Origin of the sequence: Sphingobacterium sp. UBA3519 (assembly GCF_002377215.1) — a bacterium.
In the GTDB taxonomy this organism is placed as follows: Bacteria; Bacteroidota; Bacteroidia; order Sphingobacteriales; family Sphingobacteriaceae; genus Sphingobacterium; species Sphingobacterium multivorum.
In genome coordinates, this window is sequence record NZ_DFPI01000024.1 from 505,108 (window position 1) to 562,778 (window position 57,671).

The 57,671-nt window shown below is 40.5% G+C and carries 53 protein-coding genes and 1 tRNA gene (2 of these 54 only partly in view); 26 read left to right on the forward strand and 28 right to left on the reverse strand.

Going from position 1 to position 57,671, the window contains the following annotated elements; translation table 11 throughout:
• From B3297_RS14620 to B3297_RS14665, 10 genes are all read left to right on the forward strand, one after another.
• A protein-coding gene (locus B3297_RS14620) for an NAD-dependent epimerase/dehydratase family protein (protein ID WP_286779069.1) crosses the window boundary here: on the forward strand, positions 1 to 223 show its 3' portion. 725 nt of this gene lie to the left of the window's left edge; 223 of the gene's 948 nt are visible here — the last part of the coding sequence; the start codon falls outside the window, past its left edge; its stop codon occupies positions 221 to 223.
• Between the two features lie 2 nt (positions 224 to 225).
• On the forward strand, positions 226 to 951 hold the full coding sequence (locus B3297_RS14625; RefSeq protein ID WP_070561411.1) for a YebC/PmpR family DNA-binding transcriptional regulator: 726 nt from the start codon (positions 226 to 228) through the stop codon (positions 949 to 951).
• Between the two features lie 121 nt (positions 952 to 1,072).
• The gene (locus B3297_RS14630; protein ID WP_115046391.1) at positions 1,073 to 2,224 is read left to right on the forward strand and encodes a hypothetical protein; all 1,152 of its coding nucleotides are present in this window, start codon (positions 1,073 to 1,075) and stop codon (positions 2,222 to 2,224) included.
• Between the two features lie 65 nt (positions 2,225 to 2,289).
• Entirely contained in the window at positions 2,290 to 3,033 is a 744-nt protein-coding gene (locus B3297_RS14635) for a DeoR/GlpR family DNA-binding transcription regulator (RefSeq protein ID WP_046673148.1), read from the forward strand.
• Between the two features lie 23 nt (positions 3,034 to 3,056).
• Positions 3,057 to 4,517 carry a lipopolysaccharide biosynthesis protein gene (locus tag B3297_RS14640; RefSeq protein WP_070561415.1) on the forward strand — a complete coding sequence of 487 codons (1,461 nt, stop codon included), beginning with the start codon at positions 3,057 to 3,059 and terminating at the stop codon, positions 4,515 to 4,517.
• Positions 4,518 to 5,390, forward strand: a complete 873-nt coding sequence (locus B3297_RS14645; RefSeq protein WP_115046389.1) for a glycosyltransferase family 2 protein — start codon at positions 4,518 to 4,520, stop codon at positions 5,388 to 5,390. It abuts the gene before it with no gap.
• Positions 5,391 to 5,393: 3 nt separating this feature from the next.
• Entirely contained in the window at positions 5,394 to 6,308 is a 915-nt protein-coding gene (locus B3297_RS14650; protein WP_286710271.1) for a glycosyltransferase, read from the forward strand.
• Positions 6,309 to 6,313: 5 nt separating this feature from the next.
• Positions 6,314 to 7,069: a glycosyltransferase family 2 protein gene (locus B3297_RS14655; RefSeq protein ID WP_070561421.1), complete on the forward strand. Its 756-nt coding sequence runs from the start codon at positions 6,314 to 6,316 to the stop codon at positions 7,067 to 7,069.
• Positions 7,069 to 7,284 carry a DUF3820 family protein gene (locus tag B3297_RS14660; protein WP_046673143.1) on the forward strand — a complete coding sequence of 72 codons (216 nt, stop codon included), beginning with the start codon at positions 7,069 to 7,071 and terminating at the stop codon, positions 7,282 to 7,284. Before B3297_RS14655 ends, B3297_RS14660 begins: the two co-directional genes overlap by 1 nt.
• Before the next feature lie 95 nt (positions 7,285 to 7,379).
• On the forward strand, positions 7,380 to 8,366 hold the full coding sequence (locus B3297_RS14665; RefSeq protein ID WP_070561516.1) for a rhodanese-related sulfurtransferase: 987 nt from the start codon (positions 7,380 to 7,382) through the stop codon (positions 8,364 to 8,366).
• Between the two features lie 128 nt (positions 8,367 to 8,494).
• On the opposite strand, the gene B3297_RS14670 is transcribed toward B3297_RS14665, so the two are convergent.
• The 5 genes from B3297_RS14670 to trmB all read right to left on the reverse strand — a co-directional run bounded on the left by B3297_RS14670 (position 8,495) and on the right by trmB (position 16,624).
• The gene (locus tag B3297_RS14670; RefSeq protein ID WP_070561423.1) at positions 8,495 to 9,202 is read right to left on the reverse strand and encodes a DUF937 domain-containing protein; all 708 of its coding nucleotides are present in this window, start codon (positions 9,200 to 9,202) and stop codon (positions 8,495 to 8,497) included.
• Positions 9,203 to 9,331: 129 nt separating this feature from the next.
• Positions 9,332 to 10,594: a DUF5689 domain-containing protein gene (locus tag B3297_RS14675; RefSeq protein WP_139144882.1), complete on the reverse strand. Its 1,263-nt coding sequence runs from the start codon at positions 10,592 to 10,594 to the stop codon at positions 9,332 to 9,334.
• Between the two features lie 3 nt (positions 10,595 to 10,597).
• The gene (locus B3297_RS14680; RefSeq protein ID WP_070561428.1) at positions 10,598 to 12,067 is read right to left on the reverse strand and encodes a SusD/RagB family nutrient-binding outer membrane lipoprotein; all 1,470 of its coding nucleotides are present in this window, start codon (positions 12,065 to 12,067) and stop codon (positions 10,598 to 10,600) included.
• 12 nt (positions 12,068 to 12,079) lie between these two features.
• Positions 12,080 to 15,331 carry a SusC/RagA family TonB-linked outer membrane protein gene (locus B3297_RS14685; protein ID WP_083295772.1) on the reverse strand — a complete coding sequence of 1,084 codons (3,252 nt, stop codon included), beginning with the start codon at positions 15,329 to 15,331 and terminating at the stop codon, positions 12,080 to 12,082.
• Positions 15,332 to 15,967: 636 nt separating this feature from the next.
• Positions 15,968 to 16,624: a tRNA (guanosine(46)-N7)-methyltransferase TrmB gene (gene trmB / locus B3297_RS14690; RefSeq protein WP_070561432.1), complete on the reverse strand. Its 657-nt coding sequence runs from the start codon at positions 16,622 to 16,624 to the stop codon at positions 15,968 to 15,970.
• 201 nt (positions 16,625 to 16,825) lie between these two features.
• On the opposite strand from trmB, the gene fcl reads away from it, so the two are divergent.
• A complete protein-coding gene (fcl, locus tag B3297_RS14695; RefSeq protein ID WP_070561434.1) occupies positions 16,826 to 17,767 on the forward strand; it encodes a GDP-L-fucose synthase in 942 nt (313 codons plus the stop codon).
• 16 nt (positions 17,768 to 17,783) lie between these two features.
• Here fcl and B3297_RS14700 read toward each other — a convergent pair whose 3' ends face one another.
• The 3 genes from B3297_RS14700 to B3297_RS14710 form a co-directional block, all read right to left on the reverse strand.
• Complete coding sequence (locus B3297_RS14700) at positions 17,784 to 18,287, reverse strand: hypothetical protein (RefSeq protein WP_070561436.1); 504 nt, start codon at positions 18,285 to 18,287, stop codon at positions 17,784 to 17,786.
• Positions 18,277 to 18,696, reverse strand: coding sequence for a hypothetical protein (locus tag B3297_RS14705; RefSeq protein ID WP_070561438.1), 420 nt, complete (start codon positions 18,694 to 18,696; stop codon positions 18,277 to 18,279). Before B3297_RS14705 ends, B3297_RS14700 begins: the two co-directional genes overlap by 11 nt.
• A 187-nt stretch (positions 18,697 to 18,883) precedes the next feature.
• Positions 18,884 to 19,153, reverse strand: coding sequence for a YtxH domain-containing protein (locus tag B3297_RS14710; RefSeq protein ID WP_070561440.1), 270 nt, complete (start codon positions 19,151 to 19,153; stop codon positions 18,884 to 18,886).
• Positions 19,154 to 19,388: 235 nt separating this feature from the next.
• Between B3297_RS14710 and B3297_RS14715 the strand changes: the two genes are divergently transcribed.
• Positions 19,389 to 20,933, forward strand: coding sequence for a YifB family Mg chelatase-like AAA ATPase (locus B3297_RS14715; protein WP_070561518.1), 1,545 nt, complete (start codon positions 19,389 to 19,391; stop codon positions 20,931 to 20,933).
• Here B3297_RS14715 and B3297_RS14720 read toward each other — a convergent pair.
• The 4 genes from B3297_RS14720 to rsfS are packed head-to-tail and all read right to left on the reverse strand — an operon-like array spanning position 20,930 to position 24,767.
• On the reverse strand, positions 20,930 to 21,553 hold the full coding sequence (locus tag B3297_RS14720; protein ID WP_286710272.1) for a rhomboid family intramembrane serine protease: 624 nt from the start codon (positions 21,551 to 21,553) through the stop codon (positions 20,930 to 20,932). The genes B3297_RS14715 and B3297_RS14720 overlap by 4 nt on opposite strands.
• An 8-nt stretch (positions 21,554 to 21,561) precedes the next feature.
• Positions 21,562 to 22,209, reverse strand: a complete 648-nt coding sequence (locus tag B3297_RS14725) for a LutC/YkgG family protein (RefSeq protein ID WP_070561445.1) — start codon at positions 22,207 to 22,209, stop codon at positions 21,562 to 21,564.
• 55 nt (positions 22,210 to 22,264) lie between these two features.
• Positions 22,265 to 24,346, reverse strand: coding sequence for an ATP-dependent zinc metalloprotease FtsH (gene ftsH, locus B3297_RS14730; RefSeq protein ID WP_112375078.1), 2,082 nt, complete (start codon positions 24,344 to 24,346; stop codon positions 22,265 to 22,267).
• Between the two features lie 46 nt (positions 24,347 to 24,392).
• A complete protein-coding gene (rsfS, locus tag B3297_RS14735; RefSeq protein ID WP_046673130.1) occupies positions 24,393 to 24,767 on the reverse strand; it encodes a ribosome silencing factor in 375 nt (124 codons plus the stop codon).
• Between the two features lie 47 nt (positions 24,768 to 24,814).
• On the opposite strand from rsfS, the gene B3297_RS14740 reads away from it, so the two are divergent.
• From B3297_RS14740 to pfkA, 4 genes are all read left to right on the forward strand, one after another.
• The gene (locus B3297_RS14740; protein WP_083295773.1) at positions 24,815 to 25,585 is read left to right on the forward strand and encodes a biotin--[acetyl-CoA-carboxylase] ligase; all 771 of its coding nucleotides are present in this window, start codon (positions 24,815 to 24,817) and stop codon (positions 25,583 to 25,585) included.
• A 155-nt stretch (positions 25,586 to 25,740) separates the two neighbouring features.
• Positions 25,741 to 26,190: a protein-disulfide reductase DsbD domain-containing protein gene (locus tag B3297_RS14745; protein WP_070561447.1), complete on the forward strand. Its 450-nt coding sequence runs from the start codon at positions 25,741 to 25,743 to the stop codon at positions 26,188 to 26,190.
• A gap of 86 nt (positions 26,191 to 26,276) precedes the next feature.
• A complete protein-coding gene (locus B3297_RS14750) occupies positions 26,277 to 27,980 on the forward strand; it encodes a protein-disulfide reductase DsbD family protein (RefSeq protein ID WP_070561449.1) in 1,704 nt (567 codons plus the stop codon).
• Positions 27,981 to 28,177: 197 nt separating this feature from the next.
• Entirely contained in the window at positions 28,178 to 29,152 is a 975-nt protein-coding gene (gene pfkA / locus B3297_RS14755) for a 6-phosphofructokinase (protein ID WP_046673127.1), read from the forward strand.
• Positions 29,153 to 29,437: 285 nt separating this feature from the next.
• Here pfkA and B3297_RS14760 read toward each other — a convergent pair whose 3' ends face one another.
• The 5 genes from B3297_RS14760 to B3297_RS14780 all read right to left on the reverse strand — a co-directional run bounded on the left by B3297_RS14760 (position 29,438) and on the right by B3297_RS14780 (position 33,288).
• Positions 29,438 to 29,623, reverse strand: coding sequence for a hypothetical protein (locus B3297_RS14760; protein ID WP_286779070.1), 186 nt, complete (start codon positions 29,621 to 29,623; stop codon positions 29,438 to 29,440).
• A 327-nt stretch (positions 29,624 to 29,950) separates the two neighbouring features.
• Positions 29,951 to 31,090, reverse strand: a complete 1,140-nt coding sequence (locus B3297_RS14765; protein WP_070561522.1) for a TlpA disulfide reductase family protein — start codon at positions 31,088 to 31,090, stop codon at positions 29,951 to 29,953.
• A gap of 74 nt (positions 31,091 to 31,164) precedes the next feature.
• Positions 31,165 to 31,926 carry a TPM domain-containing protein gene (locus B3297_RS14770; RefSeq protein WP_046673124.1) on the reverse strand — a complete coding sequence of 254 codons (762 nt, stop codon included), beginning with the start codon at positions 31,924 to 31,926 and terminating at the stop codon, positions 31,165 to 31,167.
• A gap of 199 nt (positions 31,927 to 32,125) precedes the next feature.
• Positions 32,126 to 32,554 carry a TPM domain-containing protein gene (locus B3297_RS14775; RefSeq protein ID WP_070561453.1) on the reverse strand — a complete coding sequence of 143 codons (429 nt, stop codon included), beginning with the start codon at positions 32,552 to 32,554 and terminating at the stop codon, positions 32,126 to 32,128.
• 155 nt (positions 32,555 to 32,709) lie between these two features.
• Positions 32,710 to 33,288: a LemA family protein gene (locus tag B3297_RS14780; RefSeq protein ID WP_046673163.1), complete on the reverse strand. Its 579-nt coding sequence runs from the start codon at positions 33,286 to 33,288 to the stop codon at positions 32,710 to 32,712.
• 165 nt (positions 33,289 to 33,453) lie between these two features.
• Between B3297_RS14780 and B3297_RS14785 the strand changes: the two genes are divergently transcribed.
• On the forward strand, positions 33,454 to 34,998 hold the full coding sequence (locus B3297_RS14785) for an NAD(P)/FAD-dependent oxidoreductase (RefSeq protein WP_070561455.1): 1,545 nt from the start codon (positions 33,454 to 33,456) through the stop codon (positions 34,996 to 34,998).
• Positions 34,999 to 35,057: 59 nt separating this feature from the next.
• Positions 35,058 to 35,130, forward strand: a tRNA-Gly gene (locus B3297_RS14790).
• Positions 35,131 to 35,648: 518 nt separating this feature from the next.
• Here the strand turns inward: B3297_RS14790 and sufD are convergent.
• The 3 genes from sufD to sufB form a co-directional block, all read right to left on the reverse strand.
• Entirely contained in the window at positions 35,649 to 36,956 is a 1,308-nt protein-coding gene (gene sufD, locus B3297_RS14795; RefSeq protein WP_070561457.1) for a Fe-S cluster assembly protein SufD, read from the reverse strand.
• 59 nt (positions 36,957 to 37,015) lie between these two features.
• Complete coding sequence (gene sufC, locus B3297_RS14800) at positions 37,016 to 37,774, reverse strand: Fe-S cluster assembly ATPase SufC (protein ID WP_046673119.1); 759 nt, start codon at positions 37,772 to 37,774, stop codon at positions 37,016 to 37,018.
• A gap of 62 nt (positions 37,775 to 37,836) precedes the next feature.
• Positions 37,837 to 39,288 (reverse strand): Fe-S cluster assembly protein SufB, encoded by a 1,452-nt coding sequence (gene sufB, locus B3297_RS14805; RefSeq protein ID WP_046673118.1) that lies wholly within the window; start codon positions 39,286 to 39,288, stop codon positions 37,837 to 37,839.
• Between the two features lie 332 nt (positions 39,289 to 39,620).
• Between sufB and B3297_RS14810 the strand changes: the two genes are divergently transcribed.
• Complete coding sequence (locus B3297_RS14810) at positions 39,621 to 40,091, forward strand: Lrp/AsnC family transcriptional regulator (RefSeq protein WP_046673117.1); 471 nt, start codon at positions 39,621 to 39,623, stop codon at positions 40,089 to 40,091.
• A gap of 148 nt (positions 40,092 to 40,239) precedes the next feature.
• Here the strand turns inward: B3297_RS14810 and ung are convergent, their stop codons facing one another.
• Complete coding sequence (ung, locus tag B3297_RS14815; RefSeq protein ID WP_286779071.1) at positions 40,240 to 40,914, reverse strand: uracil-DNA glycosylase; 675 nt, start codon at positions 40,912 to 40,914, stop codon at positions 40,240 to 40,242.
• Between the two features lie 228 nt (positions 40,915 to 41,142).
• Between ung and B3297_RS14820 the strand changes: the two genes are divergently transcribed.
• On the forward strand, positions 41,143 to 41,682 hold the full coding sequence (locus tag B3297_RS14820; RefSeq protein WP_070561463.1) for a hypothetical protein: 540 nt from the start codon (positions 41,143 to 41,145) through the stop codon (positions 41,680 to 41,682).
• A 68-nt stretch (positions 41,683 to 41,750) separates the two neighbouring features.
• On the opposite strand, the gene B3297_RS14825 is transcribed toward B3297_RS14820, so the two are convergent.
• Together B3297_RS14825 and B3297_RS14830 are read right to left on the reverse strand one after the other, a co-directional pair.
• Positions 41,751 to 42,215: a hypothetical protein gene (locus tag B3297_RS14825; RefSeq protein WP_070561465.1), complete on the reverse strand. Its 465-nt coding sequence runs from the start codon at positions 42,213 to 42,215 to the stop codon at positions 41,751 to 41,753.
• 67 nt (positions 42,216 to 42,282) lie between these two features.
• Entirely contained in the window at positions 42,283 to 42,765 is a 483-nt protein-coding gene (locus B3297_RS14830; RefSeq protein WP_070561467.1) for a DUF4293 domain-containing protein, read from the reverse strand.
• A 194-nt stretch (positions 42,766 to 42,959) separates the two neighbouring features.
• On the opposite strand from B3297_RS14830, the gene B3297_RS14835 reads away from it, so the two are divergent.
• A complete protein-coding gene (locus tag B3297_RS14835) occupies positions 42,960 to 43,481 on the forward strand; it encodes a hypothetical protein (RefSeq protein ID WP_070561469.1) in 522 nt (173 codons plus the stop codon).
• On the opposite strand, the gene B3297_RS14840 is transcribed toward B3297_RS14835, so the two are convergent.
• The 3 genes from B3297_RS14840 to B3297_RS14850 form a co-directional block, all read right to left on the reverse strand.
• A complete protein-coding gene (locus tag B3297_RS14840; RefSeq protein WP_070561471.1) occupies positions 43,482 to 45,245 on the reverse strand; it encodes an ABC transporter ATP-binding protein in 1,764 nt (587 codons plus the stop codon).
• Positions 45,246 to 45,253: 8 nt separating this feature from the next.
• Positions 45,254 to 46,009 carry a tRNA pseudouridine(38-40) synthase TruA gene (truA, locus tag B3297_RS14845; RefSeq protein WP_201639993.1) on the reverse strand — a complete coding sequence of 252 codons (756 nt, stop codon included), beginning with the start codon at positions 46,007 to 46,009 and terminating at the stop codon, positions 45,254 to 45,256.
• 330 nt (positions 46,010 to 46,339) lie between these two features.
• Positions 46,340 to 47,641 carry a UDP-N-acetylmuramoyl-tripeptide--D-alanyl-D-alanine ligase gene (locus B3297_RS14850; protein ID WP_201639992.1) on the reverse strand — a complete coding sequence of 434 codons (1,302 nt, stop codon included), beginning with the start codon at positions 47,639 to 47,641 and terminating at the stop codon, positions 46,340 to 46,342.
• A gap of 384 nt (positions 47,642 to 48,025) precedes the next feature.
• On the opposite strand from B3297_RS14850, the gene uxaC reads away from it, so the two are divergent.
• The 5 genes from uxaC (at position 48,026) to B3297_RS14875 (ending at position 54,351) form a co-directional block, all read left to right on the forward strand.
• Complete coding sequence (uxaC, locus tag B3297_RS14855) at positions 48,026 to 49,426, forward strand: glucuronate isomerase (protein ID WP_070561475.1); 1,401 nt, start codon at positions 48,026 to 48,028, stop codon at positions 49,424 to 49,426.
• A gap of 9 nt (positions 49,427 to 49,435) precedes the next feature.
• A complete protein-coding gene (locus tag B3297_RS14860) occupies positions 49,436 to 50,461 on the forward strand; it encodes a sugar kinase (RefSeq protein WP_236586150.1) in 1,026 nt (341 codons plus the stop codon).
• On the forward strand, positions 50,458 to 51,102 hold the full coding sequence (locus B3297_RS14865) for a bifunctional 4-hydroxy-2-oxoglutarate aldolase/2-dehydro-3-deoxy-phosphogluconate aldolase (RefSeq protein ID WP_286779072.1): 645 nt from the start codon (positions 50,458 to 50,460) through the stop codon (positions 51,100 to 51,102). Before B3297_RS14860 ends, B3297_RS14865 begins: the two co-directional genes overlap by 4 nt.
• A gap of 115 nt (positions 51,103 to 51,217) precedes the next feature.
• A complete protein-coding gene (locus tag B3297_RS14870) occupies positions 51,218 to 52,660 on the forward strand; it encodes an MFS transporter (RefSeq protein ID WP_376745389.1) in 1,443 nt (480 codons plus the stop codon).
• Positions 52,661 to 52,731: 71 nt separating this feature from the next.
• Positions 52,732 to 54,351, forward strand: a complete 1,620-nt coding sequence (locus B3297_RS14875) for an NADP-dependent glyceraldehyde-3-phosphate dehydrogenase (RefSeq protein WP_286779073.1) — start codon at positions 52,732 to 52,734, stop codon at positions 54,349 to 54,351.
• A gap of 83 nt (positions 54,352 to 54,434) precedes the next feature.
• On the opposite strand, the gene B3297_RS14880 is transcribed toward B3297_RS14875, so the two are convergent.
• Positions 54,435 to 56,843 carry an outer membrane beta-barrel family protein gene (locus B3297_RS14880; RefSeq protein ID WP_286779074.1) on the reverse strand — a complete coding sequence of 803 codons (2,409 nt, stop codon included), beginning with the start codon at positions 56,841 to 56,843 and terminating at the stop codon, positions 54,435 to 54,437.
• 138 nt (positions 56,844 to 56,981) lie between these two features.
• Positions 56,982 to 57,671: the final stretch of a PspC domain-containing protein gene (locus tag B3297_RS14885; RefSeq protein ID WP_286779075.1), read on the reverse strand. 975 nt of this gene lie beyond the right edge of the window; 690 of the gene's 1,665 nt are visible here — the last part of the coding sequence; its start codon lies off the right edge, out of view; it ends in the stop codon at positions 56,982 to 56,984.

Sequence of the window (57,671 nt, forward strand, 5' to 3'; positions counted from 1 at the left end):
TGGAATTACGTTTACTCCAAAAGAACTTGCGCAAGAAATTAAAAAAATTCTTCCTAATTTTGCAATCTCTTACATCGAGAACGATCCAAGACAACAGATTGCCGATTCATGGCCTGCTAGTCTAGACGATTCTTATGCAAGAAAAGACTGGAACTGGACGCCGGAATTTGACATCCAGAAGATGACAGTCGACATGATTGAAAATCTTAAAAACAAAATATAACAATGGGAAGAGCTTTCGAATTCAGAAAAGAGCGGAAATTCAAACGCTGGGCCAAAATGGCCGTTCAATTTACACGTTTAGGTAAAGAAATCGCTATGGCGGTTAAAGAAAGCGGCCCTCACCCTGAAACTAACTCGAGACTTCGTACAGCAATACACAATGCCAAGGCAGTAAATATGCCAAAGGATCGTATCGAAGCCGCAATCAAACGTGCTTCGGAAAAAGATTCAAAAGGTTACGAAGAATATGTATACGAAGGCTACGGCCCTCATGGCGTACCTGTATTAATTGAAACTGCAACAGATAACACCAACCGCACCGTAGGAAACATCCGTAGCTATTTCACAAAAGCAGGTGGTTCATTGGGGAAAACAGGATCATTGGATTTTATTTTCAATCGTAAATCCATTTTCCGTTTTGCTGCAACAGAGGAACTGGACCTAGAAGAGCTTGAATTAGAGTTGATCGATGGAGGCTTAGAAGAATTGTACGTAGAATCTGATGAAGAAGGCAATGATATTGCTGTCGTTCAAACTTCCTTTGAAGACTTTGGTAATATGCAAAAATTACTGGAAGAAAAGGGAATTGAAGTAACATCTGCAAAATTGGAACGTATCGCATTATCGCATTCAGATATTACGGAAGAACAAGCTGCTGATGTATTGAAGATGATCGATAAAATCGAAGAAGATGACGATGTTCAAGCAGTTTACCATAACATGGCTTAAGCTATTGAACCTATAAAACTATAAAAAAGAGCGCTTGTCGCTCTTTTTTATTTAAAGCACCGCCTAGCCCCGTCAGAAAAATTACTACATTTGTAATAGACTAAATCAAACTCGTACCAGAATGACTTTTGAAGAATTTTTCATAAAAAAGAAAATTGATTTAAAAGCTTTAAAAGCTGCAGATGAACCTTTATTTGAAGAGTTCAAAGCACATTATTCTGCTATGGGAGAAAAGAGTTTTGACCACAGCAAAAAGTTTTGGTTCAACAAGCTTCGAAAAAGTTTCCATTTAGCAGAGGAGGAAACTGTTATTGCAAAACCTGTTGAAAAGCAGGTTACCCCAGATGCATCATCCGAGACCTCCAGTATTCCTACGGCAAAACCAGCAGGCTTTAAACCGCGATTCAAGGCTCCTTCTGCCGCTGTAAAAGATGAAGCTCAAGCAACATCCAAACAGGAAATAGCTGATTCAGCGGAATCCACTCCAGATTCAATACCGACAGGCTTCAAACCGAGGTTCAAGGCCGGAGTTACCAAAGCTCCTGACGCAGCGGCAAGCACTCCTGCATCCGAAGAAACGACCGACGAAGCGACGACGGCGGCTCCAAAACCAACGGGTTTCAAACCGAGGTTTAAAGCTGGAGTAACCAAAGCTCCTGACGCAGCGGCAAGCACTCCAGCATCCGAAGAAACGACCGACGAAGCATCGACATCGGCTCCAAAACCTACAGGATTCAAACCAAGGTTTAAAGCTGGAATAACCAAAGCAGAAACTGCTGACCAGACACCGCTGTCCGATACGAAAGACGAACTTAAGTTAGATGCGAGCATAAAGGCTGAACCTGAAAACAACAGCACAGAAACACAGGAACCTGCTGCCAGTAAACCTACGGGTTTCAAACCGAGGTTCAAAGCCGGAGTAACCAAAACAGAAACTGCTGAACAAACACAGCTGCCCGATACCAAAGAAGAAATTAAGTTAGATGCGAGCGTAAAGGCTGAACCTGAAAACAACAGCACAGAAACACAGGAACCTGCTGCCAGCAAGCCTACAGGCTTCAAACCGAGGTTTAAAGCCGGAGTAACCAAAATAGAAACTGCTGAACAAACACAGCTGCCCGATACGAAAGACGAAATTAAGTTAGATGCGAGCGTAAAGGCTGAACCTGAAAACGACAGCATAGAAACACAGGAACCTGCTGCCAGCAAGCCTACAGGCTTCAAACCGAGGTTCAAAGCTGGCATAACAAAAATTGATAAAAAGGAAGAATAATTTTCACTACATTTAGACTGATTTCTCAATTAATTTTAAAATTCCGATTAAAAACCAAAAGACCAATGTTAAAGGAAGAAAGACAAGCATTCATCATACATCAGATCAACCTACATAATAAAGTTTTATCCTCAGACCTCAGTGTTCAGCTGAATGTGTCTGAAGATACAATCAGACGCGACTTGAACGAACTTGCTGAGAATGGTAAAGTTCTAAAAGTCTATGGTGGAGCATTATCAAAATCATTTCAGTTCCCTTTTCAGGATGGAAACGTATATGCCAAGGAGGCAAAGAAAGAAATTGCCAAGAAAGCAAGCACTTTAATCTCCAATGGAATGACTGTTTTAGTCGGAGGCGGGACAACCTTAATTGAATTAGCGAGAACAATACCCGATCATCTTCAGTGTACGTTTTTTACTATAAGTCCATTAGTTGCACTAGAATTGGCCGAAAAGCCAAATCTTGAAGTCATTTTAGTTGGCGGAAAACTTTCACGCAATACAAACATTGTTTCGGGAGCCCAAGTCGCTAATGAACTGGCCGATCTTAAAGTCGATCTTTGTTTGTTGGGAACAAATTCTCTTTCCGTAGAAGATGGGGTGACCGATTCAGACTGGGAAGTGGTGCAAATCAAACGTGCGATGATTAAATGCTCAAAAAAAGTAGCTATTCTGAGCATTGCGGAAAAACTTAATTCAGTTCAAAAAATGAAAGTTGTACCGTTACGTGATATTTCTTATTTGATTACCGATGTCAATCCAACTGACGTTTCCCTAAAAGAATTTGCGAATACAATTGCAATACTTTAATATTGCCGCTCATTTAATTTAGCATGTCATCGCAAACGAAAAATGACTCTTTAAAATCAAAAACAACAAAAGGACTGCTATGGGGTGGTATGGCCAGTATCATCCAGCAGTTTTTGGGCTTCGGCTTCGGCATCTTACTAAACCGTAAGCTAACAGCAGAAGACTATGGTTTAGTCGCTATGATCACCATCTTTTCTGTTCTCGCTTCTGCTTTTCAAGAAAGTGGATTTGTGTATGGGATTGTCAATAAAAAAGATGTTGAACATAAAGATTATAACGCGGTATTCTGGACAAGCGTAGGAATTGGAACATTTATTTATATCGTTCTATTTTTTGCAGCTCCTCTTATCGCTTTATACTATAATCAACCAGTACTAGTAGAGCTCAGCAGATTTACCTTTTTGTCCTTTTGGTTAGGTAGTTTTGGTATTGCACACAATGCTTACCTCTTCCGGAATTTAAAAATCAAAGAAAGGGTCATCACGGGAACCTTTGCTCTTATCGCATCAAATATAGTCGGCGTTTATTTAGCCTATAAGGACTATGCTTATTGGGCATACGCGATCCAAATTGTTTCCTATAGTGGTTTCAATATGCTCGGATTCTGGTATTTTTCCAAATTCAGACCTACTTTCCAGTTCGATCTTAAACCTATTCGTGACATTTTAGGATTTAGCAGCAAAATATTGGTCACCAACATTTTTATCAATATCAACAAAAATATATATGCAGCGATCTTAGGCCGGCATTATACCGCTGAAGAACTGGGGTATACCGTGAATCCAAATCGTTGGAGCATCATGGCCCAGAATATATTGACTAATATGGTCAATAATGTGACACAGCCTATTTTAAAAGAAATAGAAGATGATAAGGATAGACAAGTTCGGGTTTTTCGCAAACTGATTTCCTTTACAGCCTTTTTAGCCTTTCCAATGTTATTGGGTTTAACCACGGTAGCACAAGATTTTATTACTATTGCGATCACCGACAAATGGGCGCAAAGCGCCATATTTCTTCAAATATTTTGTATTGGTGCCGCATTTGATTCTGTAAGCAATGTTTTCTCTAACTTAATCATTAGCAAGGGGAAACCTGAAGTTTATATGCGGAATATCATTGTTTTTGGCCTACTCCAAATTGCCATCCTATTTTTCGGCAAATCATTAGGCCTAGAACTGCTCATTGGATTGACCTCGGCATTAAATGCCCTCTGGATATTCGTTTGGTACATATCAGCCAAACCTTATATGAACTATTCATTTCGTTATCTGCTAACAGATATTTTTGCTTATGCACTATTGGCAGCGATAAGCTGCTTAGCAGCACATTATGCCACCGCAGCCATCGCCAACCTCTATCTTCGGTTTGCAAGTACAATTGGAATTGCAGTATGCAGTTATATCATCGTAAATAGAATCTTTAAACCCAGTATTTTGTTGGAATTATACCACTATTTCCTAACAGTTATCCGAAAAAAATAGATGGCCAGGATTCTCACCATAATCGTCTCTTATAATTTTGAGCCTTGGATTCACAAGTGCTTACCCAGCCTATTGGATTCGAGTTACCCAACAGATATTTTAGTTGTCGACAACAACTCGGGGGACAATACAACACAGATCATAAAAGAAAAGTATCCATCAGTAAGACTCATAGAAAGTTCCGAAAATTTGGGTTTTGGAAAGGCCAACAACATTGGACTTGACATCGTTTTGAAAGAAAAGTATGATTATGCATTTTTGGTCAATCAGGACGCCTGGCTGGATCGGGACTGTATTGCCAACTTAGTGAAAGTCAACGCAGACAATATCGGAATTATCTCACCTATTCACTACGATGGAACCGAAACAACACTGGACTATGGTTTTGCTGTCTATACAAAAAACGCCATCATCGAAAATTCTAATCGAATTTGCACGTTCGTCAATGCTGCATTTTGGTTTATCCCCAATCTGGTGATCCGAAAAGTCGGTGGTTTCGCACCGATCTTTTTCCATTATGGAGAAGATAAAGATTATGCCAACCGCATCAAGTACTACGGATTAAGCATTATTCTCGCTGAAGGAGCCAAAGCCTACCACGATAGGCAACAACGTAAAACAGACCGCAAGGCCTTTCTGAAAAGCGAATTTGTCTATCATTTGACAGAATATTGCAATATCAATTATACTTTTGTAAAAGCTTTTTCCATGGCAATATTGGCAAGTCTAAAGAAAATGGCGTCTTCATTTTTTAAAGGTCATGCTTTTGAAGCAAAAAGCTACTTAAACATTGCTTTTAGATTGCTGGGCAAAACAGGAGCAGTTTACCGTACCCGTGTGACCAACAAAAAAGCCTTCAACAAAATCTATTGATAAATGAACAATACTGCTCCAGTCATACTTTTTGTGTACAATCGTCCTGATCATACAATAAGAACACTCTCAGCTTTAGAAAATAATATATTAGCAGACCAGACCACGCTATATATCTATTCGGATGCTGCAAAAAACGAAAAATCTGTTCAGGCAGTTACTGAAGTACGAAAGATTATCAATAAGCAATGGAACTTTAAAGAGGTTATTGTTGTAGAAAGGACAGAAAATTGGGGTTTGGCAGCCAATGTGATCGATGGTGTTACAAAAGTGGTCAATGCCCATGGAAAGATTATTGTTTTGGAAGACGATCTGGAAACTGCGGTGTTTGCACTAGACTATTTCAATCAGGCACTGGAGCGCTATAAAGATCAAGATCGGGTCATGGAGATCAGCGGTTATGGTTATCCGTTAAAAGATTTAGATAAATTGCCGGAGACTTTCTTTTTTCGGGTCGCCAATAGTTGGGGCTGGGCAACCTGGGACCGCGCCTGGCAACATTTCAATCCCAATATTGATGAACTTGTATCGGATTTTACCGCCGACCAAATACACCAATTCAGTATCGAGGGAAAAGAAAACTTCTGGAAGCAAGTGCAAGAATTTAAAGCCGGAAAGATCAACTCTTGGGCCATACGCTGGTACGCTTCTGTATTCAAAAAAAATGGATTAGTTTTGTATCCAAGGAATTCAATGATACAAAATATTGGTAACGATGGATCGGGTACACATACAGCTGCAGAAGCTACGTATCAGGTTACACTAGCGGAAAGTCCTATACGGTATTTTCCGACGGAAATTTCAGAAAACAAGCAAGCTTATGAAGCCATCAAGTATTTCTACGCCCATCGGAAAGGATCTTTATTCAACCGTGGCATCCGATTCCTGAAGAAGAAAATAAATAAATTCAATACATAAAAAACATGTCTGCTCATCCTAAATTTTCGATTATAACTGTCGTTTACAACAATGTGCGTGACATAGAACACACCCTGAAATCTGTTGTCAATCAGAGCTATGGTCATATAGAGTATATTGTCATTGATGGACAATCAACCGACGGAACGTTAGAGATCATCCAAAAATACAAGGATAAAATCGCCGTCATCCTCTCCGAAAAGGATAAGGGTATCTATGATGCCATGAATAAGGGTTTAGCCTTAGCAACAGGCGATTATGTTCTTTTTTTAAATTCTGGAGACGAGATCTATGATCTGAATAGCATTGAGAACCTCGCCAAACTGAGCGATAACGCAGATATTCTTTACGGCGAAACAATCCTCGTGGACGACAACAGGAATATTATTGGTGAACGGCGGCACAAGGTTCCGGCTCATTTCGACTGGAAAAGCTTTCGCTACGGTATGAATATCTGTCATCAGGCGATCTACATCAAGCGGGAAATCGCCGAGCCATACGATCTCAATTATAAATTATGCGCTGATATTGACTGGGTTATCCGTTGTGCCAAAAAGGCAAAAAAAACGGTCAATGCACAGCAATATGTTGCCCGGTATCTTGTTGGCGGGATGTCAAAACAAAGACATCAGGAATCCTTGAAAGAGCGTTTTGCGATATTCAAACGCTACTATGGAGCCATTCCCAATTTATTCAATCATGGCATCATTGCGCTAAAAGCAGTTTGGTACCGTCTCAATTATGGAAAACCTCAAGACTAATGTTGAATCCTGAAATTTTAACCGAACTTGTTACAGTCAAGATGCCATTTGGCAAATACCAGGGATACACCTTATGTAATCTTCCTGAGCCCTATCTCGTGTGGTATAACCAAAAAGGCTTTCCAAAGGGAAAACTAGGCCAGCAGTTAGCAACACTCTATGAAATAAAGCTGAATGGCTTGGAATACCTCCTCGAACCTTTGAAGAAAAGGTGACGAGGGTCATTTTATTCCACTTATTATTTTTCGTAGCTTTGCACTAAATTTATTTTTAGCATTAAACGCCGTTTGCAGCGGTATCAATGAATATCATGACACAATATCAAACTTTGCTGTACTATTGTTACAGCCCTATCGAGGATGCCGAAAAATTCGCATCAGATCATTTAGAATTTTGTAAATCACTGAACTTAGTCGGCCGTATCATTGTAGCTGATGAAGGTCTTAATGGAACTGTTTCGGGTACTGTAGAATCCTGTAAAAGCTATATGGATGCCATTTATGCCGATGGTCGTTTCAATAAAACAGAGTTCAAAATTGACGATGTAGATGAACCATCATTCATTAAAATGCATTGCCGCTACAAAGCCGAAATTGTTCACTCTGGTTTGAGAGATCCAAAAGAAATTGACCCCAACCGTCAAACCGGTGTGCACCTTGAACCGAAGGATTTCTTAGCCATGAAAGACCAAGAGGATGTGGTTGTATTGGATGTACGCTCAAATTACGAGCACAATGTTGGTCATTTTAAAAATGCTGTTACCCTAGATATTGACAATTTCCGCGAGTTTCCGGAGAAAATCAAAGAGCTCGAACAATATAAAGGAAAAAAAATATTAACGTACTGCACAGGCGGTATCAAATGTGAGAAGGCATCTGCTCTCTTGTTAAAAGAAGGCTTCGAGGATGTTTATCAATTACATGGCGGCATTATCAAATACGGAAAGGAAGCAGGTGGTGAAGATTTTGAAGGTCAATGCTACGTCTTTGACAATCGTGTTACTGTCGATGTAAATTCTGTCAACCCATCCGTGGTATCAACTTGTTTTAACTGTGGCAAGCAAACCACTAAAATGATCAACTGCGCCAACCCAACTTGTAATGAACATTTCACACAATGTGATGAGTGCGGCTGGGAGATGGATGGATGCTGTTCGCCAGCATGTAAGGAAAATCCCAATAAACGTGAATATGACGGAACAGGATATTATGTCAAGGTACCTCAACCCGTCAATATTGACAAAATCAGCAAAAGAAAACATAAAAATTTTCCACCGAAAGTATCGGCCGAAGATTAATACAAATTGAACAAACAGAAAGCGGTCGGAAGTGTAGAACTTCCGACCGCTTCCTGTTTAGGATCTGCACCATCTTAGCTTCATCCCATACTAGCTTTTTATCAAGAAAAATAATAACCGAACACAGCTTACTTGCCAAACATACCGGCGATTGAATCAAGAATATTGCCCTTTGCCTGCCCATCGTTATTTTTATCAAAAAAACTGCCTGCCAATCCACCCAACATGTCGGTAACACTACCTCCCGATGCCGGCTGCTCAGTTGCTTGCGCTTGTTCTTCTTGGCTACCGCCTAAGAAAGAGCCTAATATACCACCCAACATACCGCCACCTGCATTTTGTTGTGTTCCACCACCAAGCACAGAGCCGATCAGATCACCAATCCCACCGCCGCTTGAAGCCTGCTTTTGTTGTCCTAGATACCCCATTACTATCGGAGCAAGTGTAGCCAATACTCCGGTGACCTGAGAAGAACTCAAGCCTGCTTTATCTGCTATATGCTGTGTCACGACTTCGGTATTTTGGCCGAACATATGGTTGACAATTTTATTGCCGTCTTCAGAAACATTTTGCTCACCGCCCTGTTCTGCTCCACCCTGTCCAAAGAAATCTCCAATTTTATCGAGTATCCCGCTATTGCTATGCTGGTCAATAGCCTTATCAATATTTTCCGCCTGCCCCTTGTTTTTGGCATTGTAATTCAATGCTGCAATCATCAAAGGAACTGCCGCTGCTACAATCCATTTTGCCTTGGATTCGCTGATACCAGTAATTTTTGAAATAGTCTCTATCGCTTTAGAGCCTACTCCACCTGTAACTAAATCTGTTAAGTTCATAAGTCTTCGTTTATAGTTATATAATGAAGATAACGATTTTTTTTGATGAGTTGAGATAATAGCTGATGATAAAAAAGCCCCATTGGATTACACAATCCAATGGGGCCATTTGAAAATCAATTTTTCAAATTAATAACTTTTATAAATAGCAATATCGTCCAATCCCAACCTTCCGTTATTAATCACATTGTTACTTGTCCCTAATCCAAGTTTGGTAACTCTAAAACGAACCGGCCCCTGAATATTCATTAAGAATACAGCCTGTTTTGAATTCATGCTCTCTGTCGTTGTATGCGCGTCCGAAATAGGCTCGCCTGTTTGCTTCCATGTCGTTCCTCCGTCGGTCGAGTATTCCAACTTGAACGTACACGAACGATCGGTGTAATACGAACCATACCAAAGCGTTACTTTTGAGGCCCCATTCGGCACATCAAAATTCATTTGCACATAACCATCAACACTTAAGTTCTGCTGCATACGGATGGCATTTTTTCCAGAAACGATACGATCACGACCAGCAGTTGTTCCTAGAATAGCCTGATACAGGTTCCATTGCCCCGTTGGAAAGGAGACCGCGTTTTTATCCTTCATATCATAGCTACCTTTCACACTCGCATCTACAGCATCAAAAGTTTCAGGCCAACCTGCATATAACTTACCGCTGGCATAAGCCATATCAGCATAACTCTGCATCCTAACTTGTAGCTTTTCGCCCTCCTTGAATGCAATTCCTCTGAATGATGCACTTGGAGCGATGGACTCCCCAGCAAATGTCGCATTATCTTGTGTATGCAATATAATCTCATTTTTATCACCATCCATTAAGATTTTATCTCCTTTCAACGCTGTCCCAGCTGCGGGTTCAGGTTCAACATCGGCTGTAATATCGATATAGGTTGATTCAAACTCATCAAACTTCGACTTTAGACTGGAAACAGCAACAGGTAATGGGGCAATAGTATTACCAGATGAGTAGACTTTAAGCTGTTGATTATTATCGACTGAAAGAACTAATAAGCCATCTTTTTTAATCAGTTTTGAACCGCTAATATTGATCTGAACCGAATCTCCAAATTTAAATTCAGACGCATTGGGTACCTGAACTAATATTCCACGGCGTTGATTTCGCCAAATATTCTGTACAGCAAGTGTATTTTCTGGTAAATTCTTATTTTCCGCATGCGAAACGACCACTACTTTGATATGTTCTGCCCCTTGTAGCGAAGACGCATTAAGCTGTAAATCGGCATTTTTATATAGACTGCGTAGCGCATACAACGATATTTCAGGATTTAGCGTCCCTATCGATTCATTGACGTTGTCTTTGATACAGCCGGACAGCAATGCTGACATCGCCAACATACTGCATAGTATTGATTTTAACTTTTTCATTGATTAGTTGATTGAAGGTTGCCACCACATTTTTTCATTTATCCCGTCTCCCCCCATACGACTCACAGCATCCTGATAATTTACTTTGTTTAAAGATTGTACAATTGTTGGATAATTTAAACGTACTGGCATTTTCCCTTGATTCAACAAGCCCGGACCTTTGTATAAATCCAATAATTGGGTTCTACGATATTCGTACCACTGTTGGAAATCCGTAAATAGCATCGCATAGTATTTTTGCAAATGCACCTTTTTCAATTTCGCATGATCACTATCTGTGGGCAGCAACTGAACCTTTGCACTGCTTAGGTAAGATGCTGGCGCTGTTAGCCCCCAGTATTCCATAGCCGCGTTCACCCCCTTTAAATAGGCTCCAGGCGCATCAACCTGAGCATACCCTCTCATACCACATTCAGCAATAATAAATTGCAACTCGGCGTAATTCATGATATTCCCCATATGCGAGTCGGCTTTTAGACTTGTTAAAAGCGTTGATTGTTGCTCGGGGACATTTCCTCTCTGGTATCCGGACTGCATACCGCCATATACTCCTAATGTGGCTTCAGTGGCCCAAATTTTTAATCGTGGGTCTGAAAGGTCCAGCAGATTATTGATAAAAAACTCTGAATAGCCTTTGTTTCCATTAAAATCTATGTCACGGCTATTAAAATAAGGATTCATATAAGGCTGTACATTGGTGTAGTATAAAGCAGCCGTTTCTGCATTGCTTTGCATCACCGGATATTCAGCGGCATTCGTTTCTAATATTTCTTTGATCTTTGCAACGGCATTGGTTTCTGACTTATGTGCTATACGTAGCAATAATCGGAGATATAAAGAATTACCAAATTTCTGCCATTTTCCAGGATCTGAATTAAATATAGGATCCATCGCTAAATTGGTCGATTCGACAGCAACCTTACCTTTCAAAAGCGTATTGGCCTCTTCTAATTTTCTAAAGATATCCGCATAAATATCGGACTGTTTATCAAATACAGGAGTTAAATTACTATCACTATACCCTTTATTGCTGTCTGTATAAGGTACATCACCATACATATCAGTTATTAACGAACTCACCCAAGCATCCAATATAAGCGAAATACCCTGGTATGTCTGGTAACCCTTCTGCTGCCCTTCCCCTGCCTTCTGATAAATGTCGCGTATATTCGTCAACTGTACGTACCATCCGGACCAGGTAGATTCCGCTTCTGACGGTCTGATTTCATACCGTTGAATCTCCAATGCATCATTCACCGTTACAGTCACTTGCATAAGCTCGTTGTTGATGCGCATATTCCGTGATAAATTTGTGTTTAACACATTGAGTAAAGCTGGCGCGATGAGACTTTGTGGCGCTGCCGCAGAAATTGCATTTGGATTTGTATTTATTGCGACAAAATCTTTTGTACAGCTCTGTAGTATCCCACAGGCTGCCAACAAAATAAAAGCTTTTCTTATATTCTTTTTCATAATACGCTGGATTTAAAATGAGAATGATAAATTGACACCCATTGTGCGGGTTGAAGGGAACTGGGCAATCTCTGCGCCCTTCTCAATACCGCTTGAATTTAGCGATCCAAACTCTGGGTCAAATGAAGGCCATTTGGTCATGACAAACAGATCTCTTCCGTACACGCCAATTGATGCGCGCTCAATTTTCAAGCGTTCAACAAAAGACTTAGGTAATGTATAGTCAAATCTGACCTCACGAAGCTTTATAAAGTCCGTGGAAAACGTATTTGATTCTATATTATCCCGGTTAAAATGTTTAGCATAATAATCTCCAGCAGACGCAACAACTGTATTCTTGCTGTAGCTTCCATCACTATTCTTCACAACACCATCGCCGATAATACCATTATATCGTCCCGGAATTGTCTTTTTTAATTTTCCCTCTTCCATCAATACGGCATGCGTCAACGAATATCCCACTCCGCCGAATTGACCATCAAATAAGAAATTAAATCTAAATCCTTTGTATTTAAATTCATTCCCCCAACCAAATTTGGTCGTTGCATTTGGATTACCGATATACATGTTCTGTTGGGACAATACAGGAAGTCCATTTTCATAAATAATTTGACCATCCTGATTTCGCTCATATCCGAGTCCATAGATATCACCAAATCGTTTACCAGGTATGGCCACAATTGTTCCTCTACTTCCAAACAACGTGGATAGCACTAATTCTCCTTGCAGATCTGCAGGTATGGAAATAACTTTCGAATCATAGCTCGTAAAATTTCCATACATATTCCAATTTAAGCCATCTTTCTTCTTGATAATATCGCCAGAAAGCGCAATCTCTATCCCCCTATTCCGTACCTCTCCAGCATTCGTAATCTGATTTCTGAAACCGCTTGAAGGATCCAGCGGAGACTCAATAATCTGATCAAATGTCGAGTTTGAATACAGAGTAAGATCTAATCTAAGTCGATCTCTGAACATTCTAAAATCTGTTCCTACTTCATAAGAACGCGTACTTTCGAACGTCAGATTTTCATCTGGAACGGTGGTTGGATTTGTAAGCCCTCCAGTGGTCCCCTCAACACTACGGTAACCATAAGAGTTTAGATAAGCCCGTTTTCCTCCACCTCCGACTTGAGCAATCGATGCTCTGACTTTCCAAAAATTTATCGCTTTTGGCAGGTTTAGCAATTGGGAAATAACAAAACTTGTATTAAGCGAAGGGTATATAAATGGTTTAACTTCATTCCGTTTCGGAGATGCTAATGTACTCGCCCAGTCGATACGATTCGTTGCATCGACAAAAATCATATCCTTATAACTATAATTTAGTAAGGCATATAAGCTATTGGCTGCATATTCCTCGCGGTAAGGTAAATAAACGATTTTTTCCCTCGCATTGGCAAAATTATATTGGTTTGGATAAATAAGACTATTAGCGTAAGCATCATCTTTAATATACTTATTGTGCATCAATGAACCTCCAACCGATGCGCCAAATTTGTGAAGATTGTTCCGTTGATTGTTATATTGCAATAAAAAGTCGGAAGTAATTTCCTGGTTATTGATGGACTGCTCCCGGTAATAGCCATAAGCGTACTTATAGGTATCAAATGGTCTCGATTGTTTGCGTTTATCATAGCTCCAATCGATTCCTGTCCGCACCATCAAATTCAACTCCTTATTGAATTTATAATCGGCCTGTAAATTTCCAATAATATTGTTTTTATCCTGCGCATTGATCATATCATAAGATATGGTTCTTGGATTATCCAACAGGTTTGAAAACGGAGTCATCTGTTCAATTCCTTCCTTTCCTAGAATCCAATTCTGCTCTAGCCAAGCTGCATTCACATTCGGCACAATGCCCCGTACAAAGTACATGTAACTTTGATTGTTATAACCGCTATTTGGTAAATTGTCTGATCCTCTATTATTAAAATTAATTTTTGTTGAAAGACTCAACTTATCCGTAATCTTATTATTGAACTGCATCGCGATGGTATTCCGATTATAGCCCATGTTGGGAATAATCCATTTATTCGTCACATTCGTATAAGAAAACCTTGAGCTGGTCTTTTCTGTGGCACCAGAAATACTGATCGAATTGGTAGACGTGAGCTCCGTTTGGAAAAGATCCTTTCGGTTGTTTTCATAGGGTCTCCATAAAGTCCGCTCTGGAGGTGTCAAACGATAGAAATTAGGATCGTACTGGTAATAATACTGTCCATCAAATTTGGGTCCCCAAGCAGAAGACGTACTTAAAGTACTTGCACCATCCTCTGACTGTCCGTAGGAATAATAAAGATCCTGATCAATCGCACCTTGACCATATTCGTATTGATAATCGGGCCATCTGTTAATTGTCCCAATTGCCGTATTCGAATTAACGGATACACCAATTTTATTTTTAGCCCCTTTTCCCTTTTTTGTGGTAATAATCACCGCGCCATGTGCGCCACGGGAACCATAGAGCGCTGAAGCGCCTGGTCCTTTCAATACTGAAACGGACTCGATATCATCCGGATTAATATCCGCCAATGATGTTCCAAAATCTACAGGAGAATCACTATCCAAATAATTGGAACTACCATTACCGGTCATCCGCGTCCCTCCTCCCATGACAACACCATCCACAACAATCAATGCGGAATTATCGCCCGTAAAAGATGTTTCCCCTCTTAAAATAATCTGATTGGATCCCAATGGCCCCGCACCCGACTTTACCAAATTCAAACCAGCGACTTTTCCTGTTAGAGCATCCGTCCAATTGTTTGAAATTGCATTCGTCAATTCCTCGCCTTTGACCGTGCTTATGGAATAGCCTAATGCCTTCTCTTCTCGCTGTATGCCTAGTGCTGTCACAACGACTTCATTGAGCGCCTCCGATCTCGAACTTAAAAAAATTTTAGCATTCAATTGGGCTGACGAAAAAGTTTGCGTTTCCGCTTCGTAACCGATTAGCTGAAAACGGATTGCTGTCCCTGATTCTACTTCAATATCGAAATTACCATTTCTGTCCGTCGCTCCTTTAACTACACCCGCTGCAAGGATTGATACGGATGCCAAAGGTTCTTTCGTCTGATTATCGACAACTTGCCCTTTTACTCTAATCTTGGTCTGCTTAACTGCATGCACAGCTTGATCAGATCCTAGTGGAGCCGCCATTGCTGTAAAATCCATATTACAGGCAATTGCTAATGCCACAAATAGCACTTTCGAGGAGGAGTGCCTTAGATTAATTTGGATAGGGTTAATACTAAACATAGTTATTGGTGTAAATTGTTAATTTTCAATTTGGCACAAAAATATATTCTTAACAAAAAGTTTGTTTTAACTTAATGTTTTCTTTTTGTTAACAATTGTTTCGAATAGCATTTCCTTTTATCATACTATTACCGTTTTAATAAAATGCTTTGAAGTTCACCCTGAAGGGATTATCATGCATTAGGCACGCTTTTAAGCGATCTTTCTTTGGTTATTTTATATTTACAAATCGAAAATAATTAATAATATTTAAAAAACGAAATAAATCGAAATTATTTAAAAGCCCATATTAAAATAAAAAAAACAAGAATTACTTAGTCTTTTAGGAATTATAAGACCGTCGGAAAGGGCCCGAAAGGAGGATTCTAGGATGTTTTAAGTAAATTTACTCCCCCCTTTAAGTAGCTATTTAGTATTTTACATAACTACTATATCCATGCTAAAACAATACCGTAACTATACTGGAAGTATACGGTAACTTTCATGTAAAACTACGACAAGAGTAAATAACCGTAGACACAGCTGCCAACTGGGGTAAAAAGTGGGTGATCAAAGCTTCAGTATCCGCAATACTGAAGAAAACAAAAAGAGCCCAAACTTTCGTTGGGCTCTTTATTACAATAGAAGCGTTAAGGCTTAAGCCTTCTCGAAACTCCACTTCACATAGTTAATGTTCTTGTCATGCGCCAAATACTTCCGTTCGTAATATGTTTTAATGGATAAAACGTTATCAACCAAGTCTGAATGGTAAAGATCTGTCGTTTCCTTATATTTTTTCAAACCCTGTAAATCGATCTGCTCTAGTGTGTAAGCATAAAAACCGTCATTGTCTGTTTTCAGATTCATCATTCCTTCAGGCTTCATAATGATTTTATAACGTTCCAAAAACTTTGGCCCGGTCAATCGTTTCTTTTCTCGGCTATCTTGCGGTTGCGGATCCGGAAAGGTAATCCAGATCTCATCAATTTCATTTTCAGCAAAATGTTCAAGGATAGTCTCAATTTGTATCCGAAGAAAAGCAACATTCCGAATTCCATCCTCCAAAGCTGTTTTGGCTCCTCGCCAAATACGATTACCTTTAAAATCGATACCGATGAAATTTTTCTCCGGAAACAATCTCGCTAGATTAACAGTATACTCACCTTTACCACAAGCAAGCTCCAAAACAACTGGATTATTGTTACCAAATTGCTTCTCAGCCCATTTTCCTTTATATTCTTTGCCTGCGTCGAGTTGGATTACATTTTCAAAAGTAGCAACTTCAGCAAATTTACGTAGTTTGTCCTTTCCCATTTTTTAATAAATATCCCGCAAAAATAACCTTATATTCCCGCTAAAAAAAATAAATCTGAGAGACAGCACGAATACCGGTAATTACAGAACAATCTGAAGTCCTGTAGCAGACACAGGAATGCATAAATTGCATCCACACGGGCGAATTATATTGCATATAAAAAGCAATTTATCTAAGTTTGCAGGAATCAATAACTTATCGTGGAGAAAGACGCTAAAATTTATATAGCAGGCCATCGTGGAATGGTCGGATCGGCAATTCATCGCAAACTATCGGAGCTTGGGTACAACAACATTGTCACACGCACATCTTCCGAATTAGATCTGCGCAATCAGCAAGCAGTGGCTGATTTTTTCGATCAGGAAAAACCGGACTATGTTTTCTTAGCCGCAGCCAAAGTTGGCGGGATCATGGCGAACAACACCTATCGCGCTGATTTTATCTACGAGAATATGGCTATACAGAATAACGTCATCAAATCTTCCTACGATAATAAGGTTAAAAAATTAATGTTCTTAGGCTCAAGCTGTATCTATCCAAAAATGGCTCCGCAGCCTTTGAATGAAGACATGCTACTCACGGGTACTCTGGAGCCTACAAATGAGCCTTACGCAATTGCTAAAATCGCGGGAATAAAAATGGCGGAAGCTTTCAGGGATCAGTATGGATGCAATTATATCTCCGTTATGCCAACAAATCTTTACGGAATTAACGACAATTACCATCCGCAAAATTCACATGTCTTACCGGCCTTGATCAGAAGATTTCATGAAGCTAAAATCAATCAGCTCCCTGAAGTTATGATCTGGGGAACAGGGACCCCCTTACGGGAATTTCTTTTTTCCGATGACCTGGCAGATGCCTGCGTTTTCTTAATGAATAATTACGACGAGAAACAATTTGTCAACATTGGCATTGGCGAAGATTTAAGCATTAAGGAACTTGCCGAATTGATTAAAGACGTCATTGGTTACCAGGGAACTATTTCCTTCGACAGTTCCAAACCTGACGGAACACCGCGAAAACTCATGGATGTCTCAAAACTACATGCGCTGGGCTGGAAACATCGAGTTAACCTTCGGGAAGGCATTCAACTAGCTTATGCGGATTTTTTGAAGAAAGAAGCAAATGCTTTTGAATAAATCCAACGCGATCGCATTAGTAGGTCTCGCTATAGGAAGGAATTCCGTACTCGTTAACCTCATCCTTGATCACTGCATTTTCAGCTTCCGCAGCTTTATTTTTCTTCTTTTTCTTGGGACGAATAAAGCTCGTTAATTTACCGATGAGGCCGGTGATTTTATCTTGATTGATCTGGCCGACAGCACGCTCTGATAACAGCAACATCAGCGCTTTCTTTAAAACGCCCGTATTTTTTAGGAACAACCTATTCATAACAAAGGGAACCCCAATACGTAAGATCTTCGTTAACCAATCAGAATCTGGATTATTACTTTTGGCAAACATCTGCTGTATAATATTCGCACCCGGGATATTATTTTTTAAGGAATTAAAAAAACGGATGGGGGCCTCTATTTTATTGTTAAGCAATGTAAATTGAGCCTTTAGATATAGCTCCTGCTCATTCTTTAATGTCTTTAAGCGCAATATTTCAGCTTTAAGTTCCTGTAAATTACGTATTTTGGTCTGTTTATTGTTCATTTGTAGCCCTTTCTCTATCAAGTTTTTCTTTATGCAGTTCTTCCTCTTCTTCCTCAATTTCATCGTTCCATTTAGCCAAAAAACGTCGAATGGAGAGATCCATAAATTTTGATTCCAGCATAGGCTCAAAAACGCGGATTAGGATAATGATCACTAAGAAGATACCTGCTGTTGCCAAAAAACCTAATGAATAACTACCCAATAACTCTCCCAGCCAAAAACCTAGTGCTAAGCATAAGAAAAACAGAACAAATAAAGTAAAAATAAGCTTAGTTGCATCTACCACTAAGCTTGCAATTAAACGAGATGATCGTTCAATTGTTTTTAATTTAACAAGTTTAAATTGGGAGTCAATATACTCCTTGGTCTTTTGAAACGTACCACTTAGTGAAAATTTTTCTTCTTCCATGCATCTAAAATTTATTCAGGCTATTTCAGCCCATAACTAAAAAAACGAAAACGCTGTATCTTATAACCGCAACACAGCACTACTCTATACCCATGAAGAGCGCGCAGCTATCGTAAAAACAGCTATCTCGCGAAATAGCCTGATAATATGTACTCTACACCAATTATTCTTTTGAATAATCTGCGAACTATGCATGTTCGATGATATCATCATCCAGCACTTCTTCTGCCTGATTTAACTTCCCTTTTAACGTAGAAACAATCTTCTCTTTGAAATCATTCAACTGATCAAATTGCTCCTCTGCTCTTTCCCGAATAGCATCACTCAAATCGCTTAATGAATCATTTATTTTATCTCTTGTATCCGACCCTTTGTCTGGAGCAAATAAAACTCCCAAAGCTGCACCCGCGGCAAGACCGGCTAATAACGCCAAAGCTACTTTACTTGTGTCATTCATTTCTTTTTCTTTTAAAGTTCTAAATCTATTACGAAGAATCTAGTCCTCGTTAATAATACAATTAACAAAGCAAATCGTTTGCCAAACAATGCTTTTTATCCGTTATTAATAAGGAACTATATTAACAATATAATCATTTTTTTCGGTAATCTTGGATCCTCCATCAATATTTCACCCGACAATTATTAACTTACTCAATTTTTTAGTATCTTTAAATCAGTCGATTATGAAAATTATGCTAAATAAAACCTATTGCAGCGCCGTCTATGGGATAAATGCCTGCACTATTACCGTCGAGGTAATCGTATCTACTGGCCTCCATTATTATATCGTTGGCCTGCCTGACAATGCCGTTAAAGAAAGCTTAAGACGTATCGAAAGTGCCATTAATTCCTGTCAACTTCACATGCCACGCCAAAAGATCGTTGTCAACTTGGCACCCGCAGATATTCGTAAAGAAGGTTCAAGTTACGACCTATCAATTGCAATAGGCATATTAGCATCTTCCGGCCAAATCACAAATATCCGTCTGGAAGACTATCTTATTTTAGGCGAGCTATCATTAGACGGAAGTATTAAGCCCATACGTGGTGTTCTACCAATTGCATTACAGGCGCGCAAAGAAGGGTTTAAAGGAATAATATTACCTAAAGCCAATGCAAAAGAGGCAGCTATCGTCACTGAAATCGATGTTATTGGTGTAGAAAATCTGACCCAAGTAGTGGAATTTCTCAATCATACTGTAACAATCGAGCCTACAAAAGTTAACATACAAACATTTTTTCAGGATGATACGGCCATTTATGACGTCGATTTCTCTGATGTACAAGGACAGGAGAATATCAAACGAGCGCTGGAAATCGCAGCATCTGGTGGACATAACCTTATTTTAATAGGTCCACCAGGAGCAGGAAAAACCATGTTGGCAAAAAGACTACCAACGATCCTTCCCCCACTCAATATGACCGAATCGCTGGAAACGACCAAAATACACTCTGTGTCTGGAAATCTAAAGGCGAAAGACTCCCTCGTCACTGCACGGCCCTTTCGTTCTCCACATCATACAATATCCGATGTGGCCATGGTAGGGGGCGGCTCAAATCCATTGCCGGGTGAAATTTCTTTATCCCACCATGGCGTATTATTCCTTGACGAATTGCCAGAATTCAAACGGAGCGTCCTCGAAGTCATGCGTCAGCCACTTGAATCGCGTCAAATTACGATATCAAGAGCTAAACTTACCGTCGAGTACCCCGCAAGTTTTATGCTCATTGCTGCCATGAATCCCTGCCCCTGTGGTTATTTCAATCACCCCGAGAAAGAATGCATCTGCGGCACTAACACCGTTCAGCGTTATCTAAGCAAAATATCAGGACCACTTTTAGACCGTATAGACCTCCACATCGAAGTCACCCCCGTGCTATTTGATGAATTGAATACAACACGTTCTATAGATGATAGCCGCACGGTACGCCGTCGGGTCATTCAGACACGCGAAATCCAGAAAGAACGTTTTAAATCCTTCCCAGACATCCATTGTAATGCCCAGATGAGTACACAATTGACCCGAGAAATATGTCAGATTGATGAGCCCGGAAGGAAGTTACTTAAAACGGCTATTGAACGTCTGAGCCTATCTGCAAGAGCATACGATAGAATACTCAAAGTTGCTCGAACAATCGCTGATATGGAGCAAAGTAAAATGATCGAAAATCATCATCTCGCCGAAGCGATCCAGTATAGAAATTTAGATCGGGAAACCTGGGGTGGAAAATTTTAAAACTGAGCCAAACAATGCTTAATAACCCAAGGGAAACAGATAATCGTCAAGATCAGACCCGACAATGCGCCAAAGAAATGAGCATCGTGATTTATACCATCTTGCGCTTTTTTTGACGCCCACACACAGTAACCTAAAAACAAAAATGCAAACAGATAAGCCGGCATCGGTATAATCATCATCACACCAATGGTAATTTTCGGATCGAAAAGAATGTAGCTAAACAGAACCGCACAAATCGCACCTGAAGCGCCTAAACTATAGTAACCGGGGTTATTTTTTTGCTGGATGATTGTTGGAATATCGCTCAAGATCAAACTACCGACATAGATTACGGCAAATAAAATATGACCGTATGGACTTGCTTCTGCAAGTATGCGCTCCAAACAAAATGCAAAATAATAGAAGGTAAGCATATTAAACAGCAGATGCCCCCAATCTTTATGCACAAAGCCACTGGTAAGGATGGTATACCATTTTCGATTACGTGCGATACTATACGGATGCAACATCAGTTTACCGTAAAGTTGTTCATGTGAAAACGTATAGATACTGGTAGCGAGCGTAAAAAAGAAAATAATACTCGCAATAGGCATTTCTGTTAGATAATATAATAGCATAGTAATTCCTAGAATCGATCCTCTAAAAGTAAAACGTAAAGTTCTTTTGGTCCGTGTGCACCCAAAACCAATCTTTTCTCAATATCAGCCGTCCTGGAGGGGCCGGTAATTGTCGAAATCATTGTCGGTATTTCCTGACCGTAACGCTTCTGCATATAGGCTAAAGCATCCTTTAGATCCCAAACCAATTGCGAAGCTTTGGCAATGACAATATGAATTGGAGGATATATACTCAACCTGCGTCCTGAAGCATTTGCATTACTCACCATAACACTTCCATTACGTGCAACCAATGCTTCACATGAGGTAATGCTCGCATTTGCTGATTCAAAATCTTCCGCTGTTTTTAAAAAAGGGAAACCATATGGACTGAGTAAATTTTGAACACCTTGTTCCCAAGCGTATATATTTTTGATATTATTCTCCTCGGTCAATAAAATCAGATTTTCAATCAGACCGATCTCGCCATCACAATACAGAAACTTGCCTCCCGCAGCAGTCAATTCGCGAACAAAAACAATATCCACCAACTCATCCTCTTCTTTATAAAGCGGCGTTTCTTTGAAATTGGGATGTGGATTATCGTTTTTCTGTAGTAATGCCTGACGTACCCGTTTTAACATTATCTCTTTCGCTGTTGCGTTCTTCACGTTCATGGCGCAAATATATATAAATGCAGCGCTAGATCACTCTAGCGCTGCAGCATTCAAATTAATTCAAATTATTGGAGGGTGTTTCTGAACTCTGCCCTTCGTTAGATCGCGCTTCGTCCGGATGAACATCCAACGGTAAATCTGTCTGTGGAACTCCACCACCATCAGCACCATTCACAAACTCCTCGTAAGTAGTCTTGGTTTCAAATGGACGTTTACCTAATATCTCTTCCAAGTCCGACTGAAAAAGAATCTCTTTTTCCAATAGCTTTTCTGCTATTTTAATCAAACCCTCACGTTTATCCAGCAATAACTGTTTGGTACGTGCATAGACGTCATTAATTAAGTTACGTACCTCTGCATCAATCAGCTCTGCCGTTTTGTCAGAATACGGCTTTTGGAAAGATGCCTCAGAACTATCTCGGAAGGAAACATTTCCAACTTTATCATTCATACCGTAGATTGCAATCATCGCATAAGAAAGTTGCGTGATACGCTCTAAGTCATTTTGAGCACCTGTTGAAATTCTTCCAAAAGTAATATCTTCAGCGACACGACCACCCATAGTCATACATAAACTGTCTATAAGCTGTTCTGTCGTATATAGGAACTGCTCACGGGGAAGATACTGTGCATAACCCAAAGCAGCGACACCACGTGGTACAATAGACACTTTTACCAAAGGATCGGCGTGCTCTAAAAACCAGCCCGCAATAGCGTGCCCAGCCTCATGATAAGCAACAATACGTTTCTCTTCCGGAGAGATGATTTTGTTTTTCTTCTCAAGACCACCGATCACACGATCAACGGCATCCTGAAAATCCTGCATATCAATCTCGGGTTTATTTTTACGGGCAGCAATAAGGGCTGCTTCGTTACACACGTTGGCAATTTCAGCTCCCGCAAAACCAGGTGTCTGCGCCGATAATTTTTTTGCATCGACCTCAGCCGATAATTTCAACGGCTTTAGATGCACTTTGAAAATTTGCTCACGGCCAATCAAATCCGGTTTATCAATAGAAATTTGACGGTCAAAACGTCCTGGACGCAACAATGCTGTATCCAGTACATCGATACGGTTAGTAGCCGCTAAAATAATAACGCCTGAATCCGTACCGAAACCATCCATCTCCACCAATAATTGGTTCAATGTATTTTCACGCTCGTCATTACCGCCCATCATCGAGTTTTTACCACGAGCACGACCTATAGCGTCAATCTCATCGATAAAAATGATACATGGCGCTTTCTCTTTCGCTTGCTTAAACAAATCGCGAACACGCGATGCACCTACACCCACAAACATTTCGACAAAGTCAGATCCGGATAGCGAGAAAAATGGCACTTGAGCCTCTCCGGCTACAGCTTTAGCCAATAAAGTCTTACCTGTTCCTGGAGGCCCTACAAGCAAAGCGCCTTTCGGAATTTTACCCCCTAGATTGGTATACTTACGTGGATTTTTTAAGAAATCCACAATCTCCATAACTTCTTGTTTCGCTTCTTCAAGACCAGCAACATCATTAAATGTGATATTGATCTGCGATTCTTTATCAAACAACGTCGCCTTGGATTTACCTATATTAAAGATCGCACCGCCACCGCCGCCAGCACCACCGCCCATACGACGCATCAAGAAGATCCAGATTGCAGCCAATACCAACAACGGCAACATAAACGTGATAAACCAGCTTGCCCAAGGGTTGGAACGATCATCATAAGTCAACTGGACCTTTGGTGTACCTGGCGTTAATTCCGCTTGCGATGCAGCTAATTTCTTTTCTAAAACATCGGGAGAGGCATCCTTAAAAATATATTGTGGACCCTTGTCTTCCTGTCCTGATAGACTTGGAAGCGGATCAGCAGCTTTTGTAGCGTCTTTAAAACTTGGGTTATCTTTCCAGCCCTTTTTTAGATAGACCTCCACTTCGACAAGATCATTCTTTTTATAGGCGACGAGACGCTCTACAGCGCCTGTATTCAACATACGTGTCTCAAAATCACTATAGCTAACTTCCTTAGCTGGGCTTTCTCCAAAAACGTACTGTAAGGCAAAAAAACCTAAAAACATGGCAATCATAAGCCACACAAAATTGAATTTTGGCGGTTTCGGGCTTACCTTACTACTCGGGATTTTTTTCATTATATCGTAATTATATTTTCTTTATAAATTTTTTCGTTGAGGACAATTAAGCGCTTTGGAAATGCTGTACTTCTGCATCTCCCCATAAATCCTCGATACCATAATGCGCTCTTTTTTCGGTCTTAAAGATATGTACAACCACATCCACAAAATCCAAAATCAACCATTCACCATTGGATTGTCCTTCTTTATATTGGGGTTCTTGACCAAATGCCTTATAGACTTCTTCTTCGACACTCTTTGCTATCGCATTCACCTGAATGTTAGAATCGGCATGACAAATCACAAAATAATCGGAAACAGAACTGTGAAGATCTCTTAAATCCAAGCGAACGATCTCGTTTGCTTTCTTTTCTTGCATACCATAAACGATAATTTCTGATAGACGTTGGGACAATTCTGAACTTTTATTTTTACTCATTAAAAAATGTGATAGTTTTGACTTAATATTTATTTAATACTTTCAGTTTGCAAAATAACAATATTTCGGGACTTATCATCGGTCAAAATACAATATATCTTGACAAAGTCGCCTCTACAAACGATTATCTCAGGGAATTATTGTCAAATTTCAAGCCACTAGCTGAGGGGACTGCCATTTTAGCAGAAGAACAATTTCAGGGCAAGGGGCAGCGTGGAAGCTCCTGGGTCAGTGAACCAGGGAAAAATCTAACAACATCGATCCTCTTAAAGCCTCATTTCCTGCCCATAGCGGAACAATTTGCGCTTTCCGCCACAATCGCCATTGCAACCGTCAATTGGCTGAAAAGCAAAACCGAGCAGCCTGTAGCCGTGAAATGGCCCAATGATATTTACGTCAATTCAAAGAAAATAACAGGCATTTTAATAGAAAATAAATTAAAAGGCAGTAAAATAGACCACGCAATTATTGGCATTGGTGTAAATATTAATCAAATTAATTTTGACACAGCAACAACAATAACCTCGCTCGCCTGCCTGACCGATCGACAGGATTACAACATCAAGGAACTGGCACAGGAGTTATTCCAAGTGATCCAACAGGAGTACCTGAACCTGTATAAGGAGGGGGCTCAATATCAGTTAAACCGCTACAACGCGTTATTGTTTTGGAGAGGTGAAGAAAGACCATTCCTAGTCGACGGCATCAAAAAAACTGGCATTATTCAACAGGTGTCTAATGACGGGAAGCTACTGGTTCTTTTGGAAGACACCTTGCGCGAATTTGATATCAAAGAAATTACACATCTTATTACTTAATCTTTACAAAAAAAGGATAACCCATTTTAGGATTGTCAAACCTTTGTTCTAAATTTGTCAACAGCGTGATTAAACCTTTATTCACCCGAAGTATCAAAGAACAAGAACACACTGCAATCATTGTAGTGAAAAAGGAAAGAACAAATTAAATTCTGATGAAAAAGTTAATACTGTTAATGACTGTGGTAATTTTTGCAGTTACGGGAGCATTCGCTCAGATTCACAAACCGGTAAAATGGACTGTGGCGAGCAAAAAGTTAAATAACAAAGAAGCTGTAGTTTATGTAAAAGCTACAATCCAAAATGGATGGCACATATATTCACAAAATGTGAAAGATGGTGGCCCAATTCCAACTTCTTTCAACTTTGCTAAAGCGGCAGATTATACATTGGTAGGTAAAACTGCAGAGCCGAAACCAAAAGTAAAACACGAGGATGTATTTAAGATGGATGTTGGTTATTTTACAAACGAGGTAATTTTCCAACAAAAAGTAACTTTAAACAAAGGAACTGCCACCGTTAAAGGCACTGTTGAATGGCAAGCATGTGATGCATCACAATGTCTTCCTCCAGACGAATATGCTTTTGCTGTGACAATCAAATAGTAAAAATGATTCTACACGGATAAATTAATAAGGCGATTCTCATCGCCTTTTTTTATTTTTGACCATAACATCAGAAATTCATACGCATGTTAAAAAACACATTCATTCTACTTTTAATTGCTTTTTTCAGTCTTTCTTTAACGACAGCAACTTTTGCCTCCGCACAAGATAGTTTAACAAGTACAGAAGGACTTCAATTTGAATCATCACCGGATACAGCTACCGCTGTTGAAGCGGTACCTGAGGATCTAAATTTTACAGCTTCACCTGACACAATGGTTAGTCAGGACAGCAGCAAAATAGCTCCTGTTAAGGCAAACGCTCCCTCCGGGCAAGAATCAAGTAAAAAATCACTTTGGAGTATCTTTATCGCAGGATTAGTTGGCGGCTTCGCAGCGCTACTCATGCCATGTATATTTCCAATGCTCCCACTTACCGTAAGTTATTTTACAAAACAGGCTGGAAGCCGCGCAAGCGGTATCAGCAAGGCACTCCTCTACGGTCTCTTTATTATTGTGATCTATGTCGCTTTAGGAATGATTATTACCATTTCCTTTGGTTCGGATGCATTGAATGCTTTATCCACAAATGGGGTATTTAACTTCCTATTCTTCCTCTTATTAGTTGTTTTCGCCGCATCCTTTTTTGGTGCTTTTGAAATCACGTTACCGAGTTCTTTTGTCAATAAAATGGATGCCAAATCCGACAAAGGCGGTCTCGTAGGGCTTTTCTTTATGGCATTCAGCCTTTCACTGGTCTCCTTCTCCTGTACTGGCCCCATTATTGGCACCTTATTGGTCGAAGCGGCCTCAAAAGGAGAACGCCTAGGTCCCGCAATCGGTATGCTTGGCTTTTCTATAGCACTTGCAATTCCTTTTGGCTTATTTGCGATGTTCCCTTCGATGTTAAAATCCCTGCCAAAATCTGGTGGCTGGTTAAATTCGGTGAAGGTTGTACTCGGCTTCTTAGAGCTTGCACTGGCACTGAAATTCTTATCAAATGTAGATTTGGCCTACCATTGGAATTGGCTGGATCGGGAGGTGTTCTTATCGCTATGGATTGCCATCTTTAGTATGATGGGCTTATATCTTATTGGAAAGATTAAATTTTCACATGACAGTGAATTAAAATTCCTCTCCGTACCGAGAACTATTCTCGCTATCATTGTATTCTCCTTCGTTATCTATATGGTACCGGGGCTATGGGGAGCTCCCCTAAAATCAATTTCAGCTTTCTTGCCACCCTCGGCAACACAGGACTTTGACCTGTCGGCAGGAATAGCAGCCGCTCCCGCACACAGTGATGGTAAAGTCAAAAAATACGCGGAGATTTTTCACGAACGCGGTACACCAAAAGGATTTGATCCATATTATGATTATGATCAGGCCTTGGAAACAGCAAAAGAACTGAATAAACCTGTATTGATAGATTTTACAGGTTGGAACTGTGTTAACTGTCGGGAGATGGAAGCAAATGTCTGGACTGATCCTGCGGTTGCCAAACTATTGAAGGAAGAATTTGTTATGGCCGAATTGTTTGTCGATGATAAAACAGAATTACCTGCAAACGAACAATTCGTATCAAAATACAGTGGCAAAAAGATTAAAACGATAGGAAATAAAAACAGTGATTTCCAAGCATCGACGTTCAATAGCAATTCACAACCGTTATATGTTATTGTAGACGCCACTGGAAAGGTATTGGTACCTCAGTCTGGTGCAAATAGAAATATTGAACAATATAAAGCGTTTTTACAGAGCGGAATTGATGCATTTAAGGCAAAAAAATAGCCTGTATACAGCAGAAGGTATCCGTCGAGATTAACAGCAGAGAACAAGCAATTATTAAATTTGCATTATCTTTAGCTCACACTTAGATGAATTGCAGTTAATAAAGCGATTGCTTGTTCTTAATAGCGATATTGGCGACTTCTAATAACGGAAATATAATTGTATATACGCTTAAAAATAGCTAAGTTTGAGTACGTATGAGTAACATTAAAAAAATTGCTGTTTTGACATCTGGAGGAGATGCTCCAGGAATGAATGCTGGTATCCGCGCTGTTGTTAGAGCGGGGATCTACAATAATCTTGAAGTATTTGGGGTACGCAGAGGTTATGATGGTCTAGTTAATGGTGAGATTATCCCTATGGATGCTAAATCTGTAGCCAATATCATACAACGTGGTGGTACTATCCTAAAAACAGCCCGCAGCGAGGCTTTCAAAACAATTGAAGGACGTAAGCAGGCTTATGAAAATTTACGCAGCCACGGTATTGATGCCATGGTTGTTATCGGTGGCGATGGTACATTTACCGGCGCATCCAAATTTATCGAAGAATTCGATTTTCCTATCATCGGTCTTCCGGGCACAATCGATAACGATTTGGCCGGCACAGACTTCACTATTGGCTATGATACAGCCATTAATACAGTTATCCAAGCCGTAGACAAAATTCGCGACACCGCCGAGTCTCACGATAGACTTTTTGTGATCGAAGTGATGGGCCGCGACTCTGGTCTTATCGCCGTCCGTTCTGGTATCAGTACCGGTGCTGAGGCAGTTCTGGTTCCTGAGTTCGAGGTAGACTATGATGCGATTATGAAAAGACTTGACAAAAGCCGTAAAAATAAATCATCCCGCATTATTATTGTTGCTGAAGGCGACAAAGAAGGCGGTATGGTGGTATCGGAAAAAATCAAGGAAAATTTCCCGCATTACGACGTTAGATTATCTATTTTAGGACATATTCAGCGTGGCGGAAGCCCTACTTGCATGGACCGCGTATTGGCCAGCAGGCTTGGAGTTGCAGCGGTAGAGGCTTTACTACAAGGCCGCAGAGGTGAAATGGCCGGACTGATCTGCAGTGAAGTAAGATTCACACCCTTTAAGAGCGCCATCAAGCATAACGTAAAAATGAATGAAGATCTGCTTCGTATCATTGAAATCCTTTCGTTGTAAATGATCTAGTTTATTCTTGACTAACAATAAAAAAAGAGTATACATCGTGATGTATACTCTTTTTTTATGCCTTGTGTTTCTTGATTTGTTCAAATTCTTTGTAAAGGCCTGATACCCGAACGGTCATATTCCATAAGCGTACATGAGCTCCATATCAATCCCAGTTGTTATTTAAGCAAATTATTGCGGTATTCTTCAGATACCGGCGGCAACTGAATGGCCTGACCAGCTTTGGCCATCGAGTCCGCAAAATGATTCGTATTGCTGATCGCCTGTTCATATGCCTTAATAACCTGTTCCGATAGGTGTAGGACCTAATGTCGTGTCTTTAGCCAATTGATCAATCGGGTGATCCAAAGGTATGGCATGCAACGCCTCTAGGTTGACAACAGGAATTCCCTTATCTTGATCGCCACCGCAGGAAGCAATCACCGTCCCCAAGAATATACCCAAAATTACTGTTTTCTTCATCTTTACAATTTTATAACCCCAATAGCGCTAGAAATCCCATTGATCACCATGTTTAAATACCTAGGATTCATCATCCCCTAATCCCGCTGTTACGAGGATATGGCGGTTTCATGAAATGATTCGCTAGAGCAGCAGACGAAGTTAGCGAATTCATTCAATGTTTTGCAGTCGTCACGCTATTCCCCTTTTAGAGTCGTCAATTAGTCGCGGCGCCAAAAAAGCGATTGGATGAGGACGACTATAAAAAGAAACCCCTCATTGCAGACTCAGTTCACATGAGTATAACAATTAGGGGTTATTCATGCCCAATGGCAACTAAATATCAGTTTACTTTAGCAATTCAGCTAACTTCGCATCCAAAGCCTCACCTCTTAAATTTGATGCGACAATTTTACCAGAAGGATCAATGAGGAAGTTTTGCGGAATACCACGTACTTCGTACAATTTTACCGGAGCTGATTTCCAGCCCTGTAGATCTGAAACGTGTGGCCATTGTTGTAAATTATCATCATGGATAGCTTTCACCCAAGCATCTTTTTTACCGGGATTGTCTAAAGAAACACCAAACACGGTAAATCCTTTATCTTTAAATTTATTGAAAGCCGCAACGACATTCGGGTTCTCATGACGACAAGGACCACACCAACTTGCCCAAAAATCCAACAAAACATATTTTCCTCTTAAGGAAGATAAGGAAATATTCTTTCCTGTTGTGTCTGGCAATGTGAAGTCAGGAGCTACCGAACCAACAGCTACTGCTTTCAATTTCTGGATACGCTCAGCCAATTCCTTCCCTTTTTCAGAATCTTTCAGTTCAGGAGACATTTTCTCAAAAGAAGCTACATATTCATTGACGTTTTCACCGCTGACATTCTCAGACAACAAATCCAACGTATACCAGCTTTTTGGGTTTTTGTTAATAAATTCAGCATCTGCTTTTTCCATTTTTTCGGAAATCTCACCAGCTTGTTTTTGTAAGCCTTCGATGAATTTAGGATCCTGTTTTTGCGTCTCCGAAGCCGCATAATATTGTTGGTTCAATGCCTCGAACGCATCCGTATGCGGTTTCACAAAAGCCTTGTACTGCGTCAGATCGTCATTAAGCGCCGTACCTGAGACCGTTGCATTTTTAAACCCTTTGGTAGCATCGACTTTGATAACGCCTTTAGAAAGATATAACTGTGCTGTCTCAGGTTGCTTTTGACTATTTCTAAGTTCTGCAAAAGTTAAGCCCTCCGGCGAATAGATCATCATACCTTTTGTTGGTGTAGCTACCTGTCCGTTGAACTTAAATTCGCCTTTTACGACCGTTGCTGAATCAGTCTGACGAGTGCCATTCGCAGCATACTGCATAAACACTTTCGCTTTGTCTGACGTCGTGTTTACTTTTCCTGTAACCGTGAAGCTTTCTTGTGCCATTAACAAGGCTGGTAAAAAGCTTAAACCCATTAATATTCCCTTTTTCATAATTATATACTTCCCATAAATGTAAAACATTTCCGTTTCACTGTCGTCCTATTTAACATTATTTAGCAAAGATGTTACCAACGTCCGGAAGCACCACCACCACCAAAATCACCGCCACCGAAACCGCCAAATCCGCCACCAGAGCCTCCGCCGAAGCCACCGCCGCCACCTCGGCCGCCACCGCCGCCAAGACCATTCAGCAATGTCCACCAAAAGATATCAGAAGCGCCGCGTCCATTCATCACACGGCCACCACCGCCACCACCTCGTCCACCGCGATTGGAGAAAAGAACAACCAAGACTATCACAATAATAACAACAAACATCACCGAACCTGATCCCTTTCCTTTCGGTTGTTTTGGATCAGCTTTGTACTCACCTTTTGTGTAGGAAATTAAGGAACTGGTCGCATCGTCCACTCCTTTGTAGTAATCGCCCTGACGAAAAGCCGGCTTGATATCATTTTCAATAATACGATATGCAATGGCATCCGGGACAGCGCCCTCTATGCCATAACCTGTTTGAATAGTCACCGCCCGATCTCCCAGAGCGACCAACAACAGAATACCGTTATTATACTTTTTATTCCCAATACCCCATTTTTTCGCTAAACGAACCGCATAATCAGAAATATCATAGCCACCGGTAGAATTCATCATAACCACTGCAATCTGCGTAGATGCGGAATCCTCAAATGCCAATAGCTTCTGCTCCAATAATTGCTTCTGACTTGCGGTCAATGTGTTTGTATAATCATTGACAAGCCTATTTGATGTTTCTGGGAAATCTTGACCCAATACTGTGGCTACCGACAGCAAACAAAGCAACATAGCCATAGCAGGGATCCGAACCCGAGAAAATAATCTCGATACAAATTTCATCCTATAATTCTCTTTTATTCATTTTTATTTGCCTTGAGCAGTTTTCATGCAAATGGCGTTCGGTGAATCCCGAAATCGGGTTTATCACGATCTTTATCAGTTTATTTGTGAGACAGGAAATAGCTTTTCGGGACTGTTTCTAGTCACTTAACAACTAACGGTCTCCAAAAACAATATCATTTGGAAGCTCGTTGATGTCATCGTGTTCACGCGGGAAGAATTTTGCCAATTGTTTACCCGCATGTTCGATCCCCTTGACCAAGCCCTCAACAATGCGATCCACCCGAAACTCCGCCACCATTAGATCTTTGGTACTGTTCCAAAAATCACCTTCTACACGTTGGTGAATTCCCTTATCGCCGATAATGGAAAATTTATGGTCTTCCAGCGCGATATAGATAAGAACACCATTTTTCAATGTAGTCTTATGCATGCCCAATTTGGAAAAATAATAGGTTGCACGATCATGTACCTCGTCGGGGCAATGATTTTCGACCACTACACGAATCTCACCAGAAGTCTCATTTTCAGCTACATTAATAGCGTGAACGATCTTCTCTTGTTCTTCAGAATTTAATGCCATAGTTTGTATACGTTTGCACTCCAAAACTAGATTACCATACCGGTTATTCCAGATTCAAAGGGTCTAAACTAATTAAAACACGATAAAAAAATGGATGATGTGCTTCTACGAAAGCCGCATCATCCATCATCCTGTTCATTCCTAACAATTTGCTGTTAGAATGATACCGTTGGCGCTTTATCCGAACCTGGGGCCGCAGTAAATGTACCTTTTGCCTTAAATCCGAACATCCCCGCCATTAAATTATTCGGGAAGCTACGTACGGTGGTATTATATTGCTGTACCGCTTCATTGTAAGATCTACGTTCTGTTGAAATACGATTTTCAGTACCTTCCAGCTGTGCTTGTAATTCCAAAAAGTTCTGATTGGCTTTCAAATCAGGATAAGCTTCAACAGACGCCAAAAGACGACTCAACGAACCGCTGAATTCATCCTGAACTTTTTGAAACTTGGCAATATTCTCCTCAGACAAGTCATCGGCATTAATCGTCACCGAAGTAGCTTTAGCTCGTGCCTCTACAACAGCTGTCAATGTACTTTCTTCGTGTTTTGCCGCTCCTTTTACCGTATTAACCAAATTTGGAACTAGATCCGCACGACGTTGATACGCATTTTCAACTTGTGCCCATTTTCCTTTAACATTCTCATCTTGTGAGACCATCGTATTGTAGCCACAGGAGTTTAATGATACTAATGCAAATAAACCACATAGGGCGACCAAAAATCTTTTAATTTTCATTGTTCAAAGAATTAAATACTATTCAAATTATACGGTTACACTATCAAAGCATATACCAAGCTCTTACTAAGATAAGAATATTTTTATTTCCAAATCTCCAAATAGCCAATATTCATTAACTTTGTCCCGGTTTTGGGATAAAAACCCAGCCCTTATACTATGCAAAAAGAAATTGAAATTGCGATACTTCCAGAAAGAATCGAGGACGATCAGTATATTCTACAGCAAGGGATCAAAGCCCTGAAAGTCCAACCTCAACAAGTCAAAGGTTATAAAATCCGCAAACGTTCCATTGATGCCCGAAGCAAGCAGGTTGTTTATCGAGCTCGGGTTATTTACTACATTGACGAGCTTCCTGTTCCAGAAATCTACGAAAATAATTTTAAGTCCGTTAAAGACGGAAAACCCGTTATTATTATTGGCGCGGGCCCTGCCGGCCTGTTTGCAGCAATACGCTGTATTGAACGTGGTCTCAAACCAATTGTAATCGAACGCGGTAAAAAGGTCCAAGACCGTAGACGCGATCTAGCTAAGTTGAACCGGGAAGGCATCGTAAACCCTGAGTCAAACTACTGCTTTGGCGAAGGTGGAGCTGGAACGTACTCAGACGGAAAATTATATACACGTTCCAATAAGCGAGGTGACGTAGACAAAGTACTCAGACTTTTCGTTTCCCATGGGGCAACGACGGATATTCTGGTCAATGCGCGCCCACATATCGGTACAAATAAATTGCCGCATATTATTGAAGCCATGCGCGAGAGCGTCCTTGAATTTGGGGGCGAATTTCATTTTGACCAACGTGTCGATGACATTTTAGAATCCTTCGGTCAAGTACGCGGTGTCAAATTAGCCAATGGTGAAGAAATTAAGGCAGATCATGTCATTGTAGCAACAGGGCACTCTGCGCGGGATATTTTCGAGCTTTTTCATCGCAACAATTGGCTGATCGAAGCCAAAGCATTTGCTTTGGGCGTGCGTATCGAGCACCCGCAGGCAATCATTGATCAGGCGCAATACCACTGCCAGGTAAGAAGCGAGCATTTGCCGCCAGCCTATTATAGCCTGGTTGAACAGGTGAATGACCGTGGTGTATTTTCATTCTGCATGTGCCCAGGCGGCGTCATTGCTCCCTGTGCAACAGATTTAGATGAAATCGTTGTCAACGGATGGTCACCATCCAAACGAAATAATCCGCACGCCAATTCAGGCACCGTTATTCAGATCAACCTTGAGGACGTTGCCAATGCACATAAGGATCCATTTGCATTACTGAATTTTCAGAAAGAGATCGAAAGAAAGGCTTTTGCCGTAGGTGGCGGTAAGCTCGTTGCTCCGGCGCAACGCATGGTCGACTTTGTCGAAGGACGTGTATCTATGGATCTGCCAGAAAACTCGTACAAGCCCGGAACAGCATCTGCAGATCTCACCGAAGTGCTACCTGTTTTTGTTCACGAAGCATTACGCGGTGCGTTGCCCATCTTTGGCAAAAAGATGAAAGGGTATTATACCAATGAAGCCATTTTAGTCGGTGTAGAGTCACGTACATCTTCACCGATTCGGATTCCTAGAAATAAAGAAGATTTACAACACCCTCAGGTCAAAGGACTTTACCCTTGTGGTGAAGGGGCAGGTTATGCCGGCGGTATCATTTCGGCGGCTATAGACGGTATTAATTGTGTTGATGCGATCAATTTAAGTTAATATTTTTTGCTTTTCCTCTTGCAGAATACGAATAAATGCCTTACTTTTGTAACATCAACGCGAAAGTAGCTCAGTTGGTAGAGCACAACCTTGCCAAGGTTGGGGTCGCGAGTTCGAATCTCGTCTTTCGCTCAAAAAAGCTTCCAAAATTTGGAAGCTTTTTTCGTTTAATAGTGCTCTGTTATTCCCTACATTTCAGCCCTTCATCACCTTTATCTTTGTTTGATTTTAACTAAAATTGCCGAAAAAATTATTAGCACAATTTAAAGCAAGTACCAAGAACGGATTAGTTTCAACGTTGGTTCCATTCATAGCTTCCTCGGTGCTTCTTCGGAGCTTGTTCGGTACTTGTTCGGTGCTTCTTCGGTTGTGAGCGAACAAATAGCGTTGTAGCTCCGATTAAGATCCGTTGTTATACCGTGAAAATGACGAAGTTGATATCCAAAATTACTAGGGTCTACCCTACAGCAAACAATGATAACTTTAAGCGCTTCTCCCAATACGATTAAACGCTCTTCCGTCCAAGCAAGAGCAACAAGACGCAACTTGGCGCTTGATACGAAGGCTATGATGTATTGGTCTATGAAAAAAAATGGCGTTTACCTATTCAGTAAACGCCATATTTAAAAGCTATATGATCCTAAATGGATTTAATTTGTTCTTAGGTTTTCTTCTACAAGCTCTTCAACATATTTGCGAACAACCTCATTTGAGAAACGTGTCGTTACGTCAAATGCAAATGCGTGCACCAACAGGATACGGGCAGACTCTTCGCCAATTCCTCTTGCTCTCAGATAAAACAGCGCTTCATTATCAAACTGACCGATGGTACACCCGTGTGAACATTTTACGTCATCGGCAAAGATTTCCAACTGTGGTTTGGTATAAACCGCCGAATTGTCTGACATCAACATATTATTATTCTGTTGAAAAGCATTCGTTTTCTGCGCATCCTCGCGCACAAAGATTTTTCCATTGAAAACCGCAACGGACTTGTCCTGTGTAATATTTTTATACCATTCATAGGACTCACAATGTGGTTTCAGGTGGTCTACGATGGTATGATTATCGACCAATTGATCGGCAGCCGTTAAGTTGATTCCATATAAATGGCTCTCCACATGCTCGGCATCCAAACGGACGTTGATATTGTTACGGATAAACGAAGCGCCTGGAAAATTACAGTTGTAATTATTGTAAAGACTGTATTTTTCTTGATATACCTCTGTATGATTAAAGTAACGGCTTACAGATTCCGCGAGCTGCAAATAATAATGTTGTACTTTAGCATTCTCTTTGACGATAATCTCAGAGACCTTATTGTGCACATTATTTGCGGTACCTTCTGCAGTGATAAAGCTTTCGATCAATTCAAGTTCTGCATTTGGCTCGACAACGATCAAATTACGTGTTTGTGCAAAGAAATCCTCTTTCCCTGTAGCGACGTGAATAATCTGTATTGGTTTATCAAGTACAACTCCCTTTTTCAAATGGATAAAAACACCATTGGTAAAAGCAGCCGTATTCAAAGCGACCATAATATTGTCTGACTTATCCGCATATTTAGCAAAATGGGACTCAAATGCAGGCTCTGAAGTGGCTTCATCCATTGGAATAACCGACAGTCCCTTTACATTTTCTAATTCACTTACTGCTAATACATACTGACCATTCACCAAAATAATGCGGTAGGCATCCAACTGCGGAATCTCACCTGCACTAAAGTCTAAGCCTTCGATATCCACATCGACATCAAGCGCATAAGGCTTATTGATAATACTGTGGATGTTTGTATATTTCCATTCTTCATTCTTAACGGTGGGAAAGCCTGCTGCTTCGAAACGCTCGAATGCAAGTTGGCGGGCTTCCACGAAAAACGAAGGTTCGTCTGAAACGCCTTGCTCTTTGAAAGCTCCCAACACTTGTTGAAGTAATGATTCTGAAACTAATGTACTCATGTTATTTTTTAATCAAATCGCCAAAATTCTCCTCTAATACTATTTACTCAGGTAAAAGATTAGGCGTTTTGTGTATCATATTCTTTTAACCAATCGTATCCTTTTTCTTCGAGCTCCAAAGCTAATTCTTTAGGTCCCGATTTCACGATACGGCCATTATACAATACGTGAACAAAATCTGGAACGATATAATCCAACAAACGTTGGTAGTGTGTAATAACAATAAAAGCATTGTCTTTAGAGCGCAATTGATTCACACCATTTGCAACGATACGAAGTGCATCGATATCCAAACCAGAATCTGTCTCATCCAAAATAGATAATTTCGGGTTCAACATCGCCAATTGAAAAATTTCGTTACGCTTTTTCTCACCACCGGAGAATCCTTCATTTAAAGAGCGGTTAGCCAAATTAGCTGAAAACTCAACCAATTTTTGCTTGTCTTTTACCATTTGTAAAAATTCCTTCGCTTCCATTGGCGGAAGACCTTTGTACTCACGAATATCATTTACAGCCGTTTTCAAGAAATTGATATTCGATACGCCCGGAATCTCAACAGGATATTGAAAAGCCAAAAACAGCCCTTCACGCGCACGGTCTTCAGGGGAAAGATCCAATAAATCCACACCGTCCAATAGTGCGGAACCTTCACTTACCTCATAGGATTCACGTCCTGCTAATACATTCCCTAATGTACTTTTACCAGCACCATTTGGTCCCATAATCGCATGAACTTCGCCAGCTTTTACTTCTAGGTTTAACCCTTTTAATATTTGTTTGTCTTCTACAGACGCATGTAAATTTTTAATGCTTAACATTTTATTCGTATTGAGTATGGTATAATGTAGCGACTTAAACTACATTCCCAATGATTTTTTATCTATCCTACTGAACCTTCTAATGAAATTGCCAATAATTTTTGAGCCTCTACAGCAAACTCCATCGGCAATTGATTTAATACTTCTTTTGCATACCCGTTGACAATTAAACCAACAGCTTTCTCAGAATCGATACCCCGTTGATTCAAATAGAATACCTGGTCCTCACCGATTTTGGAAGTAGTCGCCTCATGCTCTAATTTGGCCGTCTTATTTCTATTTTCGATGTAAGGGAATGTATGTGCCCCACATTTATCACCGATCAATAAGGAGTCACATTGTGTAAAGTTACGCGAGTTGTCGGCATTTGGACCGATTTTCACTAAACCTCTATAACTGTTGTGGCTCTTACCGGCGGAGATACCTTTAGAAATAATTTTAGATTTTGTGTTTTTACCCAAATGAACCATCTTCGTTCCTGTATCAGCTACCTGATGATTACGCGTCATGGCTACAGAGTAAAACTCACCAATAGAGTTATCACCCTTTAAAATCACACCCGGGTATTTCCATGTAATTGCAGAACCGGTTTCTACCTGTGTCCAGGAGATTTTACTGTTATCGCCCTTACAGATTCCACGCTTGGTTACAAAGTTATAAATACCACCTTTTCCTTCTTTATCACCAGGGTACCAGTTTTGAACGGTAGAATATTTAATATCAGCATCACGTTCGGCAATCAATTCAACCACTGCCGCATGCAGCTGGTTTTCATCACGCATAGGTGCAGTACATCCCTCCAAATAAGAAACATAAGCCCCCTCATCCGCAATGATCAACGTGCGTTCGAATTGCCCAGTATTCTGTGCATTGATACGGAAATAGGTAGACAATTCCATTGGACATCTAACGCCTTTTGGAACGTAAACAAAGGATCCATCCGAAAACACTGCAGAATTTAATGCTGCATAAATGTTATCTGTCTGCGGAACCACTGTACCCAAATATTTTTTCACCAGGTCAGGATGCTCTTGCACGGCCTCACCAAATGAACAGAAAATAACTCCTTGCTCTTTTAATTTCTCACGAAACGTTGTTTTTACAGATACCGAATCGAAGACAGCATCTACAGCCACAACTCCCGCCAATATTTTTTGCTCATCCAAAGGAATTCCCAACTTTTCGAAAGTGGAAATCAACTCAGGGTCAACCTCATCCATCGAATTAAGCTGCGGTTTTGCTTTCGGGGCTGCATAGTAGGAAATCTCTTGAAAATCAATCTCGGGAGCTTTGAAATTCTGCCAAGTAGGCATTCTTAACGTCAAGAAATGACGGAAAGCTTTTAACCTCCATTCCAATAGCCATTCAGGTTCATTCTTTTTTGCCGAAATAAAACGAACCGTATCCTCAGTAAGGCCTTTGGCTGCAATTTCCATTTCGATATCTGTCGTGAACCCGTATTTATATTCTTCGAGCTCTAGCTCTTTTAACAAATCGTCGTCTTTAGTACTCATATTGCGCTCTCACGGTTTAACTAATTTGGGAGGGCTTCACCTCCGCACCTATCGAACTGCAAAGTTACAATTTCAAAGCCAATAAAACAGCATTTAATAGCACCTTACGAAGGCATTTTTAATAAAAAAATGACATTTATCACTCCATTTCATTAAAATGAGCACATTTCAATCGATTATGACAGTCAAATGATTTTGCATCGATTAAAATTATAATTATAAAAACACGATATAACTAAAATCTATTTATCACCAATAATTTTGTATATTTTTAAATTTCCAAATATAATTTTGTATATTTACAAATACTATTGATTATTAAGACTTAAGATATGCCCTTTGCACCGGATAAAACAGATTTAAAAATTCTTAAACTATTACAAGAGAATGGTCGTATAACTAATTTGCAACTCGCATCTAGCATCGGACTGTCCCCCGCGCCAACCTTAGAGCGTGTGCGAAAACTGGAAAACTCAGGCTTCATCAAAAGTTACCATGCCTTTGTGGACGAGGAGAAACTGGGGCTTGGGATCAAGTCGTTCATACAGATCTCACTCGATTTCCATACCCACAACGCTATTCCTGAATTTGTAGCTGCAGTCAAAATGATACCTGAAGTAACCGAATGCCATCACGTTACAGGCAATTGTGATTTCATCCTCAAGGTTTACGTAAAAGATATCAAAGCTTATGAAGGCGTCATCATGGAAAAAATATCCAAAATACCTTTTGTAAAGACATTCCAAACCATGATGATTATGTCGACCAGCAAAAAAGAACCCATTATTCCTTTAGAATATTAAGCGAGGGAATTAAGCCCAATCAAAAATATCATTACCGGAATCTCGCTCTTGGACGCATTTGCGCCATGCGCGAATCACCGGCAATGATGTTTATCTACTTTAGCTATTGGACAGCAAACGCTTCGCAAAATTTAACCCAAGCCACAACTTAAATCAGGCGCCAATCAATTGGGGTTTTACCATGTGCCGTCAAATACTGGTTTGCGCGTGAAAAATGCTTACTACCAAAAAAACCACGATAGACAGACAACGGTGAGGGATGAACCGCCGTTAGAATAAGATGCTTCTTCGCATCAATGAGCACACTTTTCTTTTGGGCATAACTTCCCCACAACAAAAACACCACATGTTCACAACGCTCCGAAATGGCATGAATAATACTGTCTGTAAAAATCTCCCAGCCTTTCTTTTGATGAGAACCAGCCAAATGCGCCTGAACTGTCAAGGTCGCATTTAACAATAATACCCCCTGCTTGGCCCAAGAAGTCAAATCGCCAGCATGCGGCGCAACAAAACCAGGGATATCATCTTGCAATTCCTTAAAAATATTTTTTAAAGATGGGGGCAAGGCAATCCCTGCCGGAACTGAAAAAGACAGCCCATGTGCCTGCCCGTCATTGTGGTAAGGATCCTGCCCTAAAATAACCACTTTCACCTGATCCAATGGCGTCAGCTTAAAAGCATTCATCACCAGATCTGCCGGTGGAAACACTTTCGTTTTCTGACGCTCTGCTTGCACAAAAGTAGATAACTGTTTCATGTAGGGCTGAGCGAACAAAGGCTTTAACACAGGAGCCCAAGAATCATCGTATTGCTTTTCCATAATTCAAACATAGACAAAGTTGCATATAAAGGCAAATTTATCCGGCTGCCCACCTATTCGGCGTTGTACCAAAGCAAGATTATCAGAACACATCGATTAACATAAAAGCTACCATTTTCTAGAAAAACACATTTTTACAAAATAACAACCTGAACGAGTTGCTTAAACGGTGAAATTAACGGATATTTGCAGAATTAAATTGAATACAAATATTTTAAACAAAGATTTATGTCAAATCTCGTTAGAATCATTATTTGCAGTGCATTGCTTATCGGAACAGTTGCCTTATTCTGGACCGGAAATTGGGGATGGGGAATTTTAGGGATCTTGGTCACGATCTTGGGTTTTGTTACTGTATTTTTCCATGAATATATGCTGATTGCGCAATGGCATATGCGTAAACAAAATATGGCCGCAGCTGAAAAATGGCTAGGTAAAATCACCAACTACGAAAAGCAATTGATCCCACAACAGCATGGTTACTACAACATGCTGATCGGACTGATCGAATCACAACGTGCACCTATGCAATCTGAAAAATATTTTAAGAAAGCATTGGCATTGGGTCTACATATGGACCATAACATCGCCTTAGCAAAATTGAGCCTAGCCGGTGTAGCCATGGCGAAGCGCAATAAACGTGAAGCCGAAAAACTTCTTCAAGAAGCTAAAAAAGCAGATAAAAATAAGTTGTTAGCTGATCAGATCAAAATGATGAAAGACCAGATGGGCATGATGGACAAACAGCAGATCAGATACAATCGATAATATTGAATAATCAAAAAAAGCTTCGAAGTTATAACTTCGAAGCTTTTTTTGTCAAGAGACAAAATCAATTATTTCTTTAATGAAATAGGAACCTCCAAAAACTCCCCCTCTTCTGTACTGCTCTCAAAGACCAGTTTAACCATAACCGGTTTATCCGTTTTCTTCCAATCCTTTACAACGACCTGTATATCCACAGGCTTATCTTCTTCTAGCAAATAGTGCAGATAATTCTGCTTATCTTCAAATTTAACCAATACATTTCCCATCTGAATCGTGGAAAAGAAATGGGGCTGTTTCTTCTGATCCAACACTTGCGTGGAAAAGGTGTTCATTTTATATTCCCGAGGATTCTTACTATACGATATAGCAAACAAATTGATCACCAATTCATGCTTAGGCTCATCTACGTGAAATTCCTTTACATCGAATTGAATATCATCAACAACCAACAATGAATCTGCCGACTGCGCCTTTACAAACCCACCGACAAGGAAGAGCATTAAGACAACAACATATCTAAAAAAAACGTTCATATCATATTATATTTAAAAAAGCCACGGTCTTCGTGGCTTTAACTATTATTGGATTATTCTTTCAAAATTATGCCCTCAATCGATCGGCAGACCGGATCAACTTTTCATCTTTACGTACACCTCCCATGGCTAACGCACAGAAAATAATCGAGATAGGCAACAAAAAGAATCCTACGCCGATATTCCCAGCACCCAAAAATTGGTTCACCGTAGCGAGATGAGTACTTGCAGAAGAATATAGCCACACTGCAAATAAGATAATTGCGACAACCTCTACCCAAATAAGCAAAAGTTGAACTTTACGCTGTTTAAATTTAAATATCGTGAACAGGGGAAGCCCGCCTAATAATACGGTGGCCACAGTCTGGAGAATATAACCAAATCCCCCCTCGTGTACCGGCTGACCCGCAGCGACACTATACACACCGGTCACCTTCACATTCTTTCCTAAACCAACTAAATCGCTATAATTAACATAGGGAAATAGAAACAAGCCGAATATGACTAATCCTGCTATCAGCAAATAAACAGTTTGGATACGTTGAATCATAGTTTAATTTTTGTATACCAACAAACTTAGATAAATTGATTTTTATATGCAATATAATTGCGATCGAAAAAACAATCAACCTTACAGCTCATTAAACAGCAAAACAATCAAACCCTATATTTTGTTGCATTTTTTTACACGATACCAAAGGGCTTCATTTTAGAAAGTTTTATCTTTGCGAAAAAAAAAATACCATGTTATATATATACGGTGCAACTGCTCACGCTAAAACTGCGGTAGATGTAGCAGAAGATTTAGCGATTGAAATTGGTGGTCTTATTGACAAATCATTGCTCATTGAAGATGTATTCGATTATGAGGTTCAACTTCACCATCAAGTAAAAGGCACGGAGGAAGATTTCTTTATTGCAGTCAAGAACCCAGGCCTTCGCCAACGGATTGTATCGGAAAATGCAGACTGGAATTACCAGACCCTCATCCATCCCAAAGCCTACGTATCAAAACGAGCGGAGATTGGTGAAGGCACCATTATCCTCCCCGGCGCTTCCATCGCCCCCGATGTACAGATAGGCAACCATTGCGTTATCGCCGGTTCTGCTGTTATCGAAAGCAATACCATTATTGAAGATTTTGTCAACATCGGACCAAATGTCTCAATCGGAGCAAACGTTCTCGTAGGGCGAGGTTCAGAGATTAAAGCAAATACACGGATCGAAGATGAAGAAACGATCCCCAAAGAGAGTATAATCGCTTAATTAAATCCCCGCGGAATGAAATTGCAAGTCGTATAGTTTTTTATAATACCCATCAAAAGATAGCAATTCCTGATGCGTTCCAATTTCCTTGATTTCGCCTTTATCCAACACAATAATCTTGTCCGCCTTCTGAATGGTGGACAAGCGGTGGGCAATAACAATCGATGTTCTTCCTTTCATGAGGTTATCGATTGCATGCTGGATCATTTCTTCCGTTTCGGTATCTACTGAAGATGTCGCCTCGTCTAAAATTAGAATCCGGGGATCGTGTACCAAGGCCCGGATAAAAGAAATCAATTGGGCCTGCCCCGCGGATAAGGTTGCACCCCGCTCTTTCACATCATAATCATAGCCCCCAGGTAGTCGCATAATAAAATCATGCGCCCCCACTTCTTTTGCGGCTTCAATGACCTGTTCTCTAGATATCGCTGGATCACCTAATGTGATGTTATTGATGACGCTATCCGAGAAGAGGAATACATCCTGCAATACCGTCGCAATGGTATTTCTCAGATAATCGAGATCATAATCGCGGATATTACGGCCGTCCAACAGAATTTCACCTTTATTGATTTCATAAAAACGGCTTAGAATATTGATGGTAGAAGATTTTCCAGCACCAGTAGCCCCAACTAAAGCCAGCGTCTCACCCGGATTAACGTTAAAGTTAACATCCTTTAGGACCCAGTTTTCCTCATTATAGGCGAACCAAACATCGCGAAACGCAATCTCACCTTTGATGTGTGCAGGTTTCAATGTACCCAAATTTGGGGTCTTTTCATCGGTATCCAACACTTCAAAGATCCGTTCAGCGCTAACCATGCCCATTTGAAGCGTATTGAATTTGTCAATAAGCTCCCGAATGGGCCTAAAGATCATATTGATATACATGATAAAGGCCACCACTACACCCGGAGAGATCACATCACCCATAATTTGTTTGGAACCGAACCAGACCAACAATCCCAAAGCAATGGCCATGATAATTTCCAAAACAGGGAAAAAGATGGAGAAATACCAATTGGTCCGAATATGGGCATTACGATGTTGCGCATTAATTTCCTTAAATTTATCCATTTCCTGCTTTTCACGCGCAAAATATTGGATAATACCGACGCCCGTAATGTGTTCCTGCAAAAAGGTATTTAAGTTAGAAACCCATTTCCGCACATCGATAAAGGCAGACTTCATCGCCTCTTTAAATACGTAAGTCGCTGCCACCATCAAAGGCATCGGAATTAAAACAATCAATGTCAGCTTCCAATCGGAGTAAAACATCACAACCAGAATAACGACCAACTGTAATAAATCGCCGATAATCTGAATCAAACCTTCAGAAAAAATATTGGAAAGAGTCTCCAAATCAGAGATGGTACGGGTAATTAATTTTCCCAGTGCTGTGCGATCAAAATACTTCAGCCTGAGTTGAACAATGTGGTTAAATACCTGAATCCGAATATCACGGATAACCGACTGCCCCAGAGTATTTGTCATTAAGGTATGGTAATAACGGATCAAAGTCTGCAGGATGACCAATGCCAACATTGCAATCAGCATGAGGGACAATCCATTGGTATCGAAGTTTAGGATATAGTTATCCAGCGTATGCTGGATTAGCATAGGTAAAGCGGGGGCTACTGCAGCCAGCAATATCGTTAGGACGACCGATATCCAAAATGCCATATGATATGGACGCATATAGCGACTCATGCGTTTCACCAAATTGATATCGTAGGTTTTACCAGTTATTTTATCTTGACTCACGTTAAATTCTATATATAAGGATATGCTACTTCTGTTAAATACAACCCATGTGCCGGCACGGAAACACCTGCCTTCCCCCGGTTTTTGCTTTGGATAACCTCTTGCATAAATGAAACAGGTTTACCTTTTATGCCTATTTCCAACGATGTACCCACAATAGCACGGACCATATTGCGCAAAAAGCGATCAGCGGTAATATGAAAGACCAAATGTTGTTCGGTATGCCATACCCACTCGGCTCTACGAATATCGCAAATATTTGTAAACACCTGCGTATGAGACTTACTAAAGCATTCGAAATCTTGTTTACCCAATAAAAATTGTGCAGCTTTATTCATCTTTTCAACATCCGGACGATCGCGCATAAAACATGAATAGGGATAGATAAAAGGATCTTTATAAAAATGAAGGTGGTATTCATAGGATCTTTGCGTCGCATCGAAGCGAGCATGTGCTTCGGGTTCCACTTCGATCAGGCGCTTCACGGCCACATCAAAGGGCAATAAGGCATTGAGCGAATGAATAAAACGATCAGCATTTTGTAGAATACCCACGGGGGCCGCATCGAAATGTGCATACAATTGCTTGGCATGAACACCTGCATCTGTACGGCCAGCTCCAGTTGTTTCAATGGGTTCCCGCAACAGGGTTTCAAGCGCCTTATTCAGCACTTCCTGCACGGAAATTGCATTATTCTGAATTTGCCAACCATGATAAGCCTGTCCAAAATAGGCTATTTCTAAAAAAAAACGTCTTTTATCCATTATATGCAACAAAGGTACGTTTTTCCAAATGAGCATCATTTCTCCGTAGAACGAATTTGCTCATTTTCCTTATTATTTAATCCTTACATGACAAAACTGTTTGTTTTGCACTTCCTTTCGCTCGATGCTACTGGGCGAGTCATTCGGGATTCAGTGGAACGAAGGTTTCCGCAACATCCTATCAACTTCGTCCCGCAACCACGGTAAGTCCACAGTGAGTCCACGTTGAGTCCACCTTTTTAAGTACATTCAATGCGGGAGCACCATGGTCGCCATATGTTCGCACCCCGAACTTATCCCCTCGTTGTGCATAGCATAAAGCTAAAAAGGCTACAGTAGTTCGACCAGATTTTCAAAGGCCATACCCCTTGACGCTTTCAATAAGACCGTGCTGTCCACAATAGGATTTTCGCTGATTGCCTGTTTTGCTTCGGCAGTAGTTTCATAAAACGCTCCACCCTCATACCGATGTGCGAAAAATTCTTTTCCTACAAAAATTTTGCGATCTGCAGGAATAGCTCTTACGTTCTCGACAATTTTTTTATGTTCTTCAAATGATTCTGTCCCCAATTCAAACATATCACCCAATACAATAGCCTTCTTATCCGCTTCAATAATCCGAATATTATCCAATGCAGCAGCCATGCTTGTTGCATTTGCATTATAATAATCGCAGATTAGCGTATTGTGGGCAGTTTTCATAACCTGCGAACGATTGTTCGTAGGGGTATATCCTTCAATACCCCGATTGATTGACGCAGAAGAAACGCCAAAATGCAAACCTACTGCAATAGCTGCAAGAAAGTTTTCGGTATTATAAGATCCTGTTAAGTGGGTATCGACAACATGAGATTCGGTCGTACCTTTCTTGTGCCATTCAATTTGCAAGAGGGGATTTGCCCTAAGAAGCTTTCCAATCACATCATTACCTTCAGAAAAACCATAAGTGACAATGTTGGCTATCTTGCGGGCGGAAGCCATCTCTTTAAGATGTGGGTTATCTGCCTGCAAAAATAATATCCCTTGATGGTCCTGCAGCCAATCGTACAGCTCGCCCTTGGTTTTCTTTACTCCTTCAAAAGATCCAAAACCTTCTAGATGTGCTTTGCCAACGTTAGAAATCAAACCATGTGTCGGTTCGGCAATCCCACACAAAAAAGCAATTTCTTCCAAATGATTTGCCCCCATTTCGATGATTGCTAGCTCAACAGAATTATCTATGGCCAATAATGTCAATGGAACACCAATATGATTATTCAAATTTCCTTTTGTTGCATAGGCCTTGTATTTCTGCGAAACAACAGCGTACAACAATTCCTTTGTCGTGGTTTTTCCATTGGTTCCCGTCACTCCAATAACTGGAATATCCAATTGCTGTCTGTGGTAATTCGCTAGTTGCTGTAATGTTTTTAAAACATTATCAACAAGAATATACGCTTCTCCTTTTCGGTAGGTCTCGTCATCAATAACAACATATTTAGCACCCATTTCAAGCGCTTTCTCGGCGAAAGTATTCCCATTGAAATTGGCCCCTTTTAAGGCGAAAAATAGACTATCTTTTTCAATTTTACGTGTATCTGTTGTAATATTCGGATACTGTTTATAAATCTGATAAAGTGATTGGATATCCATGTTGAGCAATTTGTTGAACAAACTTAGAGAAATTGCTTTTTATATGCAATACAATTACGCTTTAGCACATCATATTATTCGGGACTTATTCAAAATTTCAAGCAATCTGCGATAGCGAAAACGTGCTTAGAAAACGTAGAAAATGCGGTATAACCCGATTGCCTTAAACGCTACCGATAACGTTTGCGCATTTATTTTATTGAATTTCCTTTAAGTATGACCTGAATATTGGTAATTTCATTGACCATTTAAACAGTTTGGGAAATTCAGGCGACCGTACTTTCACCCCTTTTTGCATTTTTTATGTCCGATTACTTCAGCAATAAAAAGTTTGACAAGCAAAAGAGGATAGAAAACAGATGAACCTACAAATCAATACATTGTATGAAAACTTTTTTAGACGACAACTTTTTATTGAACACAAAAACGGCTGAAGAGCTGTACCATAATTATTCAAAACATCTGCCGATTATTGATTACCATAATCACCTAATCCCGGAACAGATTGCAAATAATGTCAAGTTTGATAATATTAGTCAGGTTTGGTTACATGGTGATCATTACAAATGGAGGGCCATGCGTGCCAACGGTGTCAACGAACATTATGTGACCGGAGACGCTTCAGATGAAGAAAAATTCATCAAATGGGCAGAAACTGTCCCCTATACCTTACGTAATCCACTACACCATTGGACGCACCTTGAACTACAACGCTATTTTGGCATAACAGATGTATTGTCTCCAAAAACCGCGGCCAAGATCTATGCAGATACCAGTGCTTTACTGCAACAAGATAGTCATTCTGTCCGCGGACTACTCAAGATGATGCATGTTGAAGTCGTTTGCACAACAGACGACCCAATCGATAGTCTGGAATTTCATCAGCAGTTTGCGAAAGAGCGTGAATCATTTAAAATGCTTCCGGCATTTCGTCCGGATAAAGCAATGAATTGCGATGACCTGCCTGCATTGAACCAATACATCAATAAGCTTGAAGAAGTCAGCAATATGCAGATAAGCAGTTTAAGCGACTACCTCAAGGCCTTGAAAGCAAGGCACGACTTCTTTGCGACCAACGGCTGTAAAGTCTCAGATCATGGTTTGGAACAGATCTATGCTGAAGATTACACCGAAACTGAAATCGCATTCATCTTTGATAAAATTCGTGCAGGCAAAGAAATAACTTTTGATGAGAGCCTGAAGTTTAAATCGGCCATGTTAGTCTATTTTGCAGAATGGGATCATGAAAAAGGCTGGGTGCAACAATACCATTTGGGCGCTTTACGTAACAATAACTCCCGCATGCATCGCTTGATCGGTCCTGATACAGGCTGGGACTCCATTGGGGATTTTAGTCAGGGACGTGCATTATCAAAGTTTTTGAATAAATTAGATAACCAAGATAAGCTAACCAAGACAATTATCTATAATCTCAATCCAGCCGACAATGAACTTATTGCGACAATGATTGGGAATTTCAATGATGGTTCTATCAAAGGAAAAATTCAGTTTGGTTCAGCTTGGTGGTTTTTGGACCAAAAAGACGGCATGACAAAACAGATTAATACCTTGTCGAATATGGGCTTGTTAAGTCGTCTTGTAGGCATGTTGACCGATTCCAGAAGTTTTCTTTCTTTTCCAAGACATGAATACTTCAGAAGATTGGTCTGTGACATCTTTGGACAGGACATCGAAAAAGGAGAAATACCAAATGATATCGAATGGGTCGGGAAAATCATACAGGATATCAGCTACAATAACGCAAAAGAATATTTTGAATTTTAATAAATGAACATGCAGGGTAAAGTTTTAAGCTTTGGGGAATTGCTGTTACGGATCTGTCCGGATATTGAAGACAATTGGATTGAACAGCACCAATTGCCTTTCTACGTTGGAGGAGCAGAATTAAATGTCGCTACAGCTTTGGCCCTATGGAACGTGCCATCATCCTACTTATCTGCGATACCGCAAAATGCCATTTGTGAAGGTATAGATGTCTATTTGAAACGTAGAAACATAGACACATCGGCGATGCAATGGGGCGGAGAGCGCTTGGGCATTTACTATCTCCCCAAAGGTAAAGATCTTAAAAATGCGGGGGTTATCTACGATCGCGCCAATTCATCTTTTGCAAGCCTCAAAGTCGGCAGTATTGATTGGGACAAAGCCTTGAAGGATGTGAAATGGTTTCACTTTTCGGCAATTTGCCCAGCAATTAGCCAGGATATTGCAGACCTCTGTCTTGAAGCTGTGCAAAAAGCACAGGAAAAAGGAATTTTTGTGTCCTTAGACCTTAACTACCGATCGAAGCTTTGGAAATATGGTAAAACACCGAAAGAGGTTATGCCTCGGATTGCCAAGTACTGCAATTTAATTATGGGCAATATATGGGCCGCGCATCAGATGCTGGGCACGCCGCTTGACGAACAATTCTTAACAAACACGTCAGGATACACCGAAGAAGAGTTACTCGCGCAAGCAGATCGAACCAGCCGAGAAATCATTGCTTCCAACCCCATGTGCCAGTATGTCGCCAATACCTTCCGTTTTGACCACCATACCAAAGGGATAGAATACTACAGCACATTATTTGATAAAGACCGTTTGATCAAATCCACAACCTATATAGCGGAAGAGATTTTGGATAAAGTAGGAAGTGGCGACTGCTTTATGGCGGGTCTGATTTATGGATTGTATTCCAACCTTTCGCCGCAGGAGACGCTAGAATTTGCAACAAGCGCGGCATTCGATAAACTATTTATCGCCAGCGATGCAACAACAAGTACAGTGGACGATATTAAAAAGAGATTAACAACATGAATTTCAAAGAGATTGTATTAAATAAAATTATCGAACAAGGAACACTTCCTTTATTCTTCCATCATGATCAGGAAGAAAGTATCGATATTCTACGAACATTATACCGAGCGGGTGTACGCGTTTTTGAATTTACAAATCGTGGCCCCGAGGCGTTGGCTGTTTTTGAGCGCCTTGTTGCAACGAGGGACCTTGAGATGCCAGACCTCTACTTGGGTATTGGCACCATCAAATCGGTGGACGATGCACAACAGTTTCTCCAGGCCGGTGCTGATTTTATTGTGGCACCCTTAGTGAATCCTTTGGTTGGCTCGCTTGTACATGAGCACCATAAGTTGTGGATTCCGGGCTGCATGACACCGACCGAAATCTACACGGCTCAACAGCAACAGGCCGCATTGATAAAATTATTCCCTGCAAATATTTTGGGACCAGCATTTATGTCATCTATTCGGGATCTTTTTAAAGGTCAGAACTTTATACCAACGGGGGGTGTAGACATCGAAATAGAAAATCTAAAAGCATGGTTCAGGTCAGGTGTATGTGCGGTAGGTATGGGCAGTAAACTGATTGATCCAAAGGACACCAGCAATTTATTCGAAAATACACAAAAAGCACTTGATCTTGTCTCAAAAGCACGTTAAAAACAATAAGATTGCTTGTATGCCTTCCACGAGCATCGTAAAAGGAAGGCATACAGCGTTCATTATTCGTCATTTGAAGCGATAGGTTCAAGAAAAATAAACAATTAAACCCATTATGATTAATACAGAGAAAAAGGGTAATTACCGTTGGGTAATCTGTGCCCTCCTATTTTTTGCTACCACAATCAATTACTTGGATCGCCAGGTATTATCCTTAACCTGGAAAGATTTTATCAGCCCTGAATTCCACTGGACAAATACGGACTATGGAAATATTACCGCTTTATTTTCTATTTTTTACGCCATCAGCATGCTTTTCGCGGGACGTTTTGTGGATTGGATGGATACAAAAAAAGGTTTTCTATGGGCGATTGCTATTTGGTCCATTGGCGCCATATTACATGCTTTTTGTGGTATTGCAACCTCAGGAATTGTCGCTGGCGAGTGGTTTGTTGGATTTGAGGGTGCAAAAGAAGCTATTTCTCATGTGAACAATGTCGGTTTAATCATCAGCGTTAGTGTAAACTTATTTATTTTCGCCCGGTTTGTATTGGCTGTCGGTGAAGCTGGAAATTTCCCAGCTGCCATTAAAGCGACCGCAGAGTATTTTCCAAAGAAAGATCGTGCATTGTCCACCAGTATTTTCAATTCAGGGGCAACCATAGGAGCATTGGCTGCTCCATTGACCATTCCGGTCATCGCAGCACACTGGGGCTGGGAGATGTCTTTCATCATAATAGGAGCCCTTGGGTTTGTCTGGATGGGTTTCTGGATCTTTCTTTATAAAAAACCGCACGAGAATCCAAAAGTAAATGCGGCTGAATTGGCTTACATTCACCAAGATGACCATGAACACCAAACGGAGCATTCTGCCTTAACAAAACAGCCCAAAACCACCATAGCAGAATGCCTCAAGTACAAGCAAACCTGGGCCTTTGTCTTCGGAAAATTCATGACCGACGGCGTCTGGTGGTTCTTCTTATTCTGGATGCCAGCCTATCTATCAGCCGTTTACGACATAAAGTCTTCTGATACAGAAGGGCAATTGGCCATATTTGTTTTATATGCGATCACCATGCTGTCAATTTACGGCGGCTGGTTGCCGACGTATTTTGTGGAGAAAAAGGGAATGAATGCCTATGAAGGTCGAATGAAAGCTATGTTGCTGTTTGCTTTCGTCCCATTAGTCGTACTCTTTGCACAACCCTTGGGGCATATTTCCTATTGGATACCCGTTATTTTAATTGGTTTTGCAGGTGCGGCACATCAATCGTGGTCGGCCAATATTTTTTCCACTATTGGCGATTCTTTTCCAAAACGCGCCATTGCCACTGTTACAGGAATCGGCGGGCTTGCGGGCGGTGTAGGAGCCTTTATTATCAATAAAACTTCGGGCTGGCTATTCGACTATGCCAAAGAGACTCAACTTGTCTTTATGGGTTTCAAGGGAGAAGAAGCGGGATATTTTATTATTTTTTCGTTCTGTTCAATCGCATATTTAATTGCATGGATTGTAATGAAAACACTAGTACCTAAACTTATTTTAATAAAAAATTAACAAATATTGTAATATTTACAGTATATTAGCAATATCTTTATAAATATCAATCTAAACCACTTTTAAAAACAATGAGCTTAAACTTAGAAGGTATCTTCTACGAGGAGAAAGACATTCCCGCAGAATTTACGCTAGACGAACAGGTCGATCAAAGAGAGTTCCTTTCCAATGGAGAAATGATTTCTTGGACGGGTCAAGTAAACGAAGTATTTTCACCTATCTGTGTAAAGACTAAGGACGGCTTGAAACGTAAGCGCATCGGTAGTTTCCCTGTTTGTACTGAAAAAGAGTCCATGGAAGCCTTGGAAGCTGCTGTAAAAGCATACGACAATGGCCGTGGAGAATGGCCGACAATGAGCGTTGCCGATCGTATTACTTGTGTTGAAAATTTCACACAAAAGATGATTGCCAAGAAGGACATTGTTGTCAAGCTTATTATGTGGGAAATTGGCAAATCCTATGCTGACTCTGTTAAGGAGTTTGACCGTACGGTAGAGTATATCTACGCAACGATCGACGCATTGAAAGATATTGACCGCGATTCTTCCCGTTTTCAGATCGAACAAGGTATTATAGCCCAAATCAGAAGATCTCCACTAGGAGTTGTTTTATGTATGGGACCATTCAACTATCCATTGAATGAAACCTTCACAACGTTGATCCCTGCTTTGATCATGGGGAACACGATGTTGTTCAAACCACCTAAACATGGTACATTATTACATTACCCTTTATTAGAGGCTTTCAAAACAAGCTTCCCGAAAGGCGTTGTCAATACAATTTATGGTCGTGGAAACAAGATCGTTCCAAGTCTTATGCAGTCTGGAAAGATCAATGTGTTGACGTTGATCGGTTCAAGCCGTGTTGCTGACGAACTTAAGAAATTACATCCTAAAGTTAACCGTCTACGCGCAATTCTTGGTCTTGACGCAAAAAATGCGGCAATCATCACGAAGGATGCCGATTTCAATCTTGCTGTTTCTGAAACCGTACTGGGTTCTCTTTCATTCAATGGCCAACGCTGTACCGCACTTAAAATTATCTATGTACACCGCAGCTTGGCACAAGAGTTCCTAAAACGTCTTTCTGCGGAAGTTGCTAAATTAAAGTATGGTATGCCTTGGGAAAAAGGCGTGTCTTTGACACCTCTTCCAGAGGTTAACAAACCAGCTTATCTGACGGAATGTATCGAAGATGCAAAAGCGTATGGTGCAAAGGTGATTAACGAAAATGGCGGACAAGTAGCAGAATCTTTCTTCTACCCAGCGATCGTTTATCCGGTCAATTCTCAAATGAAACTTTACAGAGAGGAACAATTTGGTCCAGTTATCCCTGTTGTGCCATTTGATGACCTTGAGGAACCTATCGAGTACCTGATCGGCTCTTCGCATGGACAGCAGGTCAGTATCTTTAGTAACAATGCGGCTGTTGTGTCGTCTTTAATCGATCCATTGGTCAATCAGGTAAGTCGTGTCAATATCAACTGCCAATGTCAACGTGGTCCAGATACCTTCCCTTTCACCGGAAGAAAAGATAGCGCTGAGGGAACATTATCCGTTGTGGATGCTTTGCGTTCATTCTCGATACGCTCCCTGGTCGCGGCAAAGTTCACCGAAGAAAACAAGAAATTGTTGAATGACATTGTTAGTGAAAATGAATCGAACTTTTTAAGTACCAAATACATTTTCTAATAGCATTGTCTATAAAAAAAAGCGACACCGCAGGATGATTTAGATCATCTCGCGGTGTCGCTTTTTTTAGAAAATTCAAGGGCCTATTGCGCTCTTTCTTTCTCCTCATTACTTGTATCTTTCTTACGATAGTTGTTTTTTAAATTTCCGAATTTATACGAATAGGTCAATCGAACCACGCGACGATCTTGGTATTGCCTGATACTGGAGTCAAAATCGCCGAAATTGGTTTTCAGATTCTGATTCCCTGTATTAAACAAGTCGCTCACCGCCAGCTTCAACGAACTACGTTGATCTTTAAATGTCTTGGTCGCTCCTACCTCCATATCCCAACGGGCCTTCATATCGTATACATTATAGTTGAACGGCGAGAAATACCTCAAATTGACATTAGCGGACAGACTTTTCGCCAGTTTTAAATTGTGCATCGATGTAGCCTGCAAAAGAAAGGAGGTCCTTTTCAGCGGATAACCACTCACCATGCCATCAAAGTTAAAGTGGATGCCTGTAATATTGTTATTCATGCTCCAAATCTTGGATACCGTAACCGGGATGTTCAGATTCAGATAAGCCGTCAAATTTTTACCTAAATTTTCACGTATAACCCACGTTTGTTTTAGCACCGAATCTTGCCCCATGCTCTCTACAATCGCATCCCGCACGTCGTTAATACCCAATGTCACATTATAACGTTGCATCAAGGTATAGTTTAGGGTGAATTCATTGGAAAATTGCGGATTCAGGTAAGGATTACCACGTTCAAAGGTTAGTTTATCAACAAAATAATCAAAAGGATTCAACTGTCGGTAATTAGGACGCGTGATCTTCCTTGCGTAACCTAAGGAAAGGATATGATTCTCATGGAGTGTATACGTCAGATTTGCATTCGGAAAAAGTTTAAAGTAATTCCGTTTCACTTGCTTATTTAAGGTCAACGAGTTCCCGTCAGAAAATGTATATTCTCCCCTCGCGCCGACCTTCAGGCCCCATTTCCCTATGGTATTATTATAGTCTATATATCCAGCGGCGATCTGCTCCTTATACACAAAATGATTCGTACGCTTTTCATTATTAATCCAGGAATTGTTCAAAAAGTCTTCAAAGGTTAAATCGTTATCCGACGTAACGTTAGAATATTTAGCCCCCATCTCAAGCTTGGAGACCTTCGATAGCGGTTGTTCATAATCCAGTTTGGCGACATAGATATCGATTCCGATAGGCATTCTACTGCGTTGGATCTCTTCGGGCGTAATCGCATTCATCTGACCATCAAAATATTGGTTATTATACCCTACGCGTTTGCTGCTTTTGAATTTACTCCAATCCAGGTCAAGGGTAAGTTTTCTGCCATTCGAATCAATTCTAAACTCATTGTTTAAATTAGCGGAGTAACGATCAAATAATTCTTTGAACTGCGATGTTGAAATCAAAAGCGAATCCAATGTTGTAAAAGACTTTCCTACATTGGTTTTACTATCGTTATCGTTGTATTCGATATTATTCGATCCATTAAACTGCACGGTTAAGGTGTTTCTGGCCGATGTCCTTTGCTCAACACCGAAGCGATAGGAATAGTTCTGTTCTTTTTCGTCCAATATCGACCTTTGTTTAAAATAGGTCTTTTCACCTTTATTCTGAATAACACGATCAAGCAGGAGCTTCCGGTGGCTTTTTTCATCCGAATACGCATACGATCCAAATACTGTCGTATTGTTCTTCTTATAGTTTAAGGATAAGGAGCTATTCCCTCTGAATTTTTCTCCCCTCCCTGCCGTCATGTTAAAGGTTCCGTTAAAACCTTCCATCCGATTTTTTTTGAGGACAATATTAATTGTACCCACTGCCCCCTCAGCGTCATCTTTTGCTGCACGCGTAGTAATCACTTCGACGGACTTAATCTGATTGCCATCCGTACTCTTCAAAAAATTCACCAACTGTTCACCGGACATATAGGTCTGCCGACCATCGATGGTCACGGATACACCAGATTGCCCCATCAACTGTAGGTTATTATTGTTATCTAAACTCACTCCAGGAGCCCGCTGTACAATATCTAAGGCATTATTCCCTGCGGCTAAAGGCGAATTTTCCACATTTAAAACCAGTTTACCGGGCTTGCTTTCAACCATCGGCCGCTTACCCTCTACGGCGACCTCCTGCAATTTTCGTGTATCCGTGTTCAGCAGGATCGCCGGGACCTTGTGGTCTGATTTGCTGATATCAAAAACATTGCTCTTATTGGTGGTATACCCGACCATTTTCGCCTCGACATAATAACTTCCAGCTTGTATATCCGAAAATTGGTATTCTCCATTTTCATCAGTAACAACGGCTTTCAGAATGACAGTCGTCTTTGCCTTCATCAGATAAGCAGTTGCCGAGGCCAAAGGCACATTATTTTCCACATGTACTTTTCCTGTAACTTTCACTTGCGCATAGGCAAATGAAGTAATTAAAAAATTTAAGAGTAAGAGGTAAAAATATCTTTTCATTCGTTTATAAATAGGTGTAATAGCATTTACTTTTAATGGTATTAAATAGGCTTATAACACGAAGGTCAGTACTGATTTTCGATTGGTTATAGCGGTAATAATTTGTCTTCCGCCTTCAGGCGGAAGACTTGGTTTATGTTATTTCTTTTTTGTCTCTATGGTAACACCATCTTTTTTGAGATTAATAATGGTATCCCGACGGATGACAACAGACGTATCATGTGCAACTACCTCATTCCCCTCAGTGGCTGTTTCGTCACTGTCATCTGACTTTTTGGGCGGCAAGGCACATTTCAACCCAAGTGATGTAACTACAAATTCGACTTCTTTTATATCCCTTAGATCTTCACTATAACGGTCACGACATTCGTAAAATGAAATATCCCTTAATTTATCTTCCAAATTATCATTAATGATCAACTTGGTACCTACTGGGAGAAACAACGTAATATTGACTTCTTGATCCCGATAGAGCTCACCTTCATTCAATTGGAACGCATTGTCAAATGTTAATGATGTACTATCTTGTCTCAATGCATAGTTAATTTTACCAGCTCTATCCGTTGCGACTTTATAAGAATTTCCTTTAGCCGAATACTCATACCGTACATAAGGTTCCTGTAGGGAGTCGATACGTTCGACACGGATACGAATATTACGTCGCAGATAGGTCGAAAGGTTTTCATTCCTGATCCCCAAACCGCTTTTTACGCCATTTTTTAAGCGGATTACCCGAATATCATTTTCATTTAAGTAATAAACAGCTTGTTTTTGCAGTGGCTTCTCTTCAACAATCGTACTAGACTCTTTGAATTCCTTTGCTACCGA

Excerpts from the sequence above, each read along its gene's own strand:
- B3297_RS14625 (WP_070561411.1), top strand. The coding sequence starts at position 226 with ATGGGAAGAGCTTTCGAATTCAGAAAAGAGCGGAAATTCAAACGCTGG.
- B3297_RS14630 (WP_115046391.1), top strand. The coding sequence starts at position 1,073 with ATGACTTTTGAAGAATTTTTCATAAAAAAGAAAATTGATTTAAAAGCT.
- B3297_RS14635 (WP_046673148.1), top strand. The coding sequence starts at position 2,290 with ATGTTAAAGGAAGAAAGACAAGCATTCATCATACATCAGATCAACCTA.
- B3297_RS14640 (WP_070561415.1), top strand. The coding sequence starts at position 3,057 with ATGTCATCGCAAACGAAAAATGACTCTTTAAAATCAAAAACAACAAAA.
- B3297_RS14645 (WP_115046389.1), top strand. The coding sequence starts at position 4,518 with ATGGCCAGGATTCTCACCATAATCGTCTCTTATAATTTTGAGCCTTGG.
- B3297_RS14650 (WP_286710271.1), top strand. The coding sequence starts at position 5,394 with ATGAACAATACTGCTCCAGTCATACTTTTTGTGTACAATCGTCCTGAT.
- B3297_RS14655 (WP_070561421.1), top strand. The coding sequence starts at position 6,314 with ATGTCTGCTCATCCTAAATTTTCGATTATAACTGTCGTTTACAACAAT.
- B3297_RS14660 (WP_046673143.1), top strand. The coding sequence starts at position 7,069 with ATGTTGAATCCTGAAATTTTAACCGAACTTGTTACAGTCAAGATGCCA.
- B3297_RS14665 (WP_070561516.1), top strand. The coding sequence starts at position 7,380 with ATGACACAATATCAAACTTTGCTGTACTATTGTTACAGCCCTATCGAG.
- B3297_RS14670 (WP_070561423.1), bottom strand. The coding sequence starts at position 9,202 with ATGAACTTAACAGATTTAGTTACAGGTGGAGTAGGCTCTAAAGCGATA.
- B3297_RS14675 (WP_139144882.1), bottom strand. The coding sequence starts at position 10,594 with ATGAAAAAGTTAAAATCAATACTATGCAGTATGTTGGCGATGTCAGCA.
- B3297_RS14680 (WP_070561428.1), bottom strand. The coding sequence starts at position 12,067 with ATGAAAAAGAATATAAGAAAAGCTTTTATTTTGTTGGCAGCCTGTGGG.
- B3297_RS14685 (WP_083295772.1), bottom strand. The coding sequence starts at position 15,331 with ATGTTTAGTATTAACCCTATCCAAATTAATCTAAGGCACTCCTCCTCG.
- trmB (WP_070561432.1), bottom strand. The coding sequence starts at position 16,624 with ATGGGAAAGGACAAACTACGTAAATTTGCTGAAGTTGCTACTTTTGAA.
- B3297_RS14700 (WP_070561436.1), bottom strand. The coding sequence starts at position 18,287 with ATGAACAATAAACAGACCAAAATACGTAATTTACAGGAACTTAAAGCT.
- B3297_RS14705 (WP_070561438.1), bottom strand. The coding sequence starts at position 18,696 with ATGGAAGAAGAAAAATTTTCACTAAGTGGTACGTTTCAAAAGACCAAG.
- B3297_RS14710 (WP_070561440.1), bottom strand. The coding sequence starts at position 19,153 with ATGAATGACACAAGTAAAGTAGCTTTGGCGTTATTAGCCGGTCTTGCC.
- B3297_RS14715 (WP_070561518.1), top strand. The coding sequence starts at position 19,389 with ATGCTAAATAAAACCTATTGCAGCGCCGTCTATGGGATAAATGCCTGC.
- B3297_RS14720 (WP_286710272.1), bottom strand. The coding sequence starts at position 21,553 with ATGCTATTATATTATCTAACAGAAATGCCTATTGCGAGTATTATTTTC.
- B3297_RS14725 (WP_070561445.1), bottom strand. The coding sequence starts at position 22,209 with ATGAACGTGAAGAACGCAACAGCGAAAGAGATAATGTTAAAACGGGTA.
- ftsH (WP_112375078.1), bottom strand. The coding sequence starts at position 24,346 with ATGAAAAAAATCCCGAGTAGTAAGGTAAGCCCGAAACCGCCAAAATTC.
- rsfS (WP_046673130.1), bottom strand. The coding sequence starts at position 24,767 with ATGAGTAAAAATAAAAGTTCAGAATTGTCCCAACGTCTATCAGAAATT.
- B3297_RS14745 (WP_070561447.1), top strand. The coding sequence starts at position 25,741 with ATGAAAAAGTTAATACTGTTAATGACTGTGGTAATTTTTGCAGTTACG.
- B3297_RS14750 (WP_070561449.1), top strand. The coding sequence starts at position 26,277 with ATGTTAAAAAACACATTCATTCTACTTTTAATTGCTTTTTTCAGTCTT.
- pfkA (WP_046673127.1), top strand. The coding sequence starts at position 28,178 with ATGAGTAACATTAAAAAAATTGCTGTTTTGACATCTGGAGGAGATGCT.
- B3297_RS14760 (WP_286779070.1), bottom strand. The coding sequence starts at position 29,623 with ATGAAGAAAACAGTAATTTTGGGTATATTCTTGGGGACGGTGATTGCT.
- B3297_RS14765 (WP_070561522.1), bottom strand. The coding sequence starts at position 31,090 with ATGAAAAAGGGAATATTAATGGGTTTAAGCTTTTTACCAGCCTTGTTA.
- B3297_RS14770 (WP_046673124.1), bottom strand. The coding sequence starts at position 31,926 with ATGGCTATGTTGCTTTGTTTGCTGTCGGTAGCCACAGTATTGGGTCAA.
- B3297_RS14775 (WP_070561453.1), bottom strand. The coding sequence starts at position 32,554 with ATGGCATTAAATTCTGAAGAACAAGAGAAGATCGTTCACGCTATTAAT.
- B3297_RS14785 (WP_070561455.1), top strand. The coding sequence starts at position 33,454 with ATGCAAAAAGAAATTGAAATTGCGATACTTCCAGAAAGAATCGAGGAC.
- sufD (WP_070561457.1), bottom strand. The coding sequence starts at position 36,956 with ATGAGTACATTAGTTTCAGAATCATTACTTCAACAAGTGTTGGGAGCT.
- sufC (WP_046673119.1), bottom strand. The coding sequence starts at position 37,774 with ATGTTAAGCATTAAAAATTTACATGCGTCTGTAGAAGACAAACAAATA.
- sufB (WP_046673118.1), bottom strand. The coding sequence starts at position 39,288 with ATGAGTACTAAAGACGACGATTTGTTAAAAGAGCTAGAGCTCGAAGAA.
- B3297_RS14810 (WP_046673117.1), top strand. The coding sequence starts at position 39,621 with ATGCCCTTTGCACCGGATAAAACAGATTTAAAAATTCTTAAACTATTA.
- ung (WP_286779071.1), bottom strand. The coding sequence starts at position 40,914 with ATGGAAAAGCAATACGATGATTCTTGGGCTCCTGTGTTAAAGCCTTTG.
- B3297_RS14820 (WP_070561463.1), top strand. The coding sequence starts at position 41,143 with ATGTCAAATCTCGTTAGAATCATTATTTGCAGTGCATTGCTTATCGGA.
- B3297_RS14825 (WP_070561465.1), bottom strand. The coding sequence starts at position 42,215 with ATGAACGTTTTTTTTAGATATGTTGTTGTCTTAATGCTCTTCCTTGTC.
- B3297_RS14830 (WP_070561467.1), bottom strand. The coding sequence starts at position 42,765 with ATGATTCAACGTATCCAAACTGTTTATTTGCTGATAGCAGGATTAGTC.
- B3297_RS14835 (WP_070561469.1), top strand. The coding sequence starts at position 42,960 with ATGTTATATATATACGGTGCAACTGCTCACGCTAAAACTGCGGTAGAT.
- truA (WP_201639993.1), bottom strand. The coding sequence starts at position 46,009 with ATGGATAAAAGACGTTTTTTTTTAGAAATAGCCTATTTTGGACAGGCT.
- B3297_RS14850 (WP_201639992.1), bottom strand. The coding sequence starts at position 47,641 with ATGGATATCCAATCACTTTATCAGATTTATAAACAGTATCCGAATATT.
- uxaC (WP_070561475.1), top strand. The coding sequence starts at position 48,026 with ATGAAAACTTTTTTAGACGACAACTTTTTATTGAACACAAAAACGGCT.
- B3297_RS14860 (WP_236586150.1), top strand. The coding sequence starts at position 49,436 with ATGCAGGGTAAAGTTTTAAGCTTTGGGGAATTGCTGTTACGGATCTGT.
- B3297_RS14865 (WP_286779072.1), top strand. The coding sequence starts at position 50,458 with ATGAATTTCAAAGAGATTGTATTAAATAAAATTATCGAACAAGGAACA.
- B3297_RS14870 (WP_376745389.1), top strand. The coding sequence starts at position 51,218 with ATGATTAATACAGAGAAAAAGGGTAATTACCGTTGGGTAATCTGTGCC.
- B3297_RS14875 (WP_286779073.1), top strand. The coding sequence starts at position 52,732 with ATGAGCTTAAACTTAGAAGGTATCTTCTACGAGGAGAAAGACATTCCC.
- B3297_RS14880 (WP_286779074.1), bottom strand. The coding sequence starts at position 56,843 with ATGAAAAGATATTTTTACCTCTTACTCTTAAATTTTTTAATTACTTCA.